At 70.0% G+C, this 49,507-nt stretch carries 38 protein-coding genes and 4 pseudogenes; 20 read left to right on the forward strand and 22 right to left on the reverse strand.

Features of this window, described 5'->3' with window-relative positions:
* Nucleotides 1–79: 79 nt before the first annotated feature.
* Nucleotides 80–163 (forward strand): annotated as a pseudogene (locus ACFWBD_RS33950) (helix-turn-helix domain-containing protein); the annotation flags it as partial.
* Between the two features lie 23 nt (nucleotides 164–186).
* On the opposite strand, the gene ACFWBD_RS33955 reads toward ACFWBD_RS33950, so the two are convergent.
* The 4 genes from ACFWBD_RS33955 to ACFWBD_RS33970 form a co-directional block, all read right to left on the reverse strand.
* Nucleotides 187–873: a hypothetical protein gene (locus tag ACFWBD_RS33955; RefSeq protein ID WP_385675441.1), complete on the reverse strand. Its 687-nt coding sequence runs from the start codon at nucleotides 871–873 to the stop codon at nucleotides 187–189.
* Between the two features lie 361 nt (nucleotides 874–1,234).
* On the reverse strand, nucleotides 1,235–1,414 hold the full coding sequence (locus ACFWBD_RS33960; RefSeq protein ID WP_385675444.1) for a hypothetical protein: 180 nt from the start codon (nucleotides 1,412–1,414) through the stop codon (nucleotides 1,235–1,237).
* A 2-nt stretch (nucleotides 1,415–1,416) separates the two neighbouring features.
* Nucleotides 1,417–1,968 (reverse strand): ABC transporter permease, encoded by a 552-nt coding sequence (locus ACFWBD_RS33965; RefSeq protein WP_385675537.1) that lies wholly within the window; start codon nucleotides 1,966–1,968, stop codon nucleotides 1,417–1,419.
* On the reverse strand, nucleotides 1,929–2,591 hold the full coding sequence (locus ACFWBD_RS33970; RefSeq protein ID WP_385675447.1) for a YdcF family protein: 663 nt from the start codon (nucleotides 2,589–2,591) through the stop codon (nucleotides 1,929–1,931). The genes ACFWBD_RS33965 and ACFWBD_RS33970 overlap by 40 nt, the downstream gene beginning before the upstream one ends.
* A 1,042-nt stretch (nucleotides 2,592–3,633) precedes the next feature.
* Here ACFWBD_RS33970 and ACFWBD_RS33975 point away from each other — a divergent pair.
* The 8 genes and pseudogenes from ACFWBD_RS33975 to ACFWBD_RS34010 all read left to right on the forward strand — a co-directional run bounded on the left by ACFWBD_RS33975 (nucleotide 3,634) and on the right by ACFWBD_RS34010 (nucleotide 15,146).
* Entirely contained in the window at nucleotides 3,634–7,767 is a 4,134-nt protein-coding gene (locus tag ACFWBD_RS33975) for an amino acid adenylation domain-containing protein (RefSeq protein WP_385675450.1), read from the forward strand.
* Nucleotides 7,768–7,829: 62 nt separating this feature from the next.
* Nucleotides 7,830–8,438: a serine O-acetyltransferase EpsC gene (epsC, locus tag ACFWBD_RS33980; RefSeq protein WP_385675453.1), complete on the forward strand. Its 609-nt coding sequence runs from the start codon at nucleotides 7,830–7,832 to the stop codon at nucleotides 8,436–8,438.
* 428 nt (nucleotides 8,439–8,866) lie between these two features.
* Nucleotides 8,867–9,463: pseudogene (locus ACFWBD_RS33985) on the forward strand (acetyl-CoA carboxylase biotin carboxylase subunit family protein); the annotation flags it as partial.
* A gap of 27 nt (nucleotides 9,464–9,490) precedes the next feature.
* On the forward strand, nucleotides 9,491–10,750 hold the full coding sequence (locus ACFWBD_RS33990; protein ID WP_385675540.1) for a pyridoxal-phosphate dependent enzyme: 1,260 nt from the start codon (nucleotides 9,491–9,493) through the stop codon (nucleotides 10,748–10,750).
* Nucleotides 10,747–12,021 (forward strand): ATP-grasp domain-containing protein, encoded by a 1,275-nt coding sequence (locus ACFWBD_RS33995; protein WP_385675456.1) that lies wholly within the window; start codon nucleotides 10,747–10,749, stop codon nucleotides 12,019–12,021. The genes ACFWBD_RS33990 and ACFWBD_RS33995 overlap by 4 nt, the downstream gene beginning before the upstream one ends.
* An 80-nt stretch (nucleotides 12,022–12,101) precedes the next feature.
* Nucleotides 12,102–13,358, forward strand: a complete 1,257-nt coding sequence (locus ACFWBD_RS34000; RefSeq protein WP_385675459.1) for an ATP-grasp domain-containing protein — start codon at nucleotides 12,102–12,104, stop codon at nucleotides 13,356–13,358.
* A gap of 50 nt (nucleotides 13,359–13,408) precedes the next feature.
* Nucleotides 13,409–14,632: an MFS transporter gene (locus tag ACFWBD_RS34005; RefSeq protein WP_385675462.1), complete on the forward strand. Its 1,224-nt coding sequence runs from the start codon at nucleotides 13,409–13,411 to the stop codon at nucleotides 14,630–14,632.
* 61 nt (nucleotides 14,633–14,693) lie between these two features.
* Nucleotides 14,694–15,146: a cupin domain-containing protein gene (locus ACFWBD_RS34010; RefSeq protein WP_326790271.1), complete on the forward strand. Its 453-nt coding sequence runs from the start codon at nucleotides 14,694–14,696 to the stop codon at nucleotides 15,144–15,146.
* 71 nt (nucleotides 15,147–15,217) lie between these two features.
* Here ACFWBD_RS34010 and ACFWBD_RS34015 read toward each other — a convergent pair whose 3' ends face one another.
* From ACFWBD_RS34015 to ACFWBD_RS34035, 5 genes and pseudogenes are all read right to left on the reverse strand, one after another.
* Nucleotides 15,218–15,766 carry a nucleoside deaminase gene (locus ACFWBD_RS34015; RefSeq protein ID WP_385675465.1) on the reverse strand — a complete coding sequence of 183 codons (549 nt, stop codon included), beginning with the start codon at nucleotides 15,764–15,766 and terminating at the stop codon, nucleotides 15,218–15,220.
* 27 nt (nucleotides 15,767–15,793) lie between these two features.
* The gene (locus tag ACFWBD_RS34020; protein ID WP_385675469.1) at nucleotides 15,794–16,630 is read right to left on the reverse strand and encodes an LLM class flavin-dependent oxidoreductase; all 837 of its coding nucleotides are present in this window, start codon (nucleotides 16,628–16,630) and stop codon (nucleotides 15,794–15,796) included.
* Nucleotides 16,631–16,715: 85 nt separating this feature from the next.
* Complete coding sequence (locus ACFWBD_RS34025; RefSeq protein ID WP_385675471.1) at nucleotides 16,716–17,873, reverse strand: MFS transporter; 1,158 nt, start codon at nucleotides 17,871–17,873, stop codon at nucleotides 16,716–16,718.
* A 179-nt stretch (nucleotides 17,874–18,052) separates the two neighbouring features.
* Nucleotides 18,053–18,265: pseudogene (locus ACFWBD_RS34030) on the reverse strand (transposase); the annotation flags it as partial.
* Nucleotides 18,266–18,429: 164 nt separating this feature from the next.
* Entirely contained in the window at nucleotides 18,430–19,455 is a 1,026-nt protein-coding gene (locus tag ACFWBD_RS34035; RefSeq protein WP_385675474.1) for a transporter substrate-binding domain-containing protein, read from the reverse strand.
* Between the two features lie 51 nt (nucleotides 19,456–19,506).
* On the opposite strand from ACFWBD_RS34035, the gene ACFWBD_RS34040 reads away from it, so the two are divergent.
* Nucleotides 19,507–19,743: a hypothetical protein gene (locus ACFWBD_RS34040; RefSeq protein ID WP_385675477.1), complete on the forward strand. Its 237-nt coding sequence runs from the start codon at nucleotides 19,507–19,509 to the stop codon at nucleotides 19,741–19,743.
* Nucleotides 19,744–19,753: 10 nt separating this feature from the next.
* On the opposite strand, the gene ACFWBD_RS34045 is transcribed toward ACFWBD_RS34040, so the two are convergent.
* Nucleotides 19,754–20,566 carry a TauD/TfdA dioxygenase family protein gene (locus tag ACFWBD_RS34045; RefSeq protein ID WP_385675480.1) on the reverse strand — a complete coding sequence of 271 codons (813 nt, stop codon included), beginning with the start codon at nucleotides 20,564–20,566 and terminating at the stop codon, nucleotides 19,754–19,756.
* A gap of 405 nt (nucleotides 20,567–20,971) precedes the next feature.
* Nucleotides 20,972–21,841, reverse strand: a complete 870-nt coding sequence (locus ACFWBD_RS34050; RefSeq protein ID WP_385675482.1) for a UbiA family prenyltransferase — start codon at nucleotides 21,839–21,841, stop codon at nucleotides 20,972–20,974.
* Nucleotides 21,842–21,998: 157 nt separating this feature from the next.
* On the opposite strand from ACFWBD_RS34050, the gene ACFWBD_RS34055 reads away from it, so the two are divergent.
* The 3 genes from ACFWBD_RS34055 to ACFWBD_RS34065 are packed head-to-tail and all read left to right on the forward strand — an operon-like array spanning nucleotide 21,999 to nucleotide 24,649.
* Entirely contained in the window at nucleotides 21,999–23,057 is a 1,059-nt protein-coding gene (locus ACFWBD_RS34055) for a type III polyketide synthase (protein WP_385675485.1), read from the forward strand.
* Between the two features lie 27 nt (nucleotides 23,058–23,084).
* Nucleotides 23,085–23,639: an isoprenylcysteine carboxyl methyltransferase family protein gene (locus ACFWBD_RS34060; RefSeq protein WP_385675488.1), complete on the forward strand. Its 555-nt coding sequence runs from the start codon at nucleotides 23,085–23,087 to the stop codon at nucleotides 23,637–23,639.
* Entirely contained in the window at nucleotides 23,636–24,649 is a 1,014-nt protein-coding gene (locus tag ACFWBD_RS34065; RefSeq protein ID WP_385675491.1) for an NAD(P)/FAD-dependent oxidoreductase, read from the forward strand. The genes ACFWBD_RS34060 and ACFWBD_RS34065 overlap by 4 nt, the downstream gene beginning before the upstream one ends.
* Nucleotides 24,650–25,038: 389 nt before the next feature.
* Here the strand turns inward: ACFWBD_RS34065 and ACFWBD_RS34070 are convergent, their stop codons facing one another.
* Genes ACFWBD_RS34070 through ACFWBD_RS34090 form a run of 5 tightly spaced genes read right to left on the reverse strand, consistent with a single transcriptional unit; the run spans nucleotide 25,039 to nucleotide 29,378 of the window.
* A complete protein-coding gene (locus ACFWBD_RS34070; RefSeq protein ID WP_385675494.1) occupies nucleotides 25,039–25,908 on the reverse strand; it encodes an ABC transporter permease in 870 nt (289 codons plus the stop codon).
* Nucleotides 25,905–26,534: an ABC transporter ATP-binding protein gene (locus ACFWBD_RS34075; protein WP_385675497.1), complete on the reverse strand. Its 630-nt coding sequence runs from the start codon at nucleotides 26,532–26,534 to the stop codon at nucleotides 25,905–25,907. Before ACFWBD_RS34075 ends, ACFWBD_RS34070 begins: the two co-directional genes overlap by 4 nt.
* A gap of 52 nt (nucleotides 26,535–26,586) precedes the next feature.
* Complete coding sequence (locus ACFWBD_RS34080; protein ID WP_385675499.1) at nucleotides 26,587–27,849, reverse strand: cytochrome P450; 1,263 nt, start codon at nucleotides 27,847–27,849, stop codon at nucleotides 26,587–26,589.
* A 42-nt stretch (nucleotides 27,850–27,891) separates the two neighbouring features.
* Nucleotides 27,892–29,118: a beta-ketoacyl-[acyl-carrier-protein] synthase family protein gene (locus ACFWBD_RS34085; protein WP_385675502.1), complete on the reverse strand. Its 1,227-nt coding sequence runs from the start codon at nucleotides 29,116–29,118 to the stop codon at nucleotides 27,892–27,894.
* Nucleotides 29,109–29,378, reverse strand: coding sequence for an acyl carrier protein (locus ACFWBD_RS34090; protein ID WP_385675505.1), 270 nt, complete (start codon nucleotides 29,376–29,378; stop codon nucleotides 29,109–29,111). The genes ACFWBD_RS34085 and ACFWBD_RS34090 overlap by 10 nt, the downstream gene beginning before the upstream one ends.
* Before the next feature lie 527 nt (nucleotides 29,379–29,905).
* Between ACFWBD_RS34090 and ACFWBD_RS34095 the strand changes: the two genes are divergently transcribed.
* The 5 genes and pseudogenes from ACFWBD_RS34095 to ACFWBD_RS34115 all read left to right on the forward strand — a co-directional run.
* On the forward strand, nucleotides 29,906–30,853 hold the full coding sequence (locus ACFWBD_RS34095; RefSeq protein WP_385675508.1) for an alpha/beta fold hydrolase: 948 nt from the start codon (nucleotides 29,906–29,908) through the stop codon (nucleotides 30,851–30,853).
* Entirely contained in the window at nucleotides 30,850–31,770 is a 921-nt protein-coding gene (locus ACFWBD_RS34100) for an SDR family NAD(P)-dependent oxidoreductase (RefSeq protein WP_385675511.1), read from the forward strand. Before ACFWBD_RS34095 ends, ACFWBD_RS34100 begins: the two co-directional genes overlap by 4 nt.
* Before the next feature lie 126 nt (nucleotides 31,771–31,896).
* Nucleotides 31,897–33,048 carry a macrolide family glycosyltransferase gene (locus ACFWBD_RS34105; protein WP_385675543.1) on the forward strand — a complete coding sequence of 384 codons (1,152 nt, stop codon included), beginning with the start codon at nucleotides 31,897–31,899 and terminating at the stop codon, nucleotides 33,046–33,048.
* Nucleotides 33,049–34,180: 1,132 nt separating this feature from the next.
* Nucleotides 34,181–37,933: a family 78 glycoside hydrolase catalytic domain gene (locus ACFWBD_RS34110; RefSeq protein ID WP_385675513.1), complete on the forward strand. Its 3,753-nt coding sequence runs from the start codon at nucleotides 34,181–34,183 to the stop codon at nucleotides 37,931–37,933.
* A gap of 35 nt (nucleotides 37,934–37,968) precedes the next feature.
* Nucleotides 37,969–38,277: pseudogene (locus tag ACFWBD_RS34115) on the forward strand (MarR family winged helix-turn-helix transcriptional regulator); the annotation flags it as partial.
* A gap of 126 nt (nucleotides 38,278–38,403) precedes the next feature.
* Here ACFWBD_RS34115 and ACFWBD_RS34120 read toward each other — a convergent pair.
* The 5 genes from ACFWBD_RS34120 to ACFWBD_RS34140 form a co-directional block, all read right to left on the reverse strand.
* Nucleotides 38,404–38,601 carry a hypothetical protein gene (locus ACFWBD_RS34120; RefSeq protein ID WP_385675516.1) on the reverse strand — a complete coding sequence of 66 codons (198 nt, stop codon included), beginning with the start codon at nucleotides 38,599–38,601 and terminating at the stop codon, nucleotides 38,404–38,406.
* Nucleotides 38,602–38,682: 81 nt separating this feature from the next.
* Entirely contained in the window at nucleotides 38,683–39,441 is a 759-nt protein-coding gene (locus tag ACFWBD_RS34125) for a DUF4142 domain-containing protein (RefSeq protein WP_385675518.1), read from the reverse strand.
* Between the two features lie 333 nt (nucleotides 39,442–39,774).
* Nucleotides 39,775–41,211: a polysaccharide deacetylase family protein gene (locus tag ACFWBD_RS34130; RefSeq protein WP_385675521.1), complete on the reverse strand. Its 1,437-nt coding sequence runs from the start codon at nucleotides 41,209–41,211 to the stop codon at nucleotides 39,775–39,777.
* Between the two features lie 157 nt (nucleotides 41,212–41,368).
* The gene (locus ACFWBD_RS34135) at nucleotides 41,369–45,100 is read right to left on the reverse strand and encodes a hypothetical protein (protein ID WP_385675524.1); all 3,732 of its coding nucleotides are present in this window, start codon (nucleotides 45,098–45,100) and stop codon (nucleotides 41,369–41,371) included.
* Between the two features lie 611 nt (nucleotides 45,101–45,711).
* On the reverse strand, nucleotides 45,712–46,284 hold the full coding sequence (locus ACFWBD_RS34140) for a hypothetical protein (RefSeq protein ID WP_385675527.1): 573 nt from the start codon (nucleotides 46,282–46,284) through the stop codon (nucleotides 45,712–45,714).
* A gap of 513 nt (nucleotides 46,285–46,797) precedes the next feature.
* Here ACFWBD_RS34140 and ACFWBD_RS34145 point away from each other — a divergent pair.
* On the forward strand, nucleotides 46,798–47,847 hold the full coding sequence (locus ACFWBD_RS34145; RefSeq protein WP_385675530.1) for a GDSL-type esterase/lipase family protein: 1,050 nt from the start codon (nucleotides 46,798–46,800) through the stop codon (nucleotides 47,845–47,847).
* 339 nt (nucleotides 47,848–48,186) lie between these two features.
* On the opposite strand, the gene ACFWBD_RS34150 is transcribed toward ACFWBD_RS34145, so the two are convergent.
* Complete coding sequence (locus ACFWBD_RS34150; RefSeq protein WP_385675534.1) at nucleotides 48,187–48,420, reverse strand: hypothetical protein; 234 nt, start codon at nucleotides 48,418–48,420, stop codon at nucleotides 48,187–48,189.
* Nucleotides 48,421–49,284: 864 nt separating this feature from the next.
* Here ACFWBD_RS34150 and ACFWBD_RS34155 point away from each other — a divergent pair.
* Complete coding sequence (locus tag ACFWBD_RS34155; protein ID WP_054240969.1) at nucleotides 49,285–49,455, forward strand: hypothetical protein; 171 nt, start codon at nucleotides 49,285–49,287, stop codon at nucleotides 49,453–49,455.
* Nucleotides 49,456–49,507: the final 52 nt, after the last annotated feature.

A 49,507-nucleotide genomic window follows, 5' to 3' on the forward strand; every position in this document is an offset into this window, starting at 1 on the left:
GTGGCCCACGTGGGCCACGCCCCCTCGGCGGCTGCCGACGCGCGGCTGCCGTCTCGAGGACGCTGCACGTCTCCGACCATACAAAGGCGGCCGGCCCAAGACCTTCGCCCTCCCCGAACGCCGGGAGATCAAGAAGATCGCCAGGTCCAGGCCGGCCGAGCACGCCTGAATCCCACCGCGCCGGCGTTACGACTGCGGACAGTGGGGCCCCAACCCTTCCGGCACCACGGCTGGCTGGGCCTGACCGGCCAGCCATGTCTTCACCTCATGCCAGGCGGCTCGCTCCTCCGCCTCGGTTCCCCACCACCAAGTGAAGGGCGAGTCGTCGGACATCAGCTCCTCCCGCCACCAACCGACGCTGTCAGCCAGGTGACGGCGGGCGACCGGGCTCATCTCCGCCTCCCAGCGGGCGAGCCACGGGGTGACCGAGGAGCTCACGGTCACACAGCTCTCGAACACCACGCACGCGGAGACGGGCGGTGACCTCGTCCGCAAGGTGTGCGTCCACCACGCCTCCAGGAAACCGGCCACTGCCCCGGCCTGCTCGCCGGGCCAGCCCGACCAGCCTGCCGCGGCCAGTCCACGGGCCATGAGATCGGGCTCGGCCACATCCTCGGCGAGCACCACGACGAGCTGCGGCAGGACCCGCCGAATGATCGCGGGCTGGTCATCCCAGTGGAAGGGATCTTTCTGCGCGACCCGGCGGACAAGGTCCGCCGGGAGCGGGACGTCGGGAGTGCGCAGCAGTTCGACCTCACCCTCGTCGAAGCACCGGCCGCAGCCGGTCTCGTCCGCTTGGGCCGTCATACCGCCGAAGGTCTTCGCGACCCTCGCCACCGCTGCGGCGAGGACATCGCCACCAGGAGAAGTCACCGTGCATCCCGTCAAGACTCGAGCAGGCCGCCCCAGCCGAAGAGAGCGACGCTAGCAGGCGACAACTCACCCACTGGAACAGGGCAAACGTTGCTTGCATGCGGCACGAGTTCCGGGACGTGCTCCCCGCCGGTGCCGCCACTCCCCCGCCGACGGGGAACCCGTCGCACGGCAGCACCCCGGGCGGACGACGGATTGGGCGTCGGTTTCCGCCCTTCAGCCCGGTGCGGCGGGCCAGGGGCTCGGCGATCCGGCGGCCCACCCGTATCAGCGGGTCGGGGGCGGTCAGAGGCTCCTGGAAGACCACCGCGGCGTCGCGTCCCCGTACGGCGGTGAGCCGTTTCTCGGGGGCCCCGACGATCTAGGTGCCGGCCAGTTCCACACTGCTGGTCGCAGTCATGCCTTCGGGCAGCAGGCCCCGTACGGCAAGCGTGGTCAGGGACTTGCCGGAGCCGAACTCGCCGATCAGGCCCAGGCGCTCGCCGGCCCCGACGGTGCAGGACAGTTCGTCGACCAGGGTGCGCCCGTCGCCGGTGCGCACGGTCAGACCGCGGACATCGAGGAGCGTCGTGCCCGCCTCCCGCGGGAAGCCGGGTCGAGGGTGTCGCGCAGTCCGTCGGCGATGAGGTTGACGCCGACGACGAGGACGACCGGCACGACGCCGGGGGCGACCGCGCCCGCGGGCGCGGTGGTGAAGGTGGCCCGGGCCTCCTGAGGCATCCGCCCCCAGGAGGCGTTGGGCGGCGGTGCGCCGAGCCCGAGACAGGACAGGCCGGCCTCGGCGGGGACGGCGAGGCCGAACTGGCGGGCCAGGTTGACCACGCGGGTGGGCCAGATGTTCGGCAGGACGTGTCCGGCGACCGTGCGCGGCCAGGACGGGCCCGAGGTGCGGGCGGCGGTCACGTAGTCCTGGGCCAGGGCCCGCTTGACCAGGATCCGGACCAGGCGGGCGACGACCGTGCTCTGGGCGGGGCCGACGGCGAGGACCGAGGAGCCGAGGGGGGCCGAGCGGGCGGCGACGACGAGCATCGCGAGCAGCAGGGTCGGGAAGGCGATCAGGATGTCGAGGAACGCGGCCAGGTGTCGTCGAGCCAGCCCTGCCCGCGACCATGGATGCCCGCAGCGGGACCTCTGCGTTCGTCAGCCTGGAGGACCCGCAGTGTCCACAGTCCGTACAGGGCCAGCAGTGGTTTGAGGACCGTCCACTCGCCAGGGCGGTAGTCGCCTGCACGTACCAGTTTTTCGGCAAGGTCGGGGCGCTGTCGCCGCAAGTACGCCCGGGCCTTGAGCGCGTGAGCCGGCTGAGAGGCGATCTTGATGCGGTCGACATTCTCGAGCATCGGGATCACGTTCGTGATGTTCTCCCAAGTCGTCCCGCTTCGGTCTTCCAGCAGCACTGCGCCCTCGAAACCGAGCACCGACCTCGCATGGTCGGCCATCAACCGGGCCTCCGCGGCGCCACCGCTGGTCGCACCCCCGCTGAAGATCACGCGGGTGTCATGCGCTCGGTCAGCGACGATGGAACGAAGTCCGGCCTCGACTCGCCGTCGGTTGATGAAGTTCGCCGTCTCCTGGGGGTTGCGGTAGCCCAACACGACCACGGCCTCGACAGCGCCCCCGCTGTTGCCCACAAGAGCTCGAGACCAGCGCCAGTTCAACCACTCGCCCCAGGCCAGGGCCGCGACCCCAGCTATCGCCAGTCCCGTCCTTCGCCGCATACGGCGACCCTAGGGCACCTCCGTTCCGAGCCACGGGGAAACCAGCCGCGCCACGGACGACGCCCGCCGGGCAGGGCGCCCGCAGCACCAACCGAGGCTCGGCCGAACCGATCCGTCCCGCTGCTCTCACGGCGTTCACGGAGAGTCCCTGCCGGGCGATGCCAGTGGGCCCTCCTACCGCCGGTCCGGATCCTTGCACCGGACCGTGGACCTCGTTCGCCGGCGTCAGGTCCCAGCCCATGAAAGGCGTGAACTCCCTCGTTGATCGCTTCCCCACGACGCGAGCTTCCAGCCACCGGCTGAGGTGCATGCCTGGCCGGTTCACAGGCCTCAGCCGCTGCGTCGCCGAGAAGACTTCTGCCGTGAAGCGGTATCAACTGCTCCGAATAGCGCCCTCCGTTGCAACTCCGTGAACGCTTCTTTAAGGCCCCGACTTCATCGGCCTGCCACAATGCGGAACTGGCTGCATGGGGCATTCACTGCAGCAGACGGCCACAAATGTTCGCATGCCCGAGGGGTGACCGGCCGACTCACCTCGGCTGTCATGAACCAGGCCGCTGCGACACCACCCGGATGACGGCCCCTCCGCATCGCGTCGATGGTGAATAACCGGAGCAACGCCCCTCTATTTGCACCTCGTAACACTTCGGCCATTCCGGAGCGACCGAAAGTGCAGCGATGACAATCGACCCAAAAGGGGCGAGCGGGCCTGTATCTCAATCTCACGTCGGTCATCTCCTTCGTGTACGTTCCGATTGATTACGGGGATGACTGACTTGTTTTGGCCTGCGCAGTGCCCTCCGGGGGGAAGGCGCAAGATCGTCACAGGCATACAGATTGGTTGGGGGAGGCGTAAAAGGCATGTCTGCACGACCCCTTGAGCGAGCGCAGAACCCTGGTGGGCGATGTACGGAGAGGCCCTGAGCGTCGGCCTGGCACCGTATGGTCCCGGCAGGTCTTTCCAGCGACCGATCACGTGAACGTCGGAACTTTTCCGACTGCTTCCGTCCAGACGAAGCCCATCACCGATCGCGCTTCTCTCATGCCTGATTTCGCGGGCGTGTTACGCGCGTCGACTCAAAATGACGAATTCCAGGTTCGAAGGATAATGGCGAAACTAACGGGGTCCGAGGAACTGTCCCTGTCAGACATGCTGCGCGCGGCCACCGTCGCCCAGCCCGACCGGACTGCCGTCTCCTGTGGCACGGAGCGGCTGACCTTTCAGCAGCTCAGTGAGCGCAGCAAGAACATCGCCGGCCACCTGCGGCAGCTCGGTGCGGCGGCGAACCAGCCCGTCGGCATCTTCATGGAGCCGTCCGTCGACCTCATGGCGAGTGTCTGGGGGGTCCTGCACTCAGGCGCCGCCTACCTGCCGCTGTCGCCGGAGTACCCGGATGAGCGTGTCCGCTACATGGTCGCGGACTCACAGACCAAGGTCATCCTGACGGACGAGTCCTTGGCATCCCGACTGGCCGCGATGACGCCACCGGAAACGAAGATCGTCACCGTCGCCCAGGTCCAAGCCCACCGGGAAGCCGAGCCGGACATCGGTTCCGCCGCTCCGTCCGCCCCCGCGCCTGCGCCCGCACAGGGCCGCAGCCTCGCATACGTCATCTACACCTCGGGGAGCACGGGCAACCCGAAGGGCATCGGCATCGAACACCACAGCATCGTCAGCCAGATGCGCTGGCTGGCCGACGAACAGGGTCTGGACGAACGCAGAACAGTGCTGCAGAAGACGCCCCTGAGTTTCGACGCGGCCCAGTGGGAGATCCTCGCACCGGCCTGCGGCAGCAACGTGGTGATGAGCGAACCGGGCCTCTACGCCGACCCTGGCGGGCTCATCGACCTGATCGCGGCGAACAGGGTAACCACCCTTCAGGGCGTGCCGACGCTGCTGCAGGCGCTCGTCGACACCGGACGGCTGTCCGACTGCACGTCGCTCACCCACGTATTCAGCGGCGGTGAAGCGCTCACCAGGAACCTGGCGATCGAGCTGCTCGACGCGTTACCGGACCTGGAACTGGTCAACCTGTACGGCCCGAGCGAGTGCACGATCAACGCGTCGGCCCACACCGTGGACCGCGGCACCGTCCAGCGCGGTCCCGACCACATCTCCATCGGCCGACCGGTCCGGGGCATGAGCTTCCACATCCTCGACACCGCCCGCCGGCCTGTGGCACCTGGCGAATCGGGTGAACTCCACATCGCGGGACGCCAACTGGCCCGTGGGTACCTGAACAACCCCGAGCTGACCGCCGAACGGTTCCTCACCAACCCGTTCTCCACCGATCCCGAATCCGCCCGCCTGTACCGCACGGGCGACCTGGCCAGGTGGAACGACGACGGCACCGCGCAGTTCCTCGGCCGTACCGACAGCCAGGTCAAGCTGCGTGGCTTTCGGGTCGAGCTGGACGAGATCAAGGTGTCCATCGAAAAGCACGACTGGGTGAAGCGCGCCGCCGTCCTGGTCCGGGACGACGCCAGGGTCGGCGCCAATCTCATCGCGTTCATCGAGCTCGACCCCCAGCAGGCCGCGCTGATGGACCAGGGCAACCACGGCACCCACCACCAGTCGAAGCAGAGCAGGCTTCAGCTCAAGGCGCAGCTGGCGAATCTGGGTGTTCGTCAGGAAGACGGACTGGCGGTCGTCGAGCTGCCTGGAAGCTCGGCGACGGCCCGGCAGCGGCGCACGGTGTTCGCCCGCAAGACGTACCGATTCTACGAAGGGGGCGAGGTCACCCGGGCCGACATCATGGACCTGCTCGCCCACCGGACCGAACAACCGGTCGCGCCCCGGGACCCGGACACCCTGACGCTGTCCGAACTCGGCACTGTGCTGCGCTATTTCGGACAGTTCTCCAGCAGCGAACGGCTGCTGCCCAAATACGGGTACGCCTCCCCCGGCTCGTTGTACGCCACGCAGTCGTACCTGGAGCTGTCCGGCGTCGCGGGCCTCGAACCGGGCTACTACTACCACCACCCGATCAACCACCGGCTCGCGCTGATCAGCCCCGCTCCGGCCGGCACGCCGAGACTGCGCGTCCACTTCATCGGGCGCCGGTCGGCCATCGAGCCCGTCTACCGCAACAACATCCAGGAAGTCCTTCAATTCGAAGTCGGCCACATGGTCGGCCTGTTCGACCAGGTCCTCCCCGAGTACGGGCTGCGGATCAACGCCCGCCCTGGGGCGCCCGAGGTCAAAGACGTCCTGCGCTGCCCGGACGAGGACTACTACCTGGCCACGTACGAGGTGCTGACGGCCGCTGCCCCGGCCGTCAACAGCCCGGTCGACCTGTTCGTGCAGGCCCATCCCGACCGGATCGCCGATGTGGACTTCGGCCAGTACCGGTATGACGGCGCCGAACTGGTGCGCGTGTCCGACCAGCTGATCCGCAAGCAGGACGTCATCGCCATCAACCAGGAGGTCTACGACCGGGCGAGTTTCGGGATCAGCATGATCAGCCGCGCGTCCGGACCCTGGCAACGCTACGTCGACCTCGGCAGGGAACTGCAGCGCCTCCAGATGAACAGCCTCGGCCTGGGCCTGATGTCCTCCGGCTACAGCTCGGAGACCGGCACTCCCCTGCCGTCCGCCCGGCGCATCGCGGACATCGTCGGTCTCGGCCCGGACACGGCCTCCTACTTCGCCGTCGGCGGCCGTATCAGTGCCGAGCAGCGGCTCAGCGAAGGCATGAAGGAGGACTCCGTCCACATGCGGGGGCCGGCCGAGATCGTCAAGGACAACCTCGCCGAATCCCTGCCTCCGTACATGGTGCCCAACCGGGTCGCCGTACTGGACTCCTTCCCGCTCACCCCGAACGGCAAGATCGACCACCAGGCCCTGCGCGAGCTGGACAAGGCCGCCGTGGACGGCACCGAGACGCCGGTCGTCCCCCCGCGTACGCCCACCGAGGAAGCCATCGCCGCGCTGTGGCGCAAGGTGCTCAGGCAGGAGCGGGTCTCGATCCGGGACAACTTCTTCGTCGCCGGGGGCCACTCGCTGACCGCGGTCAACCTGGTCGGCCGGATCAACCGGGAGCTCGGCAGTTCCCTGCCGCTCCAGGTGCTGTTCGACGCGCCGACCATCGCCGAGCTGGCCAGACGCGTCGACCGGGAGCCCGCGACCGCGCTGCCCAGGCTCGCGCGGCTGCGAGCCGGAGACGGCGGGCGGCCGGTCTTCTGCTGGCCCGGGCTGGGCGGCTACCCGATGAGCCTGCGCCTGCTGGCCGGCAGGCTTGAGCTGGACCGGCCGTTCCTCGGTGTCCAGGCCTACGGCATCAACGCGGGCGAGACCGCGTACCCGACGTTCGACGAGATGGTCGCCAAGGACATCGAACTGCTCCGGCAGGTCCAGCCGGTCGGCCCGTACACCCTGTGGGGTTACTCCTTCGGGGCCCGGGTCGCGTTCGAAGCGGCCCATCAACTGGAACGCGCCGGCGAGCGGGTCGACGAGGTGATCCTGATCGCACCGGGCAAGCCGCCCGTGGTGATCCGCGACGCGACGCCCACCGAGGCGGCGGTCAGCTTCACCGACAGCACCTTCCTCTCGATTCTCTACTCGGTGTTCGCCGGAAACCTCGAACAGACTGCGGTCGACGCGTGCCTGGCCGCAACCCACGACGAAGGCTCCTTCATCGCATTCGTCTGCGGCCGGTTCGAACACCTGGACCGTGAACTGGTGCGCCGGATCGTCAGTGTGGTGCGGCAGACCTTCCTCTTCGAGTACGCCCCTCACGAACTGGCCGCGCGCAGCATCGCGGCACCGATCACGGTGTTCCGGGCCAGCGGCGACCAGAACTCCTTCATCGACTCCGGCCACCCGCTGTCGCGCACACCCCTCAGGATCAGCCGACTCAGAGCTGACCACTACGAACTGCTGCGCACCGACGGAATAGCCGAACTCGTCACCGCCATTCAGGCCGCACGACTCCCCAGAAAGGCCATCGGAGTGCCTCACGTCAGCATCAAACATTTCCCGAACAACCTCGAAGCCGACCAGATCTCAGCCCTTGTCGACGCGATCACCAGCGCGGTTCGGACCGCGTTCTCGGTCGACGAAGGCGCCGTGTCGATCGCCCTCGAACCGGTGGCCCAGGACGCCTGGACCGAGCGGGTGTACATACCGGAGATCGTCAAAGGCACCGGGAACCTGGTCAAAGCCCCGAACTACTGAGACCGGCCGGCGAATTCGACGATGCCACCGGAAGACCAGGGCAAGACATTACGGAGGATCGCATGCGTAGGGTGATCATCAGGGCGAGGGAAGACCTCTCCGTGATCGTCGCGCGGGACCCGTCGATCCGCACACGCGCGGAGGCGCTGCTGCATCCCGCGCTGCCCGCGCTGTGGACCCACCGGCTGGCACATGTCCTGTACACCCGTGGGCACCGTCAACCCGCCCGGATCCTGGCCTACCTGGCCCGCGCGGTGACCGGCGGCATCGAAATCCATCCGGGCGCAACGCTGGGCCGACGCCTGTTCATCGATCACGGGGCCGCAGTGGTCATCGGGGAGACGGCCGAGGTCGGCAACGATGTGACGATCTTCCACCAGGTCACGCTGGGCGCGGTCGGCTGGTGGCGGGACGGGCGCCGCGAACCCGGTGCCCGCCGGCATCCGGTGGTCGGCAACCGGGTGGTGCTCGGCACCAGCGCGATCGTGCTCGGTCCGGTCACCATCGGCGACGACGCGTTGATCGGCGCCGGTTCGCTCGTACTGCGCGATGTGCCGCCAGGCGCCCGGGTCATGGCCCCCGCGGCCGAGGTCGTACAGCGGCTGTCGGCCGCGGATCGCGAGGAGGCTGACCAGTTGCTGCGTGCGCTGGCCACCTCCGGGTGCTGGTGACGGCCCGCCCGGTTCCGTTCCCTGTTCATCGTTCTACCCGGCCACGTGCCGGCATGCCATCGGAGGCATAGATGATTCACGTCGGTGTCGTGGAGAGCAACCTCTCCGGATCCGGCTTCGAAGGCCTGCAGATCATCAAGGAACTCGATTGCCGCGTCACCTTCTTCACCCGCGACCTGGACCGGTACCTGGAAGTGCCGGGCGGGCCGGCCTACTTCGACGACTACGTCGACGAGATCGTCCACTGCGAGACGAACCTCCTCGAGGAGCTCCTGCCGCAGGTGCACGCGGCCGGGGCCGAGCACCCCTTCGACGCGTTCCTGACCCTGGCGGAGTACGACGTGGTCGTGGCCGCCGAGGTGGCGGTCCACCTCGGACTCCCCACGGTCAGCGTCGACGGCGTAGCGACGGCACGCAACAAGGCGTTGATGCGCCGACGCTGCGCCGGACTCGGCGTCGCGACACCGGCGTTCCGCACCGTGCGGAACCCCGCCGAGGCGGAGGCGGCCGCGGCGGAGATCGGCCTGCCCTGCGTGGTGAAACCGGCCGACGAGACCAGCAGTGCCGACGTCCGGCTGGTGGAGACCGCGGCGCAGGCCGCTGAGCATGTGGCACTGATCCAGTCCCGGGTGGAGAACACCCGCGGCCAGGCCCGCTACCACGAGCTGATGGTCGAGGAGTACCTGAGCGGTCCCGAGGTCAGTGTGGAGGTGCTGGCCGAAGGCGACCGGTACGAGGTGTTCGGGGTGACCGACAAGTCGGTCACCGGCCAGGGCTACTTCGTCGAGCTGGCCCACACCTTCCCCTCCAGTCTGCCCGAGTCGGTGGTGCGCGCCTGCGGCGACCTGGCCGTGGAAGCGCTCCGCGCGGTCGGGTTCGACCTGGGTATGGCCCATGTCGAGATCAAGGTGACCGAGTCTGGGCCCAAGCTCATCGAGATCAACCCGAGGCCCGCCGGCGGCAAGATCACCTACCTCGTCGACCGCGCTCTCGGCATCCGGTCCCTGGAACTGGTGGCCCGGCAGTACCTCGGGCAGCCGCTGCCGGCCCGGGTGCTGCCCGAGCGGCCGGTCGGCGGCGCCGCCATCCGTTACCTGACCGCGCGGCCCGGCCGAGTCGTGTCGGTCAGCGGCCGGCAGCGGGCTGCCGCCCTGCCCGGCGTCGAGGAGGTCGTCGTCAAGCCCGAACCGGGTTCCGTGGTACGGGAGTTGCGCCGCAACGGCGACCGCGCCGGTCATGTGCTCGTGGTGGCCGAGACCGCCGAGCTCGCGGCGCGCACCGCTGAGGCCGCCGTGCGGGAGATCAGCATCCGGACCGAGCCGGTCACCCGACGCCCGGTCGTGGACTCCCTGGTCGACCTGATCGGCGGTACGCCGCTGCTCCGGCTCCCGGTTCACCGCATCGTGGACGGTGTCCCGGGCGATGCCGAGGTGCTGGCGAAGCTGGAGCTCTTCAACCCCTGGTCCAGCAGCAAGGACCGGGCCGCGCTGTCGATGCTGCGCGGCGCCGAGGAGCGGGGGCTGCTCACCCCGGGCAACGGCACCGTGATCGAGGCGACCTCGGGCAACACCGGCATATCGCTGGCCGCGCTGGCGGCGGCCCGCGGATACAGCTGCGTCATCGTGCTGCCGGACAACGCCACCCAGGAGCGGGTGGCCATGCTCCGCTCGCTCGGCGCCGAGGTCGTACGGACCCCGCACACGGGCGGTTACCAGGCGGCGGTCGACAGGGCCGAGGAAATCCACCGGCAGACCCCCGGGTCGTGGTTCTGCTGCCAGCACGACAACCCGGACAACACACGGGCGCACTACGAGACGACCGGCCCGGAGATCTGGAGCGACACCGACGGGCGGATCGACGTATTCGTCTGCGGAGTGGGCACCGGCGGCACGCTCAGCGGCGCGGGGCGGTACCTGCGCGAGAGCCATCCCGCGGTCCGCATCGTGGCGGTGGAACCGGCCGGCTCGCCGCTGCTGTCCGGCGGCGAGCCCGGCACGCACACCATCCCGGGCTTCAACGGCGGCTTCATCGCGCCCACCACGGAACGGAACCTCATCGACGAGGTGATCGCGGTCTCCGACGCGGACGCCCTGGACACCACCCGGCGGCTCGCGCTGCGCGCCGGCCTGATGGTCGGTGTCTCGGCCGGCGCCGTCGTCCACGCGTCCGGTGTCCTGGCCGCCCGTCCGGAGTACCGGGGGCGGCGCATCGTGACCCTGCTGCCCGACACCGGTGAGCGGTACCTGAGTCTGCTCGGCCGTGAGGCCGAGCCGGTCCCGGCCGGGACTGCCGTCAGCGGCGGTGCCCGGTGACGGCGCCCGGACCCGCCGACGACCGGCCGCGGCTGCTGATGGTGATGCCGTACCGCCAGTTCGTGCGGAAGGCACAGGCCGAGGGGTTCTGGGTCGGTGCGGTCTGGGACCCCCGGCTGGAGTCGCCGGAGTACCTCGACGACGTCCGCGCGCTGGCGGACCTGTTCGTGTCGGCCGACTTCCGGAATGCGGAGCTGCTGCGCCGCACCCTCCGCGAGGTGGCCCTGGAGCACCGCGCCACGGTGATCTACCACATCGGCAGGGAGGAGACCATGGTCACCGCCTACGAGGTGGCCGAGGACCTGCACGCCGAGCTCAACCCGGCCGCGGCGATCCGCTTTCTCGCCGACAAGCACGCGATGCGGGACCTGCTCGCCCGGCGCGGGCTGTCCCCGGTGTCCTTCGAAGCCGCGCCGACGCGACAGGAGGTGCCGGACGCGGTCGAGCGGATCGGCTACCCGGCCGTGGTCAAGCCGGCCGCGCTCGCCGGCAGCCGAGGCGTGTTCCTGTGGCAGGAGGCGCAGGACCGGGCGGCCTGGACCGCGCTCGTCGACCGGTACGGCTACGACGGCCCGTTCCTGGTCGAGGAGTATCTGCGGGGTCCCGAATACAGCGTGGAGACGCTGAGCAGGGACGGCCGGCACCAGGTCATCGGCATCACCGAGAAACTGCTGGGCCCCCCGCCACTGTTCGTGGAGGTGGGGCACGTCCATCCGGCGCCGCTGCCCCAGGACCGCCGGCGGGCCGTCGAGGAACTCACCGCGGAGTTCCTCACGGCATGCGGGTACCGGTTCGGCCCCGCGCACACGGAGGTGATCTGGACACGGCACGGCCCGCGCATCGTCGAGTCGCAGGCCCGGCTCGGCGGTGACCGGATACCGCGACTCGTCGAGTTGGCCACCGGACTCGACATCGAACAGGCGATCTTCGCCGCCCTGGCGGGCAGGCCGGCCGAGCCCGCCGGGCCGACGGCGACCGCGATCGTGCGGTTCTTCACCTTCCCGCCCGGCCGCGTCGACGAGATCCGTGGCCTGGAGAAAGCCACTCGGCTCGGACACGTCGACGAGCTGGTCCTCCGGCTGCGCCCGGGTGACACCGTGCCGACGGTCCGCGACTCCAAGAGCCGGCACGGGCACGTCATCGTCTTCGGCGCCTCTCCCGAGGAGGCCCGGGCCCGCTGTGCGGAGGTGCTCGCCGCCATCGAGGTCGTCATCGAGGACACGCCCGTACGAGCGGACGGCCACGCCGGAGCGCTCGGGACGCCCGTATGAGCGCCGTCGGTCACGAGTCCCCCGCCCCGAAGAAAGGCAGTGACCATGCAGTGGTCCATACCCACGCCCAGGAGGTCGCCATGACCTCCCCAGCCACCGACGCACAGGTGGTGTTCGTCGGCTACAACGCTGCCTACCTGCGCGCGATCGACGGGATCGTACCCAGCGGGTCGGTCGTGGTGATCGAGGAACCCGACATCATCCGCAAGCGGGAACTGCAGGACGCGGCGACCCGCTTCGACTGCCTGGACCGGATAGTCCCGGCGAGCTACCAGCAGTCGTCCGAGGCCCTCGACCTGGCGGCCGAACTGACAGCCGCGCGCCCGGTGGCCGCCGTCGTCCCGGGTCTGGAGTACGCGGTGCCGGCAACGGCCGCACTGGCCGAGAAGCTCGGGCTGCCGGGAGCGACCGAAGCCGCCGCGCAGGCGCTGCGGGACAAGGTCCGACTGCGCGAGGTCTCCGGTGCGGGCGGCGTCCGCAATCCGCGCTGGCGCGAGGTGCACGGCCCCGCGGACATCCTCGACTTCGCCGGCGACGAACCGGTGGTGGTCAAGCCGGCGAACCGGCAGGCGAGTGTCGGCGTGCAGCTGCTGGACTCGGTCGACGCCGCCACCGCGGCACAGGCATGGGAACGGACCTCGTCCGCCGCCGAGTACGAGCAGGTGCCCGACCGGCAGCTGGCGTGGCGCTTCCTCGCCGAGGAACGCTTGCGAGGACCCGAGTTCAGCGTGGAGGCGCTGGTACGGCGGGGCGAGATCATCTTTGCGAACATCACGGCCAAGACCGTTGTCCCGGGGCCGTATCCCGTCGAACTCGGCCATCTGCTGCCTGCTCCGCTCGACCAGGACACGCAGACCGCGTTCGAGACGGCCATGCGGGCGCTGGTCGCCTCGATCGGCTTCCAGACGGGCATCCTGCACGCGGAGTGGATCCTGACCGAGTCGGGCCCGACGCTGGTGGAAAGCGCCGGCCGCTGCCCCGGCGACTACCTGATCGACCTCGTCGACCTGGCATACGGCACACGGATCCGGCTGACCCTCATCGACCTGCTTGCCGGCCGTCCGGTCACGCTGCCCCGAGCCGCGCGGCAGACCTCGGCGATCCGGTTCCTGGCCGCCGGGCCGGGCACCGTGACGGAGGTCGCCGGCGTGGACACGGCACAAGGGTTGCCCGGCGTCCACGTCGCAGAGGTGGATGTCGAGGCCGGCCAGGAGGTCCGGCCGTGGGCGTCCTCCTGGGACCGCGCCGGGCACGTCATCGCGACCGGGCCGGACGCGGACACCACCCGTCAGCGCGTCCTGGACGCGGATGCCGCCATCCGCATCGCTACCGATTGAGGAAACACATGTCTGTTCTGTGGCAACGCGTCCGCGGATGGCGCGGGTCCATGCCAGGAGGGTCCGTCGGTTTACGGCTGGCCGTGATGGCGATGATCGACGCGGTGGGCACCGGTGCCTTCCTGTCCGTCTCCGTCCCGTTCATCACCAGGTCGGTCCACCTGTCGGAGGGCAACCTCGGTCTCGGCCTGACCCTGTCCGCCGCCATCGCCCTGGGCACGGCGATCCCGATCGGCATCCTGGCCGACCGGACCGGCCCGAAGAAGGTGCTGGTCGGGGTGAGCCTGTGGCGCTGCGCCTGCTTCGTGTTCTACCCGCTCGTCCAGAACCTGTGGCAGTTCCTGACCGTGGTGTGCCTGCTCGGCCTGGCCGACAAGGCGGCGGCACCGATGGAACAGGCCCTGGTCGGGCAGGTCACGGCGACCGACGACCGGGTCAGGGTGGTCGCGATCCTGCGGTCGCTGCGCAATGTCGGCTTCACCGTCGGCGCCCTCTTGGGCGGTATCGGGCTGCTGATCGACACCCGGGCGGGATACACCGCGATCCTGCTGGTCAACGCCGCCTCCTTCGCCGTGCTCGCGAGCCTGGCCTTCCGTCTGCCGGTGCTCAGTGCACCGGCCAAGAGCCTGCGCCGGCGCTTCTCGGTCAGCGTGCTGCGCGACGGATCGTTCCTGTCGTTCACCGGCATCAACGCCGTGCTCACCATGCACATGACCCTGCTGAGCATCGGCATCCCGCTGTGGATCGTCGGACACACCGACGTCTCCTCAGCGCTGATCTCCCCCCTGGTGGCGGTCAACACCGTGCTCGCGGTCGCCCTGCAGGTGCGGGCCAGCCGGGGGACCGAGACCATCGCCGGCGCCGCCCGGGCCCTGGTATGGGCCGGCCTCTCCCTCGCGGTCTGCTGCCTGCTCCTTGTCGCGGTGCCGAAGCTGCCGGTCGTCCTGGCCGTCGGTGTGCTGCTACTGGCCATGGTCGCGCTGACCGGCGGCGAGTTGTTCCAGTCCGCCGGTGGCTGGGGCGGCTCCTATCTGCTCGCGGTACCGGGCCAGGAAGGCGTCTACCTCTCGGTCTTCTGGCTCGGCGTGGCCATCCAGCAGATCGCGGCACCGGTCCTGGTCAGCCTGGTCGTCACGACCGGCAGCACCGGATGGACCGTCCTGGCCGCGCTGTTCGCCGTCTGCGGCCTTGCCGCGCCGGTCATCGGCCGATGGGCACAGGCCCAGGCGGACAGCAGACCCCGACCGGACCCGAGCCTCGCCGAGGCCACCTGACCCCCCATGTATGCCGGCCCCGCAGCCGAGTCGGCACAGTTGATCACCACCTAGGAGAGAAATGTCCGTTCCGTTGTATGTTCCGTCCGGCGAAGGCGAGTTCGTCAACATCCGGGACACCAAGAGGACGTACCTCAAGCTCACCACGGCGGACTCCAACGGCGAGTTCGGCTTCTTCGAGCACCACATGGCTCCGGAGGCGAGCGGCGCCAGCCCGCACATCCACAAGCAGTCCACCGAGATGTTCTACGTGGTGAAGGGCGAGATCGAGTTCACCATCGGCGACCGCAAGGTGGTCGGTGAGCCCGGCGCGTTCGCCTACATCCCCAAGGGCGAGCCGCACGGCTTCACGAACAGGGGCAACGAGGACGCCACGCTGCTGATCATGTTCTACCCGATCTACAACCGCGAGGACTACTTCCGCGGCCTGGGGCGCCTGACGGCCAACGGGCGCAACCCCAGCCTGGAGGAACTGCAGGAGCACATGGCGAAGTACGACCAGTTCATGGTCTGACCCGGGAACCCGCGGCAACGAACGGGGCCTGGCAGCGACTGCGCTGCCAGGCCCCGGCGTTCGTGCCGCCGTCAGTCGCTCACGCTGTCCCTGGTCCGGAAGCGCCACTGCAACTCGCGTACCTGATCGGCGAGTTCCGGGACCGGTCCCGCCACCTCAAGACCGGGGACGACGTCCTGGATGGACAGCGGACTCAAGGGCGAGGTGACGGGCACGCCCCACTCCGCCTTCCAGTCCCGGGCCTGCCGGGACGAGCTCGCGTACACGATGCGGCCCAGTCCGGCCCACCCGTGTGCGGCCGCGCACATCGGGCAGTGCTCGCCCGAGGTGTACACGGTCGCCGTGGCCCGCTCCTCGGGACTCAGGTGGGTCGCGGCCCAGCGGGCGAGTTCGAACTCGGGGTGCCGGGTCGGATCGCCCGTGGTGGACTCGCGGTTACGGTCCTCGGCGAGGATCTTGCCGTCCGCATCGACGAGCACGGATCCGAACGGCCAGTCGCCGGCCTCCACCGCCTCGGCCGCCAGCTCGATGCAGCGGCGCAGATAGGGCAGTTCGGCCTCGTTGACGGTGGCGGCGCGGGTGGTGCCGCTCTCGGGAAGGTCGTGGTCGTTGGGGGCCACTGTGACTCCGTCTCTTGGGGGTGTCTGCTATGGCCGGTGCGCGGCCACGGTCGCCAGTGCCTGCCACGCCGTCTCGGGCCGCAGGGTCTCGTTCGGATCGCCGTGGTACGGATCGAGCAGCACGGTTTCTGCACCGGCAAGGCGCAGCTCCTCGATGTCCTCGAGAATCTGCTCGAGGGTGCCTTCGCCGGCCCGGCGATCCGGGTCGTCGATCGGCCTTTCCGTGAGCCGGAGATAGATGCGCGGCGCCAACTCCGGGACCGGCTGATCCAGTTCGGCCGAAATATCCTTCAGTCGATCCACGGCCTCCCTGAACCAGGGCATCGTGAACCGCAGTGGATGCCATGGAGAACCAAGACGTACGGCCCTCCGCATTGCGGCGCTGCTGTTGCCACCGACCCAGATCGGAATCTGTCCGCAGCCATAGTCGGCGTCGTTGTCCCATGCGGCGCGTATGGTCCGCAGGTGTTCGTCGGTCAGAGCACCGCGCCGTTCGAACGGGACGCCCAGCGCCTCGAACTCTTCCCGGGCCCAACCGACCCCGACGCCGAGGATCAGTCGGCCGCCGCTGAGTTGCTGCAGGTTGGCCGCCATGCGGGCGACCAGCAGGGGGTGCCGGTAGGGCGCGATGAGCACCGTCGTGCCCAGCCCTATCCTGGTCGTGATTCCGGCCAGCCAGGCAAGAGTTGTGACAGGTTCGTAAAATGGAGCGGGATATTGTCCGGCGACATCCGATGTGATCGCCACATGGTCGGAGAGCATCAACAGGTCGAAACCGAGACCCTCCGAGGTTTTGGCCCAGCGGGCCAGGATATCCGGGTTCGTACCCGGACCGAAGTTGGGGACATTCACGCCGATCCGCATGACCCAACACTAGCAACTGCGCATCAGCGGCGTGCAGTTGTGGGCCAGGCTTACGGAAAGGCGAATGCACGAGGAGTGGCGCACGTCAGTTGCCCTGCGGTGAACCGCAATTTCTCGAATCCGGCAGGTGTGCGGTACGGAGGCCCAGGAGGAGGAATGCGGCCAGGACGGCCGCCGTCGCCGGGAAGAGGGCGGACGGGCCGCCGAGGGAGAGCAGGGGGCCGCCCGCGAGCGAGCCGATTCCGGTACCGCCGTCGAAGGCGACGTTCCACGCGACCCCGGCCACGCCGAGACCGCCGGGGCGGTCGCCGGCCGCCTGCATGGCGAGCACCAGGGTGGCACTCTGGACCGCGCCGAAGCCCGCTCCGAACAGGGCCGTGCCGGCCAGCAACAGAGCCGGCTCGTGCGAGGCCGCGCCCGCGGCAGTGCCGAGCGTCGTGACCAGAACGGCAGGTATCAGCACCGGGCGGCCTCCGTACCGGTCGATGAGCCACCCGGCGCCGAACCGGGATAGGACGGTGGAGGCCTGCGCGGCAAGCAGCGCCTCGGGCGCGGCCGACGCGGTCAGCGGCAGGAAGGTGAAGACGACGCCGTAAGCGGTGGTGGAGGCGGTCTCCACCATGAGGGGGCCGGTCATGGCGCGCAGCGACCGCCATGTTCCGTGCGGGGTCCGCGGACTGCCGGAGCGAGGCCCGGCCGGCCGGGCGGACGCTACAGCGCGAGGGAAGCCGAACGAGCCGACCGGGACCAGAGCGGCCGCGCCCGCCGCCAGGGCGAAGGCGAGCGCGTACGCCTCCTGCCGGGCCAGGGCGATGCCCAGCGGAGCCCCCAGGACGCCGGCTACACCGACCACCGCGCCGTACCAGCCGATGACTCGCCCCCGGTTGCCGGACGGGAACAGCTCGGCAGTGAAGGTGACACCGGCGACGACGAAGACGCCGAAGCCCAGCCCGCGTACTGCCGCGAGGCCGGTCAGGGCGGGCAGCGTGGAGGCAGCCGGCAGAAGCAGACACGGCAACCCGAGCAGCGCACCGCTCATGGCGAGTGAGTGCCTCCGTCCGAGCCGGGCGAAGAGCCACGGCGTGCAGGGCTGGACGACCAGGGTGGCCGCCATCAGGGTGGCGGTGAGCGCGCCGGCGCCCGACGGTCCGGCACCGGAGCGGACGGCGTACGCGGGCATCGCGGAGAGCATCAGATTGAAGCTGGCGAAGCCACCGAACGCGGCGATCAGGGCGCCGGCCATCGCTGCCCGCCTGCGCCCGGCGGAGAGCACCGGGCAGCGGTCGGTCGACGCGGACGAGTCCGCCGGCGTGATCACCGCAACCCGGCCGCGCCGATGAGCCTGGTGCGCATCGAGCCCTGGTACGGGTGGTGGAAGCCGTACGGCACCTCCCCGGGCGCATCGACGAAGGCGCCGGGTCGCACGGTACAGGCGGCGTCCGCGATCACCGCGGCGTCCTTCGCGTCGGCCTTCGCCTCCGCCGGACAGAGGTCGGCGATCCGCCGCGTCGCCGGTCCGGGCAGGTGAGCGACCTTGCAGCCGACGCCTCGGGCGGCGGTCAGGGGGAGGGCTCCGCTCGAGGCGGGCCGGTCCACGATCACCAGGACGGTGCCGAAGCTCACGGCGAGCTCGTCGGAGGAGGGCGGCAGCCCTTTTGCAGGACCGCGAAGAACACAACGGGGGACGCTGATGGACACGGCGGTTCGGCATCTCCGTAACGAGGACACGGCCGGGTGCGGCAGGGCCCGCTCCGGGGCCTCGCAGGTGGCGATGGCGGGGCCCCGGAGCGGGCAGCGGATCAGGAGTTGTCGAGCGGCAGCCCGGGCGGGTTGACCTCGGACTTGGCGACGGCCTCGTTGGAGAGATTCCAGGCGGCCAGCCACTTGGCGTACTGACCGTTCTTGATCAGGTAGTTGATCGCGTCGGTGATCGGCTTGGCGAGACCGCTGTCCTTCTTGGAGGTGGCCGCGATCAGGCCCTGTAGCGAAGCGCCGGCGCCGGAGAACGTGCCCGCGTTGGCCGTGGGCTTGCTCGTCTTCGCGGTCTGGGTGATGTGGTAGGAGATGGTCGGGTTGGGGCCGAAGTGGGCATCGATCTTGCCGCTGCTGAGCGCCAGGTAGACGCCGTTGTTGTCCGGGTAGCGCTTGATGGTGAGCTTCTTGCCCTCGCCCTGCAGCTTTCTCTGCCACTCGATGAGGATGCGCTCCTGATTGGTGCCCGAGCCGACCGAGACGGTCTTGCCGGCGAGGTTCTCGTAATCGCCGTCGAACCGCCAGTTGCCGGACTTCAGCACCTCGAAGGCGAGGTTGTCCTGCCGGTAGGAAGCGAACTCGTACTTCTCCTTGCGCTCCTCGGTATCGGTGACGTTCGAGAAGGCCACGTCCACCTTGCCGCTGTCGACGCCGATAAAGAGGTTCTCCCAGGTGAAGTTCTTGCTCTCCGGCTCGAGGCCGAGGACCGCGGCGACGAGGCGGCCGATGTCGGTCTCGGATCCGGTGAGGGTCTTCTGGTCGTCACCCACGTAGTCGAGCGGGGCGGAGCCGGACGGCAGCGCGCCGTGGCCGATCACCAGCTTGCCGCTCTTCCTGACGGCATCGGGCAGTTCGGCGCTGATCGACTTGACCTCGGACACCTCGAGGGTGGTCTCCGTGGCGGCGCCGTTCGAGAGCTGACCGATGGTCACACTCCCGGAGGCGGCGTTGTCCGTCTTGGTGGCGGCGTCGCTGTCACCACCGCAGGCGGCGAGCCCGGTGGCGAGGGTGACGACGGCAGTCGCCGCGGTGATTCCGCGTACCAGGCTACGTCGGGTGAAGTGGATGGACATGGCCGTTCCTTGTCGCTCGGGAGAAGGTGGTGGAGTGGGGGGAGATCGTGGATGCGCCGTGGGGTCGCGGTGGAATGCGGTGGGTCGGACGACCTTGCTCAGGAAGTCCTGGGCCCGCTCGTGCTGGGGCTTGTCGAGAGCCTCGGAAGGCGGGCCCTGTTCGACGATCTCGCCGCCTCGTCGAAGACGACCCGGTCGACGGTCTCGTGGGCGCAGCCGATCTCGCCGGTGACGACAGCCAGAGTGGTACGGATGGGCTCCAAGTCCCCGATGAAGGCGATGACTTGATCGACCCTGGTCAGGCCGCGGGGTGCCGCACCGGCTCCACTCCGATCACCTTGCGGTAGGCGCGGGCGCCGTCGCCGTAGTCGTCCACGGCGTAGTGCCATGTCGCCCGGTTGTCCCAGAGCACGAAGTCGCCCGGGTTCCAGCCGAAGCGGATCGTGTAGTCGGGCGACGACGCGTGCCGCAGCAGATGGTCGAGCAGCACCTTCCCCTCCGACGCGGTGACGCCGGTCAGGCCGATCGCCGAGGTGCTGATGAACAGCCCCTTCCGGCCCGTCTCGGGGTGCTCGAGAACGACCGGATGTTCGACGGTCTCCCCGACGGCGGTCCGCTTGCTGCCCTGCGCGTAGTTCTCCGCGTCGCCGTCGTAGAGCGCGCCGACCGACTCGAGCAACACCTTGAACGGCTCGGACAGGTCGTCGTACGCCGCCTGGAGATCGGCCCAGAGCGTGTGCCCGCCCAACTCGGGCACCACCTCGTACGTCAGCGACTCGATCGCGAAGACGGGCTGCCGCCACAGACCGCCGATGTGCCAGGTACTGGCCTTGCCCGTCTTCCGAACGTTGTACGGGTAGACCAACGGATGGGTGGAGTCCTTCACTGCGGTCGGGTGATCGAACGGTTCCGCGAAGGCCCGTACCGCCTCGACGTGCTGAGCGGGACTCAGGTGCTGGTCACGGAAGACCAGCACCTTGTGCTCGCGGAACGCCCGGCGCAGTTCCTCGGCGGTTCGGTCGTCGACGCCTGCCTTCAGGTCGACGCCGGTCACCTCCGCACCGAAACGCGGTCCCGCCCGTCGGATCTCGTAGCTCGCGACAGTGCTCATGACTCTCCCTCGGTGTGCTGCCGTTACGGGGATCTCACGCTGGGGTCGCCTCCTGCCGGACAGGTGAAGGCGACGTCAGACGCGGCGACACCTGGACGCGTCGACGCGCGCCAGATCCACGTACAACCTGCGGTACAGCAGCACTGGGATGCTCACCCGCCATGTCTACCAGGCAAGCCCGAGACGGATCATTGCAGGTGCATGAATCTTCCGGACGGCGTCAGGGGCCGCTCACCGCCGCAAGCGTCTGTGGGGCTCGCACAAAGCACGGTGGGGTGGGCGCGGCTGTGTCGTCTGGTGTCCGCCGCGCGTGTAAGGGCGCAGGGAGCCGGCCGACGCCATCGCGCTCGTGCGTCCCCCCGCCCGCGGCGAGGGGACGGAGTATGCCTGTGCGAGGCCGTACGGTCAGGCGATTCCGGTGCCTCGCAGCAGCAGCAAGGCCACGTCCACCGCCGCCACGGCGACCGCCGCCCCGAACGCCGCCCGCTCCCAGCGGCGTCCCAGCACCGTCCCCGCCACCGCGACCAGGCCGGCCACCGCCAGCGCCGCCATTCCCCATCTGCCGGGTGGTCCGGCGGGCCCCAGCGCCAGAACCGCGGACGCCGTCACCAGCGGCACCGGCAGCAGCAGCCGCGCGCCCTGCGGGCCCAGTCGGTGCGGCCATCCCCGTACACCCGTCGCCAGATCCCCGCGGATGTCCGGCAGCACATCGCCCAGATGGGCGCCGACCCCCAGCAACGCCCCGGCGGTGACGACCCACCAGGCCGGCCACGGTTGCCCCGGCAGCCCCAGCGCCACGAACGCCGGAAGCACGGCGAAACCCACCGCGTACGGCACCCACGACCACGCTGTCGCCTTGAGCCACAGGTCGTACGCCCACGCCGCGGCCACCCCGGCCAGGTGAACGGCACCGGCCCACAAGCCACAGGCGAACGAGAGGGGCACGCACAGCGCCAGCGCGGCCACCGCGGCCACCCACACCTCCGTCACACCGACCGTGCCGTCGACGACGGGTTTGCCACGGCGGCCGGCGGCGATGTCCCGGCGCGCGTCGAACGCGTCGTTGCACCAGCCCACGGACAGCTGCCCGGCCAGGACGGCGGCAGCGGCCAGAACACACCGCGCGGCACCCTGGCCGGCGATCACGGCCAGCGCGGCCATCAAGGTGGTGACCGCCACGACGGGCCCGGGATGGCACGCCCCGGCCAGGCCGGTCACCCGGCCGGCCCAACTCGCTGCCGGGCCGCGGGTCGTCGACTGCTCGGGAGTGCCCACCCGGCCGATCGTAGGCGCCCGGGCGCAGCCCCGCCGGTGCACCGCGCCCCCGGGCGGACGGCCGGACGGCCGGACGGGCGATCCATGGTGTCGAAGTCGCGGGCCGGGGAACATGTGGAGAGCGACTCAACCCAGTCGGTAACGGGACGGGAACCATATGACGCGGATCGCCGCCGTTCACGGTGCCCTCGCACCGCACCGTCACACCCAGTCCGAGATCACCGACATGGTGGCCAGCACCTGCCTGCCCGAGGGCGCCGACCGCCGAGTCCTGGACCGGCTGCACCGCAGTGCGAAGGTCGGCTCGCGCCATATGACGTTGCCGCTCGAACGGTACGGGGAACTGGACGGATTCGGCTCCTCCAACGACGTCTTCATCGCCGCCGCCACCGACCTGGGCGCCAGGGCCGTCCGAGACGCACTGCACGCGGCTCGTCTGTCCGCAGCCGACGTGGACCTGCTGATCTTCACCTCCGTCACCGGCATCGCCACCCCCTCGATCGACGCACGTCTGGCCGGCCGCCTCGGAATGCGGCCGGATGTCAAACGGCTGCCCCTGTTCGGCCTGGGCTGCGCCGGCGGCGCATCCGGTCTGGCCCGTATGCACGACTACCTGCTCGGCCGCCCCGGCCACGTGGCGGTACTGCTGTCGGTCGAACTGTGCTCGCTCACCTTCCAGCGCGACGACGCCTCCATGGCGAACCTGGTCGCCACCGGGCTGTTCGGCGACGGCGCTGCCGCGGTCGTCGCGTGCGGCGCGGACCGCCCGGCCGACACCGACGGCCCGATGATCGTGGACACCCGCAGCCACCTGTACCCGGACACCGGGCGCGTCATGGGCTGGGACATCAGGAACTCGGGCTTCCAGGTCGTCCTCGACCCGCAGGTCCCCGATGTGGTGCGCCGTTACCTGGGCGATGACGTCGAGGGGTTCCTCGGCGACCACGGCCTCAAGCCGAAGGACGTGACCGCCTGGGTGTGCCACCCCGGCGGCCCCAAGGTCCTCCAGGCCGTCACCGAGACCCTCGACCTTCCCGACGCCGCCCTTGATATGACCTGGCGTCATCTGGCCGACGTCGGCAACCTGTCCTCGTCGTCGGTGCTTCACGTGCTGCGCGACACCCTGGCCGAGCGCCGCCCGCCGCCGGGCACCCCGGGTGTGCTGCTGGCGATGGGGCCCGGCTTCGCATGCGAACTCGTCCTGCTGCGCTGGTAGTTCGGACCGACGAGAGACACAGGACACATGATCTGGTACGGACTGCTGGTGGCCGCCGTCGCCGCCGAGCGCGTCGCCGAACTCGTCGTCGCCCGCCGCAACGAACAGTGGAGCGCCGCCCGCGGCGCGACCGTGACCGGGCAGGGCCACTATCCGGCGATGGTCGCCCTCCACACCGGCCTGCTGATCGCCTGCCCGGCCGAGGTCTGGCTGGCCGACCGCCCCTTCGTACCCGCCCTGGCCTGGCCGATGCTGGCCGTGCTGGCGGGCGCCCAGGCACTGCGGTGGTGGTGCATCCACACCCTGGGCCCCCGTTGGAACACCCGGGTGATCGTCGTACCCGGCCTGCCGCTGGTGACGGGCGGCCCTTACCGGTGGCGGTGGCTGCGGCATCCGAACTACGTGGCCGTCGTCGCCGAGGGCGCGGCCCTGCCACTCGTCCACACCGCCTGGGTCACCGCGGCCGTGTTCACGGTACTCAACGCCGCCCTGCTCACGGTGCGCATCCGCTGCGAGAACCGGGCGCTGGCCGCCGTGACCGCCTCGGCCATGGCCGCTCCGAGCACGACCGCTCCGGCGTGATCGACGTCCTGGTGGCCGGCGGCGGACCGGCCGGCCTGGCCGCCGCCATCCACGCCGCGCTCGCCGGCCTGGAGGCCGTCGTCGTCGAACCCCGCACCTCACCCGTGGACAAGGCGTGCGGAGAAGGCGTCATGCCCGGCGGTGTCGCCGCACTGCGAACACTGGGCGTCGAGGTCACCGGCCGCGAACTGCGAGGCATCCGCTACGTGGACGGCGCCACCCGCGCCGATGCGTCCTTCCGTGGCGGCAACGGGCTGGGAATCCGCCGTACAGCCCTGCACTCCGCACTCCACCAGCGCGCTCTCGGCCTGGGTGTGCGCATGCTGCCGGGCAAGGTAGGCGAGGTGCGCCAGAGCACGGACACGGTCACCGCCGCGGGAATCACGGCCCGTTGGCTGATCGCCGCCGACGGTCTGCACTCCCCGGTGCGTCGCGGCCTGGGGCTGGACCTGCCGGGCCGCCCCCACGGCCGCTACGGACTGCGCCGGCACTACCGCGCCGAGCCGTGGACGGACTTCGTGGAGGTCCACTGGTCCAAGCACGGCGAGGCCTATGTGACACCGGTCGACGACGACCTCGTGGGCGTCGCGATCCTCAGCCGCAACCGTTGCGGATACGACGGACACCTGGCCGCCTTCCCGACCCTCGCCGCGTCACTGCGCGGCCCGGCCGCGACGGAGGTACGCGGCGCCGGACCACTGCGGCAGCGGGTACGGCGCAGAACCGCCGGCCGTGTCCTGCTCGTCGGCGACGCCGCCGGCTACCTGGACGCCCTCACCGGCGAGGGCATCGCCCTCGCGCTGGCGACGGCCGGGGCCGCCGTCCGCTGCCTGACCGACGGCCGGCCGGCCGAGTACGAGCGTGCTTGGGTGCGGCTGACCCGACGACACCGGCTGCTGACCGGGGCTTTGCTGGCCGCGAGCCGCCGTCCCAGCACCGCCCGCCTCGTCGTCCCCGCGGCGTCCCGGATGCCTCCGCTGTTCTCAGCCGCGGTCCACGCCCTGCAATAGCGGCCCGGCCCTTTCGCATACAAACGCCAGGCCACATTCTGACCCGTCGTCGGTCACGACGAGTCGGTGATCGCCCCCAGGCGGGAGCGGCACAGTTCGACGTCGACTTCGGTGGCGTCGGGATCCAGCGCGTTCCACACCAGTTCGGCGACTGCCATGATCTGAGACTCCCTCCTGGGACGCGACCGGGTGACCGTACCGACGGCGCGGGGCCGCGCTGGGGTCCGTGTAGGTACGACACCGAAGGCCGCTTGCGGGGTGTCGCCACCGGCGGGCAGCGTTGCGGGTGCGACTGGGTGAGGCATGGCGGGCTCGGCCGATGACCGTTTGGACGATCAGGAGAACGCCCAGGTCGGCTGTAGGGCCCGAGCGGTGGCCGAAGCGCAGTTCTACACCGTTCGGTTGATGGACTCTGTCGCGACGACGCTGCTGCCTGCTGCGGACACCTCCATGCCCGTGTGAGCGAGCCGAGCATGGCGGCCTGCCGGTGGGAGGGCGGTGCGGGTGCGCCGGTGGAAGGTGAGCAGGGCCAGTAGGGCGATCGCGGCGAACCAGAGGGCTTGCAGGCCGAGGTATGCGGGGGTGGGGGTGGTGGAGAAGGCGCTGGCGGTGGCGGTCTGGATGGCGCCGTGGGAGGGCAGGAACTGGACGAAGGATCGGTCCGCGCTTGAGCTGCGGGCGGGGTGTTGCAGGGTGATGTCGACGATGCTGGTCATCGCGATGGCGAACATGCCCTCGACCTCGCGGCGCAGGACGGATCCGAAGACGACGCCGAGGGCCCCGTAGGTCATCGCGCTGCTGAAAAGTGCGGCCGCGAGCTGGAGAGGCTGCTGGGGCGACCACGTGGCCCGGATGACGGCCGTGGCGTACGCAGCGACGAGAGCTGAGGCCAGGGTGAGGGTGGCGGCTTTCGCAAGGACGAGGTGGGGCCGGGGATAGCCGGCCAGAGCGAGGCGTTTGTCGAAGCGCCCGCCGGTGAAGGTGGCGGCGAACATCATGAACCCCGTGATCAAGGAGACGGCGTTCAGTGCCCCGGTGACTTGGGTCGTCCGGTTGCCGGCAGGGGCAAGGAGCTGTCCGGTGGCGTTCAGGTGGAAGGGGACGGCGGTCTCGGGGACGAAGAAGTATGCCAGGATTGTCCAAATAGGGACGAAGGCCACGATCAGGAGCATGGCGAACCTGTTGCGGGAGTGCTCGATCAGGTTGTACCGGAAGGCAGCGGTGAACCAGACCAGGTGCCCTCCGGAGCTGCCCCTCATACCGCTGCTCCTTCCCCTGTGTGCGCGTGGGCGCTGTCGTCGGCGTGGAGGCGGCCGGCCTCCAGGCGGTAGAGGACGTCGAGGCGTTCGGAGTCGTAGGCCAGGTGGGAGACCACGAGTACGGAGCGGCCCGAGTCGCGCAGTTGGGCGGCGAGGGCCCAGAAGCGCTGGTAGGTGTCCCAGTCGAAGCCCTGGTAGGGCTCGTCGAGCAACAGCACCTGCGGATCGTGCATGAGGGCGAGCGTGAGGTTCAGTTTCTGGCGGGTGCCGCCGCTGAGGACCCCGGTGCGGGTGTCTGCGTAGTCGGTGAACCGCAGTGCCGCCATGACTTCCTCGGCGCGCTGCGTGTCTGCGAGTCCGTAGGCTGCTTTGAAGAACTCCAGGTGCTGTCGGACCGTGAGCGCGTCGTTGAGGACCACGTCCTGGGGGCAGTACCCGAACCGGCCGTCGTGGGCCACGACGCCATGATCGGGCCGGAGTTCACCGGAGAGGATCTTCAGGAGGGTCGACTTCCCCGTGCCGTTCTCCCCGACGATGCCGGCCAGCACACCACCGGGAAGGTCCAGGTCGATGCCGCAGAGCACAGCACGTCGGCGGTAGGCGTGGTGCAAGCCTCTGACCTGCATGACATTTGTTCCTTCTCTGGTCGGCGTACAGCGGCGTCGGAGTGGTCGGCGATCAGAGGGTGCCGTTCGGGCGGCGGGTCACGGGAAGTGTCAGGAAGGTCCGCAGATTGATTCCGGGCGCCCGGGTGGCTGGTCCGGCGGTGCGCAAGGTGGGGAAGCGGCGCAGGAGCTCGGGCAGGAACTCGGCGGCGTTCAGGCGGGCGAGGGGTGCGCCCAGGCAGTAGTGGGTCCCGGCGCCGAAGGCGAGGCTGCGTTGCGGGGGGCGCTGGAAGTCGAGGATGTGAGGGTCCTCGAAGTGCGAGGGGTCCCGGTTGGCGGCGGCGATGAAGGCGTGGACGAGGGTGCCGGCAGGAACGGGTGTGCCCGCCAGCGTGGTGTCCTGGGTCGGGACACGGACGGCGTTTTGCACGGACGGGTCCCACCGGGTGAGTTCTTCGATGGCCTGGTGCACGGCTTCCGGGTGGGCAGCCAGCCACAGCGCCTGGCCGGGGTGGTTCTCGAAAGCCTGCACGGCGGTGGCGAACAAGGACGAGGTGGTCTCCACACCGGCGCCGGCGAGAAAGACGATGTGCGCGGCCAACTCCTCACGCGAGACCTGCCCGGTGCCTGAGCGTTCGTGGCTGAGGCATTGGGACATCAGGTCGGTGCCGGGGTTGCGTGCGCGTTCATCGAGGAGGGCCATGACGTAGGCGTGGAATTCGACGGCCGCCGCGTCGGCGGCTTCGGTCTGGGCGGGGGTGGCGAAGGGTTCGGTCAGTGCCGCGGTTTCGAGGCTGTAGCGGGCGATGAGGGCCCGGTCCTCGGTGGGCATGCCGAGGATGTCGCACATGACGGCTACGGGCAGCGCGCGGGCTACCGTGTCGATGAAGTCGGCCTGGCCGTGCTGGGTGAGCTCGGTGTCCAGGCGGTCGAGGTGGACGCGCACGAGGCTGCGGACGGCAGGACGTAGACGTTCCAGTGCGGCAGGGGTGAAGGGGCCGGACTGCATTCGCCGGAGCCGGCCGTGCAGCGGGGGGTTGAGGCGCGGGAGGGTGTTGAGGATCTGTGCGCTCGGCCCGTCGGAGTGGAGGCCGCGCGCGGCGCGCCACATGTGATCGGGTACATGCCAGATCCGGTGGGTGAGGATCTGGAGGCATTCGGTGTAGCCGGTGACCAGGAGCGCGTGCGGGCCGAGACTCACCACGGGCCCGGCGTTGCGGATCTCCTCGAAGAGGGGGAAAGGGTCCTGGCGGCCTGGGCGGGACTGGAGCCGGCGGATGACGCCACGCGGTGCGGGCGGTGCGGCCGGGGTAGCGGTGGCGGTGGCGGTGTCCATGGGCTGCGCGCTCCTGTTGCGGGGGTGCCCGGCTGTGGTGGTCTATGCGGCGCAGAAGGCCAGGACGACGTTGTGGCCGCCGAATCCGAAGGAGTTCGACAGCGCGGCCCGTACCGGTTGGTGTGCGGCGGACTTGGTCACGAGGTTCAGGTCGATGCCCGGGGTGGGGTCTTGGAGGTTGGCCGTGGGCGGGACCGTGGCCTGCTGGATCGCGAGGACCGCCAGTGCCGCCTCCACGGCGCCGGCCGCACCGAGGAGGTGCCCCAGCACCCCCTTGGTGGAGGTGACCAGCGGACCGTGCGGCAGCACTTGGCGGATGACGAGTGCCTCGACCTGGTCGTTCAGCACGGTCGAGGTGCCATGGGCGTTGACGTGGTCGATGTCCACCGCGGCTAGATCAGCGTGGCGCAGCGCCGCGTGCAGGGCCTGCGACGCGCCACGGCCCTCAGGATGCGGGGCGGTGGGGTGGTGGGCCTCGGAGGCGGACCCGCAGCCGGCCAGGAGCGCCCGGGGGCGGTGACCCCGGGCCGCGGCATGGTCGGCCCGTTCCAGCACCAGGGCTGCCGCGCCTTCGGCCATGACGAAGCCGTCGCGTTCGGCGTCGAACGGCCGGGAGGCCGCCGTCGGGTCCTCGCATCGCTGTGACAGCGTCCCCAGGTTCGCGAAGGCCGCCACCGTCAACGGCGTGTTCGCCGCCTCCGTGCCGCCGGTGACGACGATGTCGCACTGCCCGGAGACGAGGAGGTCGCGGGCCGTCGCGATGGCCGTCGCCCCCGACGCGCAGGCCGTGGACACCACCATGCCCGGCCCTCGCGCCCCCAAGGCCAAGGCGATCTCACCCGCGGCCGAGTTCGGCGTCATCATGGGGATCATCAACGGAGAGACGCTTTCCGGTCCCTGCCGCAGAAATCGGCCGTGCTGTCTCTCCCAGGTGGCGACACCTCCCATACCGCATCCGATCACCACGCCCACCCGGGGAGCGTCCCAGTCGGCCGCGGACAGAGCGGCGTCCGCCAGCGCCTCGTGCGCGGCTGCCAGCATGAACTGGACGAACCGGTCCAGCCGGTAGAGGTTCCGCCGGCCCACCACGCTGGAGTCGAACTCACCGACGGACGCGCAGAAGTCGACAGGCATGCCCGCCAGTCCGGGGTGGGAGGCAGCCACCGTGGAGCCGCCCTCGCACACCCGGCGCCACGTCGCGTCCACGCACGACCCGGCGGGGGTGACCATCCCCAGGCCGGAAACCGCGATCTGCCCCGTCACTGGCATACCGCAGCCGCGGGTGCCTTCTGGGCGTCGATCCTGCCGGCGATCATCGCGGCCAGCTCGCCCAGCGTCGAGCCCTTGGCCACGTCCTGACCGGTGACCTTCACCCCGAAGCGTTCCTGCACGATGGCGGCAAGCTCGGCTACGGCCAGGGAGTCCAACTCCATGTCGGCCAAGGTGGCATCGGCCCGGATGGTTTCCGGCTCGACCTGGAACGTCTCGTCCAGAATGCCGACCAGGGTGTCGTACACCGTGCCTGCCATGTTCCGCCTTCCACCTGGTGCCGGCATGAGAGCCGATACACGCGATCGCGATGTGGTCATCACGCCACAGAAACCACCAAAACGGCCAGATAGACACGGGTGGGTTTCGCGCGCACGGCGCTCCCGCCGTGGCGTCGGCACTGGTGATGCGGCTGCGATCGCGACGAGGTGAACGTCTGCCCGCTCCGTCGGCTTCCTGCGCCTCCCAGCCGACTCGCGCCGCGGACTGCCGCCGCACGCGGTCGCTGTCGTGCGAGCGACGGCCAGGTGGAGCGCGAGGTGGTCACACGGCTGGTGACGCTCGTCTTCAAAGCGACTCACCCATCCGAATGACCACAAAGCATGCGCAAGCACGCCACCTGGTACAAAGATGCTGTGCCGACCGGCCCCGGCGCTGACGGGTGTCCTCTTCCTCGGCGGCAGGGCAGCGCCGTAGCCGCCTTCACACGGCGTCGGCTTTCCCTTTCCCGGACCTTCCCGGAGACCGCCGACCCCACACGTACGGCCGCAGGAGGAGCAGAACACCCATGGAGCTACCCGACATCACCACCCGGACGATCCGCACGCGCGGGCTGATCTTCGAGGCCGAGACCCACAAGAGCCCCTCGCCACGCACCTCTCCCGTCCTCGCCATCCGCGCGGGTGGCGAAGGCGAGTCCACCATTCGCCCTCAGCGCAGGGCGCTGCTGCCGGTGGCCGACGTCATCGGCGTACGCATCACTGGGGTGTCCCGCCCCGGGGACCTGCCCCCGGACTGCACTCTGAACGACATCGGGGACGGCCTCGCCGTACTCCTGGACGAACTGGGCCTGCCACGCGTGAACATCCTGGGAACCTCTCACGCGGGAGAGATCGCCTACCGTTTCGCGGTCCGCCACCCCGACCGCACCGATCACGTCGTCCTCACAGGAGCCAATGGGCATCCCCCCGAGCTTCCGGCCGGCTCCACCCCCGCCAGCATCGCGGCCCGGGTGAGAGTCTCCCGGCACGACGTGGCCGAAGAGGTCATCGCCCGTGTGCTGTGTATGGACCCCGAGCGGCCCGTACGCGGACGCACCACCTTGCGGTGGGTCCTCAACGACCTCTTCCACGGCGCGGAGGACGACCACATCAACCAGTGGACCGGCTGTATCCAAATGCTGTGCGCCGCCCCTCCTGTCACCGGAGTGCCGGCCCCCCTCCTCGTCGTCACCGGCGAACACGACATCGCCATCCGCCCCGGCGACAGCCGGACCCTGGCTGCCATGTCGTCCCAGGCGGTGTTCGCCACCATCCACGAGGCCGACCACTGGGTCGTCCTCACCCACATCCGCGAACACCTCGACCTGACCCGCCGATTCCTCCTCGACGAACCCCTGGAAGACCTGCCGTACCTCGCTGAACTCGAACGCTTCCCACGGCAGGACGTGGCCGGACCTCAGGCCGTGGCACCTGCGCAAGCCTTGGCGGGACCCTCGCACGAGCAGTCGAATTGAAAATCCTGAAAGGCCGCGTTGCGGTCGTCACCGGCGGGGCGAGCGGCATCGGACTGGCACTGGCCACCAGGTTCCTGTCCGAAGGTATGCGCGTGGTCGTCGCGGACATCGACGATGGCGCTCTGGAGCGCGCCGAGATCTCACTCGCGCAGCTCGGCGAAGTCCTGTCCGTCCACACGAACGTGGCATCCGCCGCCTCGGTCGAGGCGCTACGGGACACAGCGGTCGACCGATTCGGCGCGGTGCACGTCCTGTGCAACAACGCAGGCGTGGGCGGACTGCAGCGATTCGCCCACACGACCCTGCGCACCTGGGAGTGGACCCTGGGCGTCAACCTGCACGGCGTCGTCTTCGGGTGCAGCACCTTCCTGCCGGTGCTGGCAGCCCAGGAAGAGGCGCACATCGTCAACACCGCGTCCATGGCCGGCTTCCTCACTTCTCCCTACCTGGGTCCGTACTGTGCCTCGAAAGCCGCCGTGGTCGCCCTGTCGGAGTCCATGGCCGCCGAATTCGCCACGGAGTTCCCGCACATCGGTGTCTCGGTGCTGTGTCCCGCCTATACCGCAACCAACATCCGCTACGACGAGCGCAACGCCCCCACAGGCCACATGATCCGCTCCCACACCGATCCCGACCTCGACGAACTGCGGCAGGAGAGCTACCGCAACCTCGAAGCCGGTATCTCCGCGGTCGAGGTCGCCGATCTGGTCGTCCGTGGCATGGCCGAGCGCCGAACGCACTTGTTTCCCCAGCCCCTGTGGGTCGGGTGTTTCGAGCAGCGCGCCGCCGGCATCGCCGCACACCTCGGCAGGGCGAGCCGCGACCGGAGGCCGGGTCGGCCTCCGGCCGGAAGCGATCCGACCACCGCCGACAAGGCACCCGCCCAAGCCGTCGCAGTGCCCTCTTCCACCGCGTAGTCCGCCGAGATTCTTCGATCACCCGAACCCGTAGGAGGAACCATGTCATCCCCATCCCTATCCTCATCCCCATCCGCGTCCACTGGCGCACCGAAGCCTTCGCCCGTCAGCAGAGGCGTCCGGCACATCGCCGTCTTCAATGCGCCACGGCACGGACACGTCAATCCGACGTTGGCTGTCGTGGCGGAACTGGTCGCCCGAGGCCACCGTGTCAGCTATGCGATCACCGAGGATTTCGCGCCCCAGGTGAAAGCGGCGGGCGCGGACATCGTCACGTACCGCGTGTCCCACACCGCCCTCGAAGCCGCGGAGGACCTGGCGGCCGGAGCGACCCAGGCGATGCAGCAGAACCTGCGCGCCCTGCCCGAGCTGATGGCGGCCTTCGCGGACGACACTCCTGACCTGGTCCTCTACGACCTGGCCGCCGCCGGAGGGAGGCTGCTCGCCGCACACTGGAAGGTTCCCGCCATCCAGCTCGCCCCCACCCACCTGCCTTACGAGGGCATCCTGCCCGAGCTGTACGGGGTGCCGGACCTGAGCTGCATCCCCGGGGTCGACATCCTGAGGATGGTGCTCCCGGCCCGCGGAGTACACGAGCCGCTGGAGGAACTGCTCTTCGCTCCTCGCCAAGCCATCGCGTTCTTTCCTCGCGCCTTCCAGCGCAAACCGGACACCGTCACCGCCGGATCCGTCACGTACGCAGGGCCGGCCCTGGGGGATCGCTCGTACCAAGGCAACTGGGAGCCCCCGCAGGACGGGCGCCCGGTCCTGTTCGTTTCGCTCGGCAGTCAGTTCACCTGTCGCCCCGAGTTCTACCGAGCGTGCATCGAAGCGTTCTCCGACACCGGCACACACGTCGTCATGAGCATCGGACACAGCGTCGACCCCGCCGATCTCGGACCCGTACCGAAGACGATGGAGATGCACACCAGGGTGCCCCAGCTCGACGTGCTCCCCCACGCGGCGGCGTTCGTCACGCACGGTGGAATGGGCAGCGTCATGGAAGCACTCGCCCACGGAGTTCCGCTCGTCGTCGTCCCCCAGATGACGGAGCAGCAGGCCAACGCGCACCAGGTCGAGCAGCTCTCCCTCGGCGTACACCTGCCCCGGGAACAGGCCACACCCCAGGCACTACGCGACGCGGTCCAGCGCGTCACCACCGCCCCAGAGATCGCCCGAGGCGTCGCCGTGCTGCGCCAGGAGATCCACGAGGCCGGCGGAGCCGTCGCCGCGGCGGACGCCATCGAGCGGGCTTTCACCCTCGAACCTCCGCGCTGAGCGGTGCCGCGGAACCGGCGTCCGGTTCCTGGCACAACAGCGCTTCGCCGACGGGTTCGGGACAAGCAGCCGGGCACGCGAGGCACTGAGGGCCGGAGGCCGGTGGTTCTGCTTCCCGTGCCGCGTACCGTGGCCGACTCGGCCACCGTCCTACCGCGTCGTGCCGCGCCCTCGGGACTCGCTGGACGAGGCCGTGCGCCGCTGGCCTGTACGCGGAGAAGCTCGCCGAACAAGGCCGCGGCGCAGACAGAGGCGCGGACCAAGGCGGCCGGTACCGTCAGCGCCTTCGACGTCGGCTCGGCCCACCGGGAGGGCGTCCCGCGCGGGCTGCTCGCCGAGGAGTTGCGCGTCCAGCGTCTCGAGGAGATCGGCGAGCAGCGCACCGAGGAGGAGGCGACCACGTCTTCGCCGAGGAACCGGCCGCCCCTGGAGGGGCCGGGCGTCGACGCGTACGGCAAAAGCAGAATCCTCGCCGAGCGAGCGGCCAACGATTCCTCATTGCGCGTGGGGAGCCTGCCCTGCCATCGCGATGAAGAGATCGGCGCCGTCCTGCGCGAGCCTTTCGGTGACGCGGCACAATGCGTCCCGACCCGCTCCATCCCGAAGGTGGTCGTCCGGTTCGCCGCCCATTTCAAGCCAGAGTTCAAACCCTCCTCGCCGCTCGCCCGACCGCGCCGGCAGGCGCCCCTCTTCGGCCCCCTCGCCCCCTCGGCCCTTCGGCCCCCTCGCCCCTTCGGCCCCCTCGCCCCTTCGGCCCCCTCGCCCCTTCGGCCCCCTCGCCCCTTCGGCCCCCTCGCCCCTTCGGCCCCCTCGCCCTTTCGGGTCCCTCGGCTCCTTCAGTCTCTGCTATGCCCTGGTATCCGACCGGACCCACGACGCGCTGTCACCAAATGAGGCACACAACGCCGGGGAACCATGTGACGCATCTATTGACGGCACCCGTCAACTCTCGTAGTTTTCCAGCGTCTTGACAGTTTGAAACGTTTCAACTCCACTGCGCGCTTGTCCATGCCGCCCCGGACCCCCGCTCGTCCACCCGCCAAAGGCTGCGCCCGGACCGGGAGTCGCCGTCCGAGTCCACCGCTCAGCCCGGCCGTCCTGCTTCGCCCGACCCGCGTGAAGGAGTACTCCGTTGGCCAGTCAGACCACTCCCCCCACCCCCGACTCCCCCATGCCGCACGAGCAGCCCCCGCTCAGTCGACGCAACTTCCTCGGCACGGCGTCGGCTCTGGCAGCGGGCGCCCTCGCGACGGGAGCCGTCGGCACGCTCGCCGGCAGCGCGCAGGCGGCCACCGGCACACCACACGCCGATCCCGTCGGGCTGACCCCGGCCCACTGGATCTGGTATCCGGAAGGGGATCCGGGCACCGAGGCCCCCACCGGACACCGCTACTTCCGTACGACGTTCACCGTCGCAAAGGGCGAGGTGACCGACGCACAGCTCGTCGTCACCGGCGACGACACCGTCGACGTATGGCTCAACGGGAAGCCTCTGGCCGGCTCTCCCAGAGCCGCCCGCTCCTGGCGCAACGCCCTGTACGTGGACCTGCGGTCTGCTGTGACCACGGGTGCCAACACCATCGCGCTGGCGAGCCGGAACCAGGGCGGCGGCGCCGGGGTCATCGGACGGCTACGCGTCCTGACCACCGGGGGCACGACCGAGGTCGTCACCGACGGTCGCTGGGCCGCGGGCAAGGCCGTGTCGGCGGGATGGGAACAGCCCGGCTCCAGTGTCGAAGGCTGGCCGACCGCCCGCGATCTCGGCGCCTACGGAACAGCCCCTTGGTACAACCAGGTCGGCGCCCCCGATCTCACGGCCCCGTCGCCGCTCACCGTGGCCACCTGCACCGTGGAGCGCCTCGCCGCCCCGCTGGGCGTGGACGCGGTGCATCCGCGCTTCGGCTGGGTCCTCGACTCGACGGAGCAGCAGCAGCGCCAGGGCGGCTACCGGATCCAGGTCTCGTCCACGGCGCGCGGCTCCGGCGACCTGTGGGACACCGGCCACGTCGCTTCCGACCGGCAGATCGACATCGCCTACGCGGGCAAGCCCCTGAAGAGCCTGACCCGCTGCTTCTGGCGGGTGCGTGTCTGGGACGTCCAGGGCCGGGCATCCTCGTGGAGCAAGCCGCAGTGGTTCGAGACCGGGCTGCTGGCGGCCGCGGACGAGTGGTCCGCCGCGTTCATCGGGCGGCCGCCCGGCCCGGATCTGTCGGGGGCCACCTGGATCTGGTATCCGGAGGGCGATCCCGCGTCCGGAGTACCCGCCGCGACCCGCTTCTTCCGGCGCACCTTCGGCCTGGCGAGCGCCCCCGCCGCAGCGACCCTGATCGTCACCGGGGACGACACCGCGGATGTCTGGGTCAACGGAACCCCGGTCAGCACCTCACGACGAGTGACCGATTCATGGAAGAGCGCAGCACTGGTCGATGTCACCGCGCACCTTCGCAGCGGCGACAACACGATCGCGGTCGCGAGCCGGAACACGAGCCCGTCCCCGGCCGGGCTGATCGCCAAACTCACGGTTCCCGGCGGCCCGACCGTGGTCACCGACGGATCGTGGAAAACACACCAGGACGCGCCGTCGGGGTGGGAGAGTTCGGCATACGACGACGGGGACTGGCCCGCTTCACGCGCGGTCGCCCCGTACGGTGGCGGCCCATGGGGGTCGAACGTACGGGTCGTCGGGCCGGCCCCGCTCCTGCGCAAGAGCTTCACCGTGCGCGGGCGAGTCGCCTCGGCACGGCTGCTGACCACCGCACTCGGTCTGCACGAGACGCGGCTCAACGGTGCGAAGGTCGGCGACGATGTGCTGGCCCCCGGATGGACCGACTACACCAAGCGCGTGCAGTACAAGGTGTTCGACGTCACCGCGCACATCCGGCGGGGAGCCAACGCGCTCGGGGCCTGGCTCGGCAACGGCTGGTACTCCGGCAGTCTGGGCTTCGCCGGAAGCCGGCGTTACGGCACCCAGCCGTTCTACGCGGCACAACTGCTGATCACCTTCACCGACGGATCCACTCAGCTGGTGAGGACGGACGGCAGTTGGAAGACCGGCACGGGCGCCATCACGTCGGACGATCTGTACCACGGCGAAACCTACGATGCGCGTCTGCACGCCGAGGGCTGGGACTCGGCCGGCTTCGACGACAGCGGCTGGGCCACCGCCGTCGTCCACGAGGGGCCCACTCCCCCGCTGGTGGCGCAGGTCGACAACGGTGTCACCGTCCAACACGAGTTTCGCTCCGTGTCGCTCACCCAGCCGCAGCCGGGGGTGTGGATCTTCGACATGGGGCAGAACTTCACCGGGTGGAACCGCATCGCCGTCCGCGGCGCCGCCGGCACCACAGTCACCGTCCGGCACGGCGAGGTCCTCAACCCCGACGGCACGCTCTACACCACGAACCTGCGCGCCGCCCAGGCCACCGACGTCTTCACCCTCGCCGGCACCGGGAGCATCGAGACATACGAGCCCAGGTTCACCGTCCACGGCTACCGTTACGTCGAACTCAGCGGGTTGCCGTCCGATTTCCGGCCCGGCGACACCACCGTCACCGGTCGCGCGGTGTGGACGAACGCCGGGCAGCCGGGCACGTTCAGCACCTCGGACGCGCTGATCAACAAGCTCCAGCACAACATCGTCTGGGGAGAGCGCGGCAACATGCTCTCGATCCCGACCGACTGCCCGCAGCGGGACGAACGTCTGGGCTGGACCGGCGACATCGCCGCCTTCTGCGCGACATCCGCCTTCAACCTGAACACGCACACCCTCCTCGCCAAGTTCGTCGACGACATGGCGGACGCCCAGCAGGCCAACGGCGCCTTCACCGACGTCGCGCCCGCGGTCATCGGCGGTTCCGGCACGGCCGGATGGGGTGACGCGGGAACGATCATTCCTTACACGCTGTGGCAGCGCTTCGGCGATCTCACCGTCGTCGAACGGCACTTCACGGCCATGGCCAAGTGGGTCGACTACCTGCACAACACCTCCGGCAGCGACCTGATACGCAATCAGCAGACCTTCGGCGACTGGCTCAACGTCAACGACGACACGGCCCAGGACCTCATCTGCACGGCCTACTTCGCCTGGTCGGCCCGCCTGGTGTCGCGTATGGCGGCCGCCACCGGCCGCAGCGCGGAAGCCACCGCCTACGGACAGCTCGCCGACCAGGTGGCAGCGGCCTTCCGCGCCCGCTTCGTGACGGACGAGGGCACCGTCCGCGGCGACACCCAAACCGGATATGTGCTGGCACTGGCCTTCGAGTTGCTGCCCGCCGCCCTGGCCCGGCCGGCCGCGGACAAGCTCGCCGCGAGGGTCGCGGCGACGGACGGACACCTCAGCGTCGGCTTCCTCGGCGTGGAGAACCTTCTTCCCGTGCTGGCCGACCACGGCCATGTCGAGACCGCTTACCGGATACTGCTGCAACGCGGCTTCCCCGGCTGGGGCTACATGATCGACCACGGCGCCACCACGATCTGGGAGCGCTGGGACGGCATCCGTGCCGACGGCTCGTTCAACGACCCGGGCATGAACTCCTTCAACCACTACGGTCTCGGCTCGGTCGGCGACTTCCTCTACCGCCAGGTCGGCGGACTCAGCCCCTCGAGCCCCGGTTACGCATCCCTGCGCATCGCGCCTCGGCCGGGCGGCGGCCTGACCTCCGCCGTCAGCACTTACGCCACCCCCTACGGCAGCGCGGCGAGCAGCTGGTCGGTCTCCAGCGGTCAGCTGAGACTGCGCGTCACCGTGCCCGTCAACACCTTCGCCGCCGTCACCGTGCCCACCCCACGCCCGGAGTCGGTCGTCGCCCCGTCCCAAGCAGTCCCGACGGGCCCGGCGAGCTACCACCTGCCCGCCGGGAGCTACACCTTCACCGCGGCTGCCTGACCATCGCCGAGCACACGCGGGGACGGAGGATCCCCGGTGCGCTCGACCGCAACGGCGCCATGACCACCAGTGACCTCGCCGCCGATCAGCGGGTACGCCCCCAGTCGATGGCCCGAGCGGTGGGGCTGCTCATGGAACAGGACCTGATCACGCGCCGGGCGCACCCCACGGACGGACGCAAGTCGCTGGTCGAGCTGTCGGAGGCGGGCCGGGCCGCGCTCGAGGCGGAGCGCGGCCGCAGGGCCGGTTGGCTCGCGCAGGCCATCGAGGCGGAACTCACGGATGAGGAGCGGTCGTTGCTGGCACGGAGCGCCGCCCTGCTGGAGCGGCTCGCCACACGCTAGTGCCCGGACAGGCAACGTCCGCCCGTCGCGACCCCCACCGCGACGCCCGGGACGCGCCCCCAAGCTCTCGGCTTCGCTCGAGCTACAGAACTCGAGCTACAGAGCCGAACACGGCGGCATGCCCTGTCACGGGTCCGTCGGCGACAACAGTGCGCAACAGCGCCACCGGATCGGACCGAACCCTGGCCCAGTGCTGGTCGAAGTGGTCACGGTGTAGTGGTACTTCGTGGTCATGGCCGCCATCTGCTGCAGTTCGGGGTCCGTCAACTGCTCCCAGAAGACCGGCAGGTCGCTGCCCTGGAGTTCGCGCAGGGATATCTCCATGGCTTCGGTGTCATCCTCCGCGAGATCGCTGACGAAGTGATCGACTCAGCCTGGGGCCGGCTCGCTGTTGCGCGACACGCTTCAGCTCCCGTTGGCGGCCGGGCCGTTCATGGCCGGGCCCAGGTCCACCGGGGTGGACGTGGCGTTCGGCGGCGGGGGAAGAACGACCAGCGGCTGACCGGCGGGCGGGACCGGCGGGGTCATGTCCGACTTGGGCAGCTTCGGCGGGGTGGTCTGGGTGAACAGCGTGGTGTCGAAGTCGACCAGACCGGTCTGCTCCATCACCGTGATGTGGTCCAGGACGGTGTCGTTGGCCTGGTCGGCCAGCGCGCGCACCAGCGTGTTCTTCGTCGTCGAGCGGACCTTCGCCACCGTGTTGAAGATCGAACCGTGCGTCATGCGCAGGATGTTGGCGAAGTCGACGTCGAACTGCTTGCCCTGGTCCGCCTTGAGGGTGTTGACGAAACCTTCCTGCTGCGGACTGGCGATGTTGGGCAGAGTCACGTTCAGCAGCGGCGCGATCTTGCGGCAGGTCTCGTCCAGCGCCGCGTGCCCGTCGACCAGGTGCTGGCTGGCGGTGAGAACCCCCTTGCTCTGCCCCTTCTGCAGCCCGATCAGCCCCACCGGGTGCTCCCACAGACCGGCCGCGCGCACCGCCACGACGAAGGCGCGGTCGCCTTCCGTGAACGGCCCCCACTGGGTGTTGGCGATGATCCGGTCGCCCGAAGCCGACACGGTGTCAAGTCCGAGCATCGACGGGTAGGCCAGCGCGCCGAGTGTCAGGGCCAGTGCGCCCCCTACGACAACAGTGCCCAGCATGTTCCGCGAAAGTTGCACCATTCCTCCTGCCCGTCAGGAAACCCGCTGCCCTGCCATCACCCGTTTGGGGCGGACGAAGGGAATTACGCGCGGTGTGGCGTTCAGGCTCACCGGAATCGGCAGAAGCTTCATGGGCGGCGCACAGGAAGAGCAAATACAGGCACATAAGGGACTCATCCGGATCCGGGAGGACATCCAACCCTTCGGCCGTCACCGCTTCCAGCGCGCTGAGCATCCCCGTCCAGTACGTCGGCGGCAGCGCCGACAGCATCGCCGGTGTCGCCGCCAACCAGCAGACGCCAAGCCGTCCACCACCCAACTGCGCGCCATCGTCTTACGGGGAGCGCGCCGCGCTCAGAGGGTGGCGCGCAGGTGGCTGACGGTGACGAAGCGGTAGCCGCGGGCGGTCAGCGTGCGCAGGATCTGCGGGACCGCGGCGACCGAGGTGGGGTGGATGTCGTGCATCAGGACGACGTCGTTGCGCTTGGCCTTGTCTATGACGGTCTGGGCGACCTTGGCGGCGTCGCGGTACTTCCAGTCCTCCGTGTCCACGTCCCACAGCACGGGAGAGAGCGTGGTCGCGGCCTTGACCTGTGCGTTGACCGCGCCGTAGGGCGGGCGGAAGAGGGTGGGGGCCTTGCCGGTGGCGGCCTTGACGGCGGCGCTGGTGCGGTTGAGCTGGGAGGCGACCTGCTCCGGAGTGAGCTTGGTGAGGTCGGGGTGGTTCCAGGAGTGGTTGCCGACCTCGTGTCCGGCGCGGGCCTCGGCGCGGACCAGGTCGGGGTGGGCGGCGACGTTCTGGCCGACGGTGAAGAAGGTGGCGCGCGCCTTGTACTGCGCCAGGTAGCTCAGCAGGGTTGCGGTCTCCGGTGCCGCCGGTCCGTCGTCGAAGGTCAGCGCGAGGCAGGTGACCTTCTTGCAGTCGGTGTCGTCGTCGCCGGAGGCGGTGTGGGTGGGGACGGCCGGCTCGGGGACGTCGGTCGCACCCAGGTGGAGCGAACCGCTGGGCTGCACGGTCTGCCGCTGGACGCGCTGTCCGAACGCGGACAGCCAGGGTGTGATCGTCTCCTTGAACAGGGCCACCGTGTACGCCCCGGCGGCCGGGACGCCTACGTCGCCGCGGTCGAAGGTCACCCGCAGTCCACCGTCGGCCGTGAAGGCCATGTCGTCCAGGACGGCGGCGCGGGAGGCCGGGGCGGAGAGCGGGTCATCGAGGGAGGCCGCGTCGACGCCTTCGCGCCCCTTGAGCTGCTCCTTCAAGGCGGCGACGAAGGCATCACGGGAGCCGTCGGCGACGAGTTCGAGGGCGGTGCGGGAGGCGCCGGCCTTGCCGTCGTACCAGTAGGTCCTGGCCGACAGCCCGGATCCCACGCTGCTGCCGTCCTGAGTGGTGAGACGCACGCCCAGGACATCGCCCGAGGCGACCAGGAGCCGGTGGCTGATGTTGAGCTCCCCGCCCTCCGCGCTGTTGCCGTCCTCGCACATCCGCGAGCGGAAGCCGGCCAGGCGCTCCTCCACGTCCTTCTTCATCGCGGCCGTCATCGCCTCCGCACCCGGCACGTCCGGGTAGCTCGTCGCGAAGCGGCAGGAGCTCTGCTCGCTGCTGTCGCTGACGATCTTCAGCCCCTTGATCTTCGACGGATCGACGCTGCGGACAGGTGAGGAGGCGGAGCCTGGCCGATCACCGCCGGGTGCCGAAACCGCGGAGCCGGCCGATCCGGACGAGCAGGCCGCCGTGAGGGAGACGGCGCCGAGCAGCAGAAGCGAGGGGAACAGGGTGCGAGTGCGCATGAGACCAGAACCTGACTGAGGGGAAGGTGCGGACGCCGCCGACGGGACGCCGCAGTCGTTCTGGTTATGGATCGTCCAGGTCAGCGGCGTTTTTCAGCGACCCGCCAGGCCCCCTGAACAATCCGGCCCCGGGAGGTTTCTTTCGATTTCAGCTGCTTCAGCCGCTTTCGGCGCACACGTTCTCGTACGGCGCATCCGGGACGTAGGTCCGCCACTGCGCCTCGGTCAGTCCGCCACCGGCCCGCGCGCAGATGTCGCGGACGGCCCGGGCGGGGGCGACGGAGAGACTCTGCAGGGGGACGTAGGGGCTGCTTGCGTAGACCGTGCCGCCGTCCTCGGCGAAGGCAAGGGAATGGATCTCGTCGCCGGGCGTGGGCAGGTCCGTTCCGAGGAGCTGCTGTGCCTCGGTGTCCCACAGCCGCAGGGTCCCGTTCGCGCCTCCCACGGCCAGCGTGCCGCCGTCGGAGGAGAAGGCGAGCGCCCCCACCGCCTCCGGCTCGCCCTGGGTGGCCGTGTCGGAGGTGCCGGTCAGCGCGCCCGTACGGTGACTGACGTCACCGTCCCACAAGGTGACGTGCCCGGTGGAGTCGCCGACGGCCAGCCGGTCGCCGCGAGGGCTGAACGCCAGTGAGGTGACGTTGCGGCCGTCGGCGAGCGCGCGCCCGGTGACCTTCCCGGACCCCGGATCGGCGTACTGATCGTCGGAGCCCACGAGCAGGTGTCCGTCCGGCCGGGCGGCCAGTACGGCACCGGAGAGACCGCGCACGGTCCCCGTTCGCCGGTGGTCGCGGGTGTTCCAGACCTCCGTCGTGGAGCTGTCGGCGGTGGCGCGGACAGCCAGCAGTGTGCGGCCGCCGGGCCCCAGGGCGAGGGCGGTGACCGGGCGGTCGGCCGCGCCGGGGGTGTCGAGGACCGTACGCACTTTGTGCGTCCGTACGTCCCAGACGGTCAAGCGCAGCCGCAGCGAGCCGCGCGCGGACACCGTGTCGGCAACGGCCAGCGAGCCCCCGTCCGGGCTGAAGCCGAGCATGGGGACGTTCTCGTCCGACACGCTCGGCAGAGCGCCCAGCCTCGCGCGGGCGAGGACCCCGCTCGCGCGCGTGGAACGCAACTCGAAGCGGAATCCTTCGCCGGACCGGGCGACGGTGGCCAGGGCGGCGCCGTCCGGGCTGAGCACGCTCGCGTCGGCCGGAGTGTTCAGCCACCGCGGGGTGAGGCGGTCCGTCAGGTCGAAAGTGTGGACCGTGGCGCCGTCGAGGTAGCGCAGGAGGCGGGACTTTCCCGGGTCCCAGGTCAGCCCCGCGGCCTCATCCTTGGACAGCGGCCGGTCGAAGACCTGCGCCCCGTCGGCGGACAGCCGCCATACGGCCAGTTCGTGGTCGTCCGCCGTGGCCAGGAACTCACCGTCGGGGGAGAGCGCGGCCTGGGTGAAGCCGGTGATCCCCGCACTGGTGAAGTCGGCGAGCACGCGTCCCGTGCGGACGTCCCAGACCAGAGCCCCGGTCCCGTAGACGGCGGCCAGCCGCGTCCCGTCCGCGCTGAACCGCAGCAGGCGCGAGCCGCCGTCCGCGCCGGAGCCGGTGCCGCACACGGTCTTGTCCGCCTTCTCCCAGGCCCCCGGCAGCCGCTTGCCGCTCGTGGTGTCCCACAGCTGGAGCGGCCCTTCGGCTGGGCAGAGGGCGAGCAGCCGGCCGACGGGGCCGACGGCCGCCGAGGCGAGCGGGCGCGCGAGGGGTGCGGTGAAGAGGACTTTGCCGTCGTCCGTCCGGAGCAGGTGGACCGTGCCCGGTCCGTCCGCCGGGCCGGCGAGGTACGCGCTCCCGTCGGACGCGCTGCTCCACGGCGACGCGTCGCCCAGCGCGGCGGCGGATCGGTCCCGCGGAAGGTTCCACAGGCTCTCACCCCCGTCCGGCTCGAAGACATCGAGGAACCGGGAGCCGGGCCCGGCATTGCTCACCTCCGTGCCGCTCGGCAGGCGGTAGGTGGCGGTGACCTTGTGGTCGGCCACGTTGCGGGCCGTCACCGTGGTGCCCTCGACGCTGAGCAGGGTCCGGCCGCCGTCGGTGAGGAAGCGCCGGACGTTCTGCCCGGTCCGGGGGTCGGTGAAGGCATCACGTTCCGACTGCGCCAGGGCCCCGAGCAGGGCCGAGCGGGACTCGGTGAGCGGGGCGATCTTCCAGGCCGCCACCCCGAGCAGTGCGGCGGTGCGGGGATCGTTGGAGCGCAGACCGGCGGCCACGGTGGCCAGACGCTGGGCGGCGGCCTTGGCGCCCTCCTCCCGGCTCACCTCGTTGCGCTGCCAGGCGACCAGAGCGGCGACCAGAGCCAGGACGAGGAACACGGACAGACCGACGGTCAGGGAACGGGTCCGTCGTGCCGTGCGGGTCTCGGCCTCCCGCTCGGCGTCCCGGGCGGCGAGGGAAGCGGTGAGGAAAGCCCGCTCCTGCCGGGTGAGGTCGTCGCCCGGTTCATCGTGCTCCTTCGTGGCGAACAGCTCCTCGGCCCGGGACAGCCGCGCGCCCCTGTACAGCGCCCCGGGATCGCGCGCCAGCTCCTCCCAGCCGCGAGCCGCCTCGCCGAGCCGACGCTGCGCGCGCAACCGTTCCCGGCCCTCCTCGATCCATCCGGCCAGGCGAGGCCAGCCGGTGATCAGCGCCTCGTGCGCGAGCTCCAGCGTGTCGCCGTCCAGTGTGACCAGACGAGCCGTGACGAGACGCTCCAGCACGTCCTGCGTGCCGCATGCCAGTTCGGCGCGGGACGCCGGACGACGCGTGTCGGCAGTGCCGTCGCCAGGGGCGATCAGCCGCAGCAGGATGCGTCTGGCGAGGTGGCCCTGCTGGGACGAGAGCCCGCCGTACACGTCCTCGGCGGAGGTGGCGATCGCGCCCCGTACGCCGCCCGTCTCCTCGTACGCCGCCAGGGTCAGCAGCCGGCCGCGGCGCCGGTGCCAGGTCTCCAGCAAGGCGTGGGAGAGCATGGGCAGCGCGCCCGGCTGGTCGAGGACCTCCTCGATGATCCGGGCGGTGAGAGCACGTTCCACGTTCAGGCCGGCGGCGGCGGCCGGGCCGGTGATCACCTCGCGCAGCTCGTCCCGGCTCATCGGGCCGACCAGGAGATTGGTCCGGCTGACGGCCTCGGCCAGCTCACGGTGGTCGGCGCAGCGGCCGTAGAAGTCCCCGCGGACCGCGACCACCACACGCAGCCGGCTCTCCGGTCGCCGGGCCGAGAGCAGCAGATCCAGGAACCGGTCGCGTTCCCGGCGGTCGTGGCACAGGGTGAACAGTTCCTCGAACTGATCGACGATCACCCAGGTCTCCCCGTCGCCCTCGCGGGGGACAAGCGCCTCCTCGTGCATCCGCGCGGGCCGCTCACCGGGGGTGAGCACGCGGACCACGGCCGGCCGCTCCGCGCCTGACGCCTGCCGCAGCCGCGGAATCAGTCCCGCCCGCAGCAGCGACGACTTGCCGCTGCCGGATGCCCCGAACACCGCCGCGAACCGGTGCTCGCGCACCAGCTTCACCAGGCCGGCGGCGAGCGTGTCCCGGCCGAAGAACAGATCGCTGTCGTCCGGTTCGAAGCGGGCCAGGCCGCGATACGGCGGCTTCTCGTCCGGCGCGGGCGCCCGGACCGCGGTGTCCGCCTCCCGCCAGCGCCGCTCCCACTCGTCCGGGTCGGCATCCAGCGCCTCGGCGTACGCCCGCACCACGGCCAGGGACGGCAGTTGCTCACCGGCCGCCGCCTGCGACATCGCGGTGATGGAATAGCCCGCCTGCTGGGCCATCTCCCGATACGGCGGTTTGCCGGCCTGCTCCCTGAGGACACGCAGCTCGTGCGCGAGCCGCTGCACGGGCCCGGCATCGGGATCGACCGGCTTCTCACGTCGTCCCACCGGGAACACCTTTCACATGCCTAAAGCCGGGCAGCAGGCGTTCACGCTACGTTTTCGCCCGAACCCCTCGCAATCAGGGCGACCTGTGAGGCTGCCCACGAGTCCCATCGATTCCTGACCGTGAGTCGAACGTGCGAATGCTCGGTGCACGCGTCCGGACGTCCGAGCTGTCGTCGAGCCGCCTTGGGCTCCTCGTCCAAGCCCTTCTGTCACCAGGGCCTGGTGGAGCGGTTCGGCCTGTCTCACGTGTGAGGGGGAGCCGTCGAGAAGGAACCGGGAGGCGGCGTCGGCCGCTGCGATGCGATCGGCCGTGATCGCGCTCGAAGATGAAACGCCTGCTCGCGCGCGGCTGGCTGATGCAGTATTCGACGAGGCTGCCGGTATGGCCGCCGTCGGCCCAGACCGGGGCGAGCCGGTGGTGCGCGTCGGCCACCTGCCGCAGCAGCACCTGCGCTGCGATGGGGTCACACGCGCGCTCTTGTCCCGGTCCTGGCGGGCGGCACAGCGGAAGGAATTCCGCAGCGGGCCCGTTCACCGTGAGGTGGACGGGCCCCTTCGCGCACTGCGCATGCTCATGCGCGGGGTCACGTGTTCACGCGGCACCCGCGTTGTTACAGGGCGGCCTTCTTTGCGCCCGAGAACGCGGCGAACGCGCCGATGGCGAGAAACAGGAAGGTCATCGCGTCGGCCGTCTCGCTCCAGCCCTCGGTCAGCAAGTCGAAGTGCTCGGTGAACAGCGAGGTCGCGGAGACGTCGAGCTCGTCGGCGCCGATCATCGCGATGCCGATGAGCTGGCCGAGGTAGACCGCGCCCAGCGACAGCAGGGCGCTGACCACGGGCAAGACCGGGTTGGTGCCACCGATCTTGCCCGCCGCAAAGCCGATGAGGAAGCCGACGCCGACGGCTGCGTAGCCGATCTCGTACTCGGTCGCGCCGACGATCCCGCCGTAGATACCAGCGGTGACCAGGGCCACGACGACGGCGACGACCAGGCCCAGGGCGAGGTTGTTGCGGGCCGGTGCGGTCGCGGGCGCGAACGGGGCCGGGGCCGGGGGAGGCAGGGCGGCGCCGGGCTGCTGGGCATAGGGATTGCCGTCGGTGGGCTGCGGGGCGCCCGGTGCTCCGGCGGCGGGCTGCTGGGCGAACGGGTTGCCCTCGGACGGCGGCGGAGCTGACTGGGTCATGACAGGATCCCCCCATGGGACTGATGCGACAAATGGTGTGGTGTGTGCGCACGAGTGTGCGACAAGACGTCGAAGACTAGCAGGCGCGGCGACCCTCTTCACCAGGGATTTCGCGGGGCATTCCGGGTGGGAAACGGCTGGCGAGTCCGCGCCGGAGGGCCGGGAATCCATGGGGAGGTCCGCCGGGAGTCCGTGGGAAAATCGGCGCGGCAGTCCGAGCAGAACAGGGCCTTGCCCGTGCGTCCGCAGACGGCCCGCCCGTCACTCTGTTGCCACAGGCTAAGTGCCGGGGTGCGGCAAGAAAAAGGGTCTCGGGGGTTCCCCGAAGCGCCGAGGTCGTAGCGCACGCCGACCGGGCTCGCCCCGAAGACACCGGAACCCGGTCCGGCCCGTCCGGGTTATTGACGTGCTAGCGACAACGGTGGCTTGATGAACCATACGCAGCAATGGGAGCGCTCCCATGCCGGCGTACCGCACTCCCACTCCCGCCCCACTTCGGGAAAGGACACCCCCGTGCGCAGCAGACGCCACCCCCTCCTCGCCGCTCTCCTGGCCGCCCTGCTCGTCTTCGCCGCCGGTTTCGGCCTGGCCGGCGCCCCGTCCGCCGCGGCCGCGACCCCGGTACGGATCATGCCGCTCGGCGACTCCATCACCGGCTCCCCGGGCTGCTGGCGCTCCCTCCTCTGGAACCAACTGCAGAACGCCGGTTACACGGACATCGACTTCGTCGGCACACTGAACGCCCAGAGCTGCGCCCTCACGCACGACGCCGACAACGAAGGCCACGGGGGTTTCCAGGCCACCGCCACCGCCGACCAGAACCTGCTGCCCGGATGGCTGGCGGCGACCCTGCCGGACATCGTTGTCATGCACTTCGGCACCAACGACGTCTGGAGCAGCGTCGCGCCGGACACCATCCTCGCCGCGTACACCAGGCTGGTCGGCCAGATGCGGGCCAGCAACCCGGCGATGAAGGTGCTGGTCGCCCAGCTCATCCCGATCAATCCGAGCAGCTGCGCCGAGTGCGCCGCTCGTACAGTGGCCTTCAACCAGCGCATTCCGGCCTGGGCCGCTGGCATCACCACCGCGCAGTCGCCGGTAACCGTCGTCGACCAGTGGACGGGGTTCGACACGGCCACCGACACCTACGACGGCGTCCACCCCAACGCTTCCGGCGACGCCAAGATGGCGGCCCGCTGGTACCCGGCGCTGTCGGCCCTGCTCACTCCGGGTGACCCGGGGGACCCCGGGGACCCCGGGAGCGGTGGCTGCTCGGCGGCCTTCCGAGCGGTGTCGGTGTGGCAGGGCGGCTACCAGGGTGAGGTGACGGTCACCAACACCTCGTCCACGGCAGCGATCTCTTCCTGGGCGGTGACCCTCGTACTCCCGACGGGCAGCCGGCTCACCCAGGTCTGGAACGGCGCGCTGACCGGGACGACGGTACGCAACGCCGGGTGGAACGGCACGGTGACGCCGGGGGCGAGCACCACCTTCGGTTTCCTCGCGGATACGTCGGCTGCGGCGGACACACCTTCGGTGACGGCCACGTGTTCGGCGTCTTGAGACCGTGCGGTGGACAGCGGGATGATCTTGAAACAGCACCGCCACGGTGGCGGTGCTGTGCGCGCCCGGTCCTCCTATGCGGCGTTGGGGTCCAACGGGGCAGCGGACGGCGTTCGAGCAAGTCTCCGCAGGGGTTACCCGGGGCCGGGCGACTGGTTGGTCTTCTGGTGCGGTCGAGCAGCGAGGGGCCTGTACCGACGACCTAAGCGCGTCTGGGTACGGTGGCCGCGGCCAGGAGCGGCGTCCATTTCCTCGGCAATCTTCCGGGGACCGGCAGGCGGAGCTGGTCGTCGCGCGGCACCCAGGCGCATTTTGGACGCGGTGAGTTTTTGCGGTGCGTCACCGGTCGACACTGGCCCGTGGATTGACCTCGCAGTGATCGATCTCGTCGACGCGCCCCGCGCTGGCAACGGCCACCCGGAGGGTCACTTTGTCCTTCGCGGACACCAGCATCTGATCGGAAGTGTCGATCATGGTGAAGCCGTTCTCGTCCTTGAAGCTGATCTTCACGGTGAAGAGGCCCTCGCGTCCGTTCGGATTCCTGACCTCGACGGTCGCGTAGGGGTCGTCCATGTCCGCGCAGTGTATGAGCACGGCGGTGCCGTCCTTCATGGGCCGGGCGGTATCGCCGGAGGAGGACGCCGTGGGGGTGGAACGGTCGGTGGGCCGCGAAGAGTACGTACCGCCGCCGCTGTCACCGGTATGAGTCCCGGAGCCGTCCGCGTCACGGTCGGACAAGCCACTGGACGAGCCGCTGCCGAGTGAGCCACCGATGCCCGGAGTCGACGAACTGTCGTGGTCCTGACTGGAGTTGCTGCAACCGCCCCCGCCACCGCCGTGTTGGCTGCTGCTCTCGTGCCGGCCTGAGGAGAACCCGGTCAGGGCCAGCACGACCATCACCGACACCGCTGTGCATCTGAGTCTGCGCCCCCGCGTGTACATGCCGCCACCCTACCCACGGCTGTCGCACCCGCCCCGGCGAGGGCCGAGCGGTCCGTCTCACGCCGTATGGGCCCCGCCGGTCACCTTCTCCGCGTCCGGCGCGTACACGCAGCGGTCCTTCCTGCCCGTACACGACACCGCCCTTGACCACGGGGTGCCGGTGAACTCGCCGCCGCTCCCCGGCTTCCAGCGCAGGCCCGCCGACTACGGCCTTGAGGGCCGTGCCGCCAAGCCCTCGCCTTCGCCTTCGCCTTCGCCACCGAGCACTGGGCCGCCCTGTACCGCCTCGCTCCCAGCAGTCTCTCGCCGGCCGTTTTCTGTTCGCGCAGAGGCAGTAGCGGTTTAACCGATTGCACATCTCACCGCAGATTCCACTCTCAAACAGGAACTTTTCCGAACGGGTTTTCCTGGCCCTGAGCTCACCAAGGAGTACATACAACCAGCATGAGTGAAGAACGCTCGGCAGGGCATACGAGGGTTCGGAGGTTGATAACTATGGTTCCTGTTCTTCTTGTTCTTCTGCTCGCTCTGATTCTCTTCGGTGCCGGTTTCGCACTCAAGGCTCTGTGGTGGATCGCTGTCATCGTGCTGATCGTGTGGGTCCTCGGGTTCGTGATCCGTCCTGCGGCAAGCGGTGGCAAGCGGGGTCGCTGGTACCGCTGGTAAGCGAACGTCGATCACGCCTGACATGGGTGGGTGCCGACGCCTTGGCGTCGGC

Source organism: Streptomyces sp. NPDC060002 (genome assembly GCF_042737245.1).
GTDB lineage: Bacteria > Actinomycetota > Actinomycetes > Streptomycetales > Streptomycetaceae > Streptomyces.

Coding starts and splice junctions, on each gene's coding strand:
- ACFWBD_RS34095 (WP_385675508.1), top strand. CDS start 29,906: ATGGAGCTACCCGACATCACCACCCGGACGATCCGCACGCGCGGGCTG.
- ACFWBD_RS34060 (WP_385675488.1), top strand. CDS start 23,085: ATGATCTGGTACGGACTGCTGGTGGCCGCCGTCGCCGCCGAGCGCGTC.
- ACFWBD_RS34005 (WP_385675462.1), top strand. CDS start 13,409: ATGCCAGGAGGGTCCGTCGGTTTACGGCTGGCCGTGATGGCGATGATC.
- ACFWBD_RS34125 (WP_385675518.1), bottom strand. CDS start 39,441: ATGGTGCAACTTTCGCGGAACATGCTGGGCACTGTTGTCGTAGGGGGC.
- ACFWBD_RS34150 (WP_385675534.1), bottom strand. CDS start 48,420: ATGGACGACCCCTACGCGACCGTCGAGGTCAGGAATCCGAACGGACGC.
- ACFWBD_RS34090 (WP_385675505.1), bottom strand. CDS start 29,378: ATGGCAGGCACGGTGTACGACACCCTGGTCGGCATTCTGGACGAGACG.
- ACFWBD_RS34130 (WP_385675521.1), bottom strand. CDS start 41,211: ATGCGCACTCGCACCCTGTTCCCCTCGCTTCTGCTGCTCGGCGCCGTC.
- ACFWBD_RS34085 (WP_385675502.1), bottom strand. CDS start 29,118: ATGCCAGTGACGGGGCAGATCGCGGTTTCCGGCCTGGGGATGGTCACC.
- ACFWBD_RS34040 (WP_385675477.1), top strand. CDS start 19,507: ATGCGCCGTGGGGTCGCGGTGGAATGCGGTGGGTCGGACGACCTTGCT.
- ACFWBD_RS34000 (WP_385675459.1), top strand. CDS start 12,102: ATGACCTCCCCAGCCACCGACGCACAGGTGGTGTTCGTCGGCTACAAC.
- ACFWBD_RS33975 (WP_385675450.1), top strand. CDS start 3,634: ATGCCTGATTTCGCGGGCGTGTTACGCGCGTCGACTCAAAATGACGAA.
- ACFWBD_RS34035 (WP_385675474.1), bottom strand. CDS start 19,455: ATGTCCATCCACTTCACCCGACGTAGCCTGGTACGCGGAATCACCGCG.
- ACFWBD_RS34045 (WP_385675480.1), bottom strand. CDS start 20,566: ATGAGCACTGTCGCGAGCTACGAGATCCGACGGGCGGGACCGCGTTTC.
- ACFWBD_RS33970 (WP_385675447.1), bottom strand. CDS start 2,591: ATGCGGCGAAGGACGGGACTGGCGATAGCTGGGGTCGCGGCCCTGGCC.
- epsC (WP_385675453.1), top strand. CDS start 7,830: ATGCGTAGGGTGATCATCAGGGCGAGGGAAGACCTCTCCGTGATCGTC.
- ACFWBD_RS34055 (WP_385675485.1), top strand. CDS start 21,999: ATGACGCGGATCGCCGCCGTTCACGGTGCCCTCGCACCGCACCGTCAC.
- ACFWBD_RS34140 (WP_385675527.1), bottom strand. CDS start 46,284: ATGACCCAGTCAGCTCCGCCGCCGTCCGAGGGCAACCCGTTCGCCCAG.
- ACFWBD_RS34010 (WP_326790271.1), top strand. CDS start 14,694: ATGTCCGTTCCGTTGTATGTTCCGTCCGGCGAAGGCGAGTTCGTCAAC.
- ACFWBD_RS34080 (WP_385675499.1), bottom strand. CDS start 27,849: ATGGACACCGCCACCGCCACCGCTACCCCGGCCGCACCGCCCGCACCG.
- ACFWBD_RS34075 (WP_385675497.1), bottom strand. CDS start 26,534: ATGCAGGTCAGAGGCTTGCACCACGCCTACCGCCGACGTGCTGTGCTC.
- ACFWBD_RS34025 (WP_385675471.1), bottom strand. CDS start 17,873: ATGGCCGGCGCCCTGATCGCCGCGTTCGGTGGCTTCGCCAGCTTCAAT.
- ACFWBD_RS34155 (WP_054240969.1), top strand. CDS start 49,285: ATGGTTCCTGTTCTTCTTGTTCTTCTGCTCGCTCTGATTCTCTTCGGT.
- ACFWBD_RS34070 (WP_385675494.1), bottom strand. CDS start 25,908: ATGAGGGGCAGCTCCGGAGGGCACCTGGTCTGGTTCACCGCTGCCTTC.
- ACFWBD_RS34120 (WP_385675516.1), bottom strand. CDS start 38,601: ATGGAGATATCCCTGCGCGAACTCCAGGGCAGCGACCTGCCGGTCTTC.
- ACFWBD_RS34020 (WP_385675469.1), bottom strand. CDS start 16,630: ATGCGGATCGGCGTGAATGTCCCCAACTTCGGTCCGGGTACGAACCCG.